This window comes from Arthrobacter sp. Y3221157 (genome assembly GCF_059089865.1).
The window spans coordinates 55,637-113,307 of record NZ_JBNHFD010000001.1; the positions used below are offsets into that span (position 1 = coordinate 55,637).

General features: G+C 61.4%; 49 protein-coding genes and 3 pseudogenes (2 of these 52 running past the window's edge). 35 read left to right on the top strand and 17 right to left on the bottom strand.

Going from position 1 to position 57,671, the window contains the following annotated elements; translation table 11 throughout:
• The 5 genes and pseudogenes from prpB to AC5RTT_RS00295 all read right to left on the bottom strand — a co-directional run.
• A protein-coding gene (prpB, locus tag AC5RTT_RS00275; RefSeq protein WP_494143498.1) for a methylisocitrate lyase crosses the window boundary here: on the bottom strand, positions 1-240 show its 5' end (the start). 666 nt of this gene lie to the left of the window's left edge; only the first 240 of its 906 coding nucleotides appear in the window; it begins with the start codon at positions 238-240; its stop codon lies off the left edge, out of view.
• Entirely contained in the window at positions 240-1,760 is a 1,521-nt protein-coding gene (locus AC5RTT_RS00280; RefSeq protein WP_494143499.1) for an MmgE/PrpD family protein, read from the bottom strand. The genes prpB and AC5RTT_RS00280 overlap by 1 nt, the downstream gene beginning before the upstream one ends.
• A 582-nt stretch (positions 1,761-2,342) precedes the next feature.
• Entirely contained in the window at positions 2,343-2,912 is a 570-nt protein-coding gene (locus AC5RTT_RS00285; RefSeq protein ID WP_494143613.1) for an adenylate kinase, read from the bottom strand.
• Between the two features lie 13 nt (positions 2,913-2,925).
• Positions 2,926-3,200, bottom strand: a pseudogene (locus AC5RTT_RS00290) (preprotein translocase subunit SecY); the annotation flags it as partial.
• A 75-nt stretch (positions 3,201-3,275) separates the two neighbouring features.
• Positions 3,276-3,926, bottom strand: a complete 651-nt coding sequence (locus AC5RTT_RS00295; protein ID WP_494143500.1) for a GntR family transcriptional regulator — start codon at positions 3,924-3,926, stop codon at positions 3,276-3,278.
• Between the two features lie 496 nt (positions 3,927-4,422).
• Here AC5RTT_RS00295 and AC5RTT_RS00300 point away from each other — a divergent pair, with 496 nt between their 5' ends.
• A complete protein-coding gene (locus tag AC5RTT_RS00300) occupies positions 4,423-5,085 on the top strand; it encodes an Lrp/AsnC family transcriptional regulator (RefSeq protein WP_494143501.1) in 663 nt (220 codons plus the stop codon).
• 263 nt (positions 5,086-5,348) lie between these two features.
• Here the strand turns inward: AC5RTT_RS00300 and AC5RTT_RS00305 are convergent, their stop codons facing one another.
• Entirely contained in the window at positions 5,349-6,011 is a 663-nt protein-coding gene (locus AC5RTT_RS00305; protein WP_494143502.1) for a TetR/AcrR family transcriptional regulator, read from the bottom strand.
• Positions 6,012-6,164: 153 nt separating this feature from the next.
• On the opposite strand from AC5RTT_RS00305, the gene AC5RTT_RS00310 reads away from it, so the two are divergent.
• The 10 genes and pseudogenes from AC5RTT_RS00310 (at position 6,165) to AC5RTT_RS00355 (ending at position 15,741) form a co-directional block, all read left to right on the top strand.
• Positions 6,165-7,358, top strand: a complete 1,194-nt coding sequence (locus tag AC5RTT_RS00310; RefSeq protein WP_494143503.1) for a thiolase family protein — start codon at positions 6,165-6,167, stop codon at positions 7,356-7,358.
• Positions 7,359-7,380: 22 nt separating this feature from the next.
• Positions 7,381-8,142, top strand: coding sequence for a 3-hydroxyacyl-CoA dehydrogenase (locus AC5RTT_RS00315; RefSeq protein ID WP_494143504.1), 762 nt, complete (start codon positions 7,381-7,383; stop codon positions 8,140-8,142).
• Complete coding sequence (locus tag AC5RTT_RS00320; RefSeq protein ID WP_494143505.1) at positions 8,139-8,912, top strand: enoyl-CoA hydratase/isomerase family protein; 774 nt, start codon at positions 8,139-8,141, stop codon at positions 8,910-8,912. Before AC5RTT_RS00315 ends, AC5RTT_RS00320 begins: the two co-directional genes overlap by 4 nt.
• Complete coding sequence (locus AC5RTT_RS00325; protein ID WP_494143506.1) at positions 8,909-9,736, top strand: SDR family oxidoreductase; 828 nt, start codon at positions 8,909-8,911, stop codon at positions 9,734-9,736. The genes AC5RTT_RS00320 and AC5RTT_RS00325 overlap by 4 nt, the downstream gene beginning before the upstream one ends.
• Before the next feature lie 16 nt (positions 9,737-9,752).
• Positions 9,753-10,556 carry a crotonase/enoyl-CoA hydratase family protein gene (locus AC5RTT_RS00330; RefSeq protein WP_494143507.1) on the top strand — a complete coding sequence of 268 codons (804 nt, stop codon included), beginning with the start codon at positions 9,753-9,755 and terminating at the stop codon, positions 10,554-10,556.
• On the top strand, positions 10,541-11,734 hold the full coding sequence (locus tag AC5RTT_RS00335) for an acyl-CoA dehydrogenase family protein (protein ID WP_494143508.1): 1,194 nt from the start codon (positions 10,541-10,543) through the stop codon (positions 11,732-11,734). Before AC5RTT_RS00330 ends, AC5RTT_RS00335 begins: the two co-directional genes overlap by 16 nt.
• 37 nt (positions 11,735-11,771) lie before the next feature.
• A pseudogene (locus AC5RTT_RS00340) lies at positions 11,772-11,989 on the top strand (citrate/2-methylcitrate synthase); the annotation flags it as partial.
• 500 nt (positions 11,990-12,489) lie between these two features.
• Entirely contained in the window at positions 12,490-12,915 is a 426-nt protein-coding gene (gene panD, locus AC5RTT_RS00345) for an aspartate 1-decarboxylase (RefSeq protein WP_494143509.1), read from the top strand.
• A gap of 92 nt (positions 12,916-13,007) precedes the next feature.
• Positions 13,008-14,021 (top strand): NAD(P)H-dependent flavin oxidoreductase, encoded by a 1,014-nt coding sequence (locus tag AC5RTT_RS00350; RefSeq protein ID WP_494143510.1) that lies wholly within the window; start codon positions 13,008-13,010, stop codon positions 14,019-14,021.
• 229 nt (positions 14,022-14,250) lie between these two features.
• Positions 14,251-15,741: an AMP-binding protein gene (locus AC5RTT_RS00355; protein WP_494143511.1), complete on the top strand. Its 1,491-nt coding sequence runs from the start codon at positions 14,251-14,253 to the stop codon at positions 15,739-15,741.
• Positions 15,742-16,092: 351 nt separating this feature from the next.
• Here AC5RTT_RS00355 and AC5RTT_RS00360 read toward each other — a convergent pair whose 3' ends face one another.
• The 4 genes from AC5RTT_RS00360 to AC5RTT_RS00375 form a co-directional block, all read right to left on the bottom strand.
• On the bottom strand, positions 16,093-17,145 hold the full coding sequence (locus AC5RTT_RS00360; RefSeq protein ID WP_494143512.1) for an MBL fold metallo-hydrolase: 1,053 nt from the start codon (positions 17,143-17,145) through the stop codon (positions 16,093-16,095).
• Positions 17,146-17,399: 254 nt separating this feature from the next.
• On the bottom strand, positions 17,400-18,071 hold the full coding sequence (locus AC5RTT_RS00365; RefSeq protein ID WP_494143513.1) for a nitroreductase family protein: 672 nt from the start codon (positions 18,069-18,071) through the stop codon (positions 17,400-17,402).
• Between the two features lie 143 nt (positions 18,072-18,214).
• Entirely contained in the window at positions 18,215-21,463 is a 3,249-nt protein-coding gene (locus AC5RTT_RS00370) for a carboxyl transferase domain-containing protein (protein WP_494143514.1), read from the bottom strand.
• Between the two features lie 17 nt (positions 21,464-21,480).
• Positions 21,481-23,076, bottom strand: a complete 1,596-nt coding sequence (locus AC5RTT_RS00375) for an AMP-binding protein (protein WP_494143515.1) — start codon at positions 23,074-23,076, stop codon at positions 21,481-21,483.
• Positions 23,077-23,250: 174 nt separating this feature from the next.
• Between AC5RTT_RS00375 and AC5RTT_RS00380 the strand changes: the two genes are divergently transcribed.
• From AC5RTT_RS00380 to AC5RTT_RS00395, 4 genes are all read left to right on the top strand, one after another.
• The gene (locus tag AC5RTT_RS00380) at positions 23,251-24,315 is read left to right on the top strand and encodes a CaiB/BaiF CoA transferase family protein (RefSeq protein ID WP_494143516.1); all 1,065 of its coding nucleotides are present in this window, start codon (positions 23,251-23,253) and stop codon (positions 24,313-24,315) included.
• 10 nt (positions 24,316-24,325) lie between these two features.
• On the top strand, positions 24,326-24,985 hold the full coding sequence (locus tag AC5RTT_RS00385) for a TetR/AcrR family transcriptional regulator (protein WP_494143517.1): 660 nt from the start codon (positions 24,326-24,328) through the stop codon (positions 24,983-24,985).
• A 1,051-nt stretch (positions 24,986-26,036) separates the two neighbouring features.
• On the top strand, positions 26,037-27,434 hold the full coding sequence (locus tag AC5RTT_RS00390; RefSeq protein WP_494143518.1) for a 4-hydroxyphenylacetate 3-hydroxylase N-terminal domain-containing protein: 1,398 nt from the start codon (positions 26,037-26,039) through the stop codon (positions 27,432-27,434).
• A 180-nt stretch (positions 27,435-27,614) separates the two neighbouring features.
• A complete protein-coding gene (locus AC5RTT_RS00395; protein ID WP_494143519.1) occupies positions 27,615-28,991 on the top strand; it encodes an MFS transporter in 1,377 nt (458 codons plus the stop codon).
• Positions 28,992-29,637: 646 nt separating this feature from the next.
• Here the strand turns inward: AC5RTT_RS00395 and AC5RTT_RS00400 are convergent.
• Positions 29,638-30,270 carry a PaaI family thioesterase gene (locus AC5RTT_RS00400; protein ID WP_494143520.1) on the bottom strand — a complete coding sequence of 211 codons (633 nt, stop codon included), beginning with the start codon at positions 30,268-30,270 and terminating at the stop codon, positions 29,638-29,640.
• Between the two features lie 510 nt (positions 30,271-30,780).
• Between AC5RTT_RS00400 and AC5RTT_RS00405 the strand changes: the two genes are divergently transcribed.
• The 8 genes from AC5RTT_RS00405 to AC5RTT_RS00440 all read left to right on the top strand — a co-directional run bounded on the left by AC5RTT_RS00405 (position 30,781) and on the right by AC5RTT_RS00440 (position 37,704).
• Positions 30,781-31,965, top strand: a complete 1,185-nt coding sequence (locus AC5RTT_RS00405; protein WP_494143521.1) for an ABC transporter substrate-binding protein — start codon at positions 30,781-30,783, stop codon at positions 31,963-31,965.
• A 69-nt stretch (positions 31,966-32,034) separates the two neighbouring features.
• Positions 32,035-32,916 carry a branched-chain amino acid ABC transporter permease gene (locus AC5RTT_RS00410; protein WP_494143522.1) on the top strand — a complete coding sequence of 294 codons (882 nt, stop codon included), beginning with the start codon at positions 32,035-32,037 and terminating at the stop codon, positions 32,914-32,916.
• On the top strand, positions 32,913-33,986 hold the full coding sequence (locus tag AC5RTT_RS00415) for a branched-chain amino acid ABC transporter permease (protein WP_494143523.1): 1,074 nt from the start codon (positions 32,913-32,915) through the stop codon (positions 33,984-33,986). The genes AC5RTT_RS00410 and AC5RTT_RS00415 overlap by 4 nt, the downstream gene beginning before the upstream one ends.
• On the top strand, positions 33,983-34,735 hold the full coding sequence (locus AC5RTT_RS00420) for an ABC transporter ATP-binding protein (RefSeq protein ID WP_494143524.1): 753 nt from the start codon (positions 33,983-33,985) through the stop codon (positions 34,733-34,735). Before AC5RTT_RS00415 ends, AC5RTT_RS00420 begins: the two co-directional genes overlap by 4 nt.
• Positions 34,728-35,432 carry an ABC transporter ATP-binding protein gene (locus AC5RTT_RS00425; protein WP_494143525.1) on the top strand — a complete coding sequence of 235 codons (705 nt, stop codon included), beginning with the start codon at positions 34,728-34,730 and terminating at the stop codon, positions 35,430-35,432. The genes AC5RTT_RS00420 and AC5RTT_RS00425 overlap by 8 nt, the downstream gene beginning before the upstream one ends.
• A 305-nt stretch (positions 35,433-35,737) precedes the next feature.
• Entirely contained in the window at positions 35,738-35,953 is a 216-nt protein-coding gene (locus AC5RTT_RS00430; protein ID WP_494143614.1) for a ThiF family adenylyltransferase, read from the top strand.
• Between the two features lie 341 nt (positions 35,954-36,294).
• Positions 36,295-36,918: a TetR/AcrR family transcriptional regulator gene (locus tag AC5RTT_RS00435; protein ID WP_494143526.1), complete on the top strand. Its 624-nt coding sequence runs from the start codon at positions 36,295-36,297 to the stop codon at positions 36,916-36,918.
• Positions 36,919-37,479: 561 nt separating this feature from the next.
• Positions 37,480-37,704 carry an ATP-binding cassette domain-containing protein gene (locus tag AC5RTT_RS00440; protein ID WP_494143615.1) on the top strand — a complete coding sequence of 75 codons (225 nt, stop codon included), beginning with the start codon at positions 37,480-37,482 and terminating at the stop codon, positions 37,702-37,704.
• Between the two features lie 216 nt (positions 37,705-37,920).
• Here AC5RTT_RS00440 and AC5RTT_RS00445 read toward each other — a convergent pair.
• The 3 genes and pseudogenes from AC5RTT_RS00445 to AC5RTT_RS00455 all read right to left on the bottom strand — a co-directional run.
• Positions 37,921-38,457 (bottom strand): annotated as a pseudogene (locus AC5RTT_RS00445) (IS110 family transposase); the annotation flags it as partial.
• A gap of 426 nt (positions 38,458-38,883) precedes the next feature.
• Entirely contained in the window at positions 38,884-40,119 is a 1,236-nt protein-coding gene (locus AC5RTT_RS00450; protein ID WP_494143527.1) for an NAD(P)/FAD-dependent oxidoreductase, read from the bottom strand.
• The gene (locus AC5RTT_RS00455; protein ID WP_494143528.1) at positions 40,116-40,307 is read right to left on the bottom strand and encodes a ferredoxin; all 192 of its coding nucleotides are present in this window, start codon (positions 40,305-40,307) and stop codon (positions 40,116-40,118) included. Before AC5RTT_RS00455 ends, AC5RTT_RS00450 begins: the two co-directional genes overlap by 4 nt.
• 416 nt (positions 40,308-40,723) lie before the next feature.
• On the opposite strand from AC5RTT_RS00455, the gene AC5RTT_RS00460 reads away from it, so the two are divergent.
• The 12 genes from AC5RTT_RS00460 to AC5RTT_RS00515 all read left to right on the top strand — a co-directional run bounded on the left by AC5RTT_RS00460 (position 40,724) and on the right by AC5RTT_RS00515 (position 55,447).
• Positions 40,724-41,545 carry a coniferyl-alcohol dehydrogenase gene (locus AC5RTT_RS00460; RefSeq protein WP_494143529.1) on the top strand — a complete coding sequence of 274 codons (822 nt, stop codon included), beginning with the start codon at positions 40,724-40,726 and terminating at the stop codon, positions 41,543-41,545.
• Between the two features lie 69 nt (positions 41,546-41,614).
• The gene (locus AC5RTT_RS00465) at positions 41,615-43,174 is read left to right on the top strand and encodes an AMP-binding protein (RefSeq protein ID WP_494143530.1); all 1,560 of its coding nucleotides are present in this window, start codon (positions 41,615-41,617) and stop codon (positions 43,172-43,174) included.
• Positions 43,175-43,222: 48 nt separating this feature from the next.
• Positions 43,223-44,323 (top strand): phosphotransferase, encoded by a 1,101-nt coding sequence (locus AC5RTT_RS00470; protein WP_494143531.1) that lies wholly within the window; start codon positions 43,223-43,225, stop codon positions 44,321-44,323.
• A complete protein-coding gene (locus AC5RTT_RS00475) occupies positions 44,323-45,432 on the top strand; it encodes an Rv3169 family protein (protein WP_494143532.1) in 1,110 nt (369 codons plus the stop codon). Before AC5RTT_RS00470 ends, AC5RTT_RS00475 begins: the two co-directional genes overlap by 1 nt.
• 67 nt (positions 45,433-45,499) lie before the next feature.
• Entirely contained in the window at positions 45,500-46,777 is a 1,278-nt protein-coding gene (locus tag AC5RTT_RS00480) for a cytochrome P450 (protein ID WP_494143533.1), read from the top strand.
• Positions 46,778-46,907: 130 nt separating this feature from the next.
• On the top strand, positions 46,908-48,392 hold the full coding sequence (locus tag AC5RTT_RS00485) for an aldehyde dehydrogenase family protein (protein WP_494143534.1): 1,485 nt from the start codon (positions 46,908-46,910) through the stop codon (positions 48,390-48,392).
• Between the two features lie 514 nt (positions 48,393-48,906).
• Positions 48,907-49,824: an NAD(P)H-binding protein gene (locus AC5RTT_RS00490; protein WP_494143535.1), complete on the top strand. Its 918-nt coding sequence runs from the start codon at positions 48,907-48,909 to the stop codon at positions 49,822-49,824.
• A 45-nt stretch (positions 49,825-49,869) separates the two neighbouring features.
• Positions 49,870-51,036 carry an FAD-dependent oxidoreductase gene (locus AC5RTT_RS00495; protein WP_494143536.1) on the top strand — a complete coding sequence of 389 codons (1,167 nt, stop codon included), beginning with the start codon at positions 49,870-49,872 and terminating at the stop codon, positions 51,034-51,036.
• Positions 51,033-52,055 carry an NADP-dependent oxidoreductase gene (locus tag AC5RTT_RS00500; RefSeq protein WP_494143537.1) on the top strand — a complete coding sequence of 341 codons (1,023 nt, stop codon included), beginning with the start codon at positions 51,033-51,035 and terminating at the stop codon, positions 52,053-52,055. Before AC5RTT_RS00495 ends, AC5RTT_RS00500 begins: the two co-directional genes overlap by 4 nt.
• Positions 52,056-52,415: 360 nt before the next feature.
• Positions 52,416-53,255 carry an SDR family NAD(P)-dependent oxidoreductase gene (locus tag AC5RTT_RS00505; protein WP_494143538.1) on the top strand — a complete coding sequence of 280 codons (840 nt, stop codon included), beginning with the start codon at positions 52,416-52,418 and terminating at the stop codon, positions 53,253-53,255.
• Positions 53,256-53,280: 25 nt separating this feature from the next.
• Positions 53,281-54,453 (top strand): serine hydrolase domain-containing protein, encoded by a 1,173-nt coding sequence (locus tag AC5RTT_RS00510; RefSeq protein WP_494143539.1) that lies wholly within the window; start codon positions 53,281-53,283, stop codon positions 54,451-54,453.
• A 121-nt stretch (positions 54,454-54,574) separates the two neighbouring features.
• The gene (locus tag AC5RTT_RS00515) at positions 54,575-55,447 is read left to right on the top strand and encodes an enoyl-CoA hydratase (protein WP_494143540.1); all 873 of its coding nucleotides are present in this window, start codon (positions 54,575-54,577) and stop codon (positions 55,445-55,447) included.
• 153 nt (positions 55,448-55,600) lie between these two features.
• Here the strand turns inward: AC5RTT_RS00515 and AC5RTT_RS00520 are convergent, their stop codons facing one another.
• From AC5RTT_RS00520 to AC5RTT_RS00530, 3 genes are all read right to left on the bottom strand, one after another.
• Positions 55,601-55,774 (bottom strand): hypothetical protein, encoded by a 174-nt coding sequence (locus AC5RTT_RS00520; RefSeq protein WP_494143541.1) that lies wholly within the window; start codon positions 55,772-55,774, stop codon positions 55,601-55,603.
• A gap of 653 nt (positions 55,775-56,427) precedes the next feature.
• Positions 56,428-57,084, bottom strand: a complete 657-nt coding sequence (locus AC5RTT_RS00525) for a hypothetical protein (RefSeq protein WP_494143542.1) — start codon at positions 57,082-57,084, stop codon at positions 56,428-56,430.
• A gap of 325 nt (positions 57,085-57,409) precedes the next feature.
• Positions 57,410-57,671, bottom strand: the final stretch of a protein-coding gene (locus tag AC5RTT_RS00530; protein ID WP_494143543.1) for a reverse transcriptase family protein. 620 nt of this gene lie beyond the right edge of the window; only the last 262 of its 882 coding nucleotides appear in the window; its start codon lies off the right edge, out of view — the gene reads right to left on this strand; the stop codon is at positions 57,410-57,412.

Sequence of the window (57,671 nt, forward strand, 5' to 3'; positions counted from 1 at the left end):
GCGGGCGATCTGCCCGGCCCGGGTGGCGACTTCGGTGAGGGTGGTCAGGCCGATGTCGGGCAGGCCAAGGTCGTTGGCCAGGACCGCACCGGAGATGTAAACCCCCGCGAACCCTTTCTCTTCGATGAGCCGGGCCGAGAGGGGGTTGAACGCGCCCGGGAACTGGGCGATGGTCCCGGACGCCAGGAGTTCCCGGAAGCGGATCCGCTTCTGCTCGGGCGTGACTTTCGAATACAGCATTAGAAGAGTCCCTTGGGTGCGGCGCTGGGGTCGATGACGCCGGGGGCGGCGGTGATGTTCAGCTGGTCCAGTTCGCCGGGACCGAGTTCGGGGAGGCGTTCGACGGCGGCGAGGAACCGTTCGATTTCGGCCTCCTCCACGAGGCCGGCGGCGAGGGTGCGGAACTTGTTGACGTACTGCTCGCGGCCGAACGGCCGGGCGCCGAGGGGGTGGGCGTCCGCGACGGCAATCTCGTCGGTGATGACGGTGCCGTCGGTGAGGGTGATCTCAACGGAACCGCCGAAGGCCTTTTCGTTAATGTCCAGGGAGTGGTAGCGGCGGGTCCATTCCGGGTCTTCCTCGGTGGACACCTTCTGCCAGAGGTCCACTGTGTCCGGACGGGCGGCGCGTTCGGGGGAGTAGGAGTCCACGTGGTGCCAGGCGCCGTCCTGCAGTGCGACGGTGAAGATGTACGGGATGGAGTGGTCCAGGGTTTCCCGCGAGGCGGTGGGGGAGTATTTCTGGGGGTCGTTGGCGCCTGAGCCGATGACGTAGTGGGTGTGGTGGCTGGTCTTGATCAGCACGGACTTCACGTTGCCCGGGTCGGTGGCTTCGGGGTGCTCTTTGTTGAGTTTCCGGGCGAGGTCGATCCAGGCCTGGGCCTGGTACTCGGCCGAGTGTTCCTTGGTGTAGGTGTCCAGGATGGCGCGCTTGGCCTCGCCGGGAGTGGGGAGCGGGACCTGGTAGGAGGCGTCCGGGCCGTCGAGCAGCCAGGCGATGACACCGTCTTCGCCTTCGTAGATCGGCACCGGGGAGGTCTGTCCGCGCATGGCACGGTCCGCGGCCTCGACGGCCATCTTGCCCGCGAAGGCGGGGGCGTGGGCCTTCCAGGTGGAGATCTCGCCCTTACGGGACTGCCGGGTGGCGGTGGTGGTGTGCAGTGCTTGGCCCACTGACTGGAAGATCGTCTCGATGTCGAGGCCCAGGAGGGTGCCGATGCCGGCAGCGGCGGAGGGGCCGAGGTGGGCGACGTGGTCGATCTTGTGCTTGTGCAGGCAAATCGCCTTGACCAGGTTCACCTGGATCTCATATCCGGTGGTGATGCCGCGGATCAGGTCGCGGCCGCTGGAGCCCACGTGCTGCGCGACGGCGAGGATGGGCGGGATGTTGTCGCCCGGGTGGGAGTAGTCGGCTGCAAGGAACGTGTCGTGGTAGTCGAGTTCGCGGACAGCTACCCCGTTGGCCCACGCGGCCCACTCCGGGGAGACGCGTTCTCCGATGCCAAAGACTTTTGCGCCCTTCCCGCCTGTGCTGGGGCGGTGCGTCAGTGCCTGGGCCCGTGCGGCGACGATTGGCGCACGGTTGAGCGAGGCGATGGCTACGGAGGCGTTGTCGATGATCCGGTTGATCACCATGTCGGTCACCTCGGGAGTGACATCGACAGGGTCGGCGGCGACCACGGCGATCTTGTGGGCCAGTTGGTCCTCACGGGGGAGGTTTTCCTCGCTCTTGTAGACCCGGACGTTGACGTTCTTTACCATGTTTCTCCTTCAACGGGACGTGTGCGGGCCCTTTAGTTGTGTGCGGTGCAGATGAAGAGTAGTTGCCGGCCCGGCCAGCTAGGATTCCCAGCAGCAATAGCTGATCAAAGCGGCAGGCTTTGTGGCCGCCGCATCGAATCGTGTGTATCAAGGCTGCTTCGAACGATGCTCCCCAAGTCGCGTCTTCACGACCATGGTTTGTCGCAGCTTGTGTATAGGTCCCATTGTATACACGGGGCCCAGACTTCAGGCAATAGGGTGGAGCTAACACAATGGTTTGTATACAAACCGGCCCACCGAGTAGCCTATTAAAACGGCAGGGGACCGCTTGCACTGAACCTGGTAGTGCCGCGTCAGGCAATGTTTGCCTTGTGGATGATGCTCAGCAGCTTCTAGTCGGCAGCATGGTGGTTGCGCGGTCCGATACGCCGCCGCATGGCGCGGGCAGGGATGTTCGAGGAGTACGAGCCATGGGTTGAGGATTGTTTGGTGACATGCCCTTGATTCCTGAGACGGTGCTAGCGACGACCGAGGATCCTCTGGGTGTGCGGAAGGATCCTAAGCTAACTTTTGCCGTCGTGATCAGGCGGCCTGGGCGGCCTTGATGGCCTGCATCACGCAGTCCGTCACTTCGTCGATGGGGCCGATGCCGTCCACCTGGGTGAGGATGCCGCGCTCGGCGTACTTGGCCACCACTGCCTCGGTCTGCTCGTGGTACAGGTCAAGGCGGTGGCGGATGACGGCTTCGTTGTCGTCGCTCCGGCCCGTTTCCTTGGCCCGGCCGAGGAGGCGGTACACCAGCTCCTCATCGTCGGCAGTCAGCTGCAGGACGACGTCGAGCTTCTCGTCGCCCTTGGCGAGGATCTCGTCGAGGTAATCCACCTGCGCGGTGGTGCGGGGGTAACCGTCCAGCAGGAAGCCGCTTTCGACGTCGGCCTCGCTGAGGCGATCGCGCACCATCTTGTTGGTGACGCTGTCCGGAACGAAGTCGCCCGAGTCCATGTACTTCTTGGCTTCAATGCCAAGCGGCGTTTCGCCCTTTACATTGGCGCGGAAGATGTCGCCGGTGGAGATCGCCACAACGCCGAGGCGCTCCGAGATCCTTTCCGCCTGCGTTCCTTTTCCGGAACCGGGAGGTCCAATAATCAGCATTCTCGTCATCGCAAAGCCCTTCGTAGTGACGTTGTTGTAGCTGCGCATCAATTTGCTTGACGGTCTCCAAGCCAACGCCCACCATGATCAGGATCGAGGTGGCACCGAACGGGAAGTTCTGGTTTGCGTTGATCAGTACCAGTGCCACTAGCGGAATCAGCGCCACGAAGCCCAGGTAAAGGGCAGCGGGGCAGGGTGATCCGGGACAGCAGGTACTGCAGGTATTCAGCGGTCGGTTTACCAGCACGGATATTTGGAATGAAGCCTTTCGTACTTCTTCATGTTGTCTTCAAAGCCCAGCTCAGCGAACGCGTGCCATCTGCGAATTCAGCAGATGCACGGCAAACGCCGAGGTGTTGCTCCTCAGCCATAGTTGTCCACCCGGTGGGTGGCTTTGATATGTGAAAGGCTGCGATGCAAGTGGACGGTCGTGGCCGCTTCGGCAAGCCTGGGATTGCGGTCAGCGATTGCTTCTGCTATGGCCGCGTGTTCGTTGGCTGCGGCGATCAACCGGGCATCGTCGTCGGCGGCCAGCCGTCTGACCCGGGCCAAGTGCACCCGCAGGCCGCTGATGGCCTGTACTAGGTAAGAATTGGCCGTTGCTTCATCGATAGCCTCGTCGAGCCTGCCTATTAGGGCGTAGTAGTCATGACGACTCCGGTCTGCCTCCCTGAGCAGTTGCGGCGCTTCAAGGAATTCAACCCGAAGTGCTGCAAACACTGCCGGCTCACCCCGCTCGGCTGCCAAAGCCGCAGCGCGGCATTCGATGGTCTCGCGGAGTTCAAAAAGGTCGTCAATGTCTTCAAGCGAGATGCCGGTCACGACGATGCCACGGCCACCTGCCGTGGCTGTAAGACCCTCCGCGCTGAGCCTGCCAAGCGCCTCCCGGAGCGGCGTGCGTGAGACGCCGAGGCGTTCCGACTGTTCGACTTCAGCCAGCATGGTTCCTGGCGGCAGGCGCCACTCAACGATGTCCTCCCGAAGAGCCGCATAGGCCCGATCACTAGCGCGCACACCCCTAGTGTATACACCACATCGGCAATTGTGAGCCATCCTGCTCCCTCTGGTTCACCGCAAAGCAATTTGTATACATGCGGCCCGGCGCGCCGAATAGCGCCGCGTAATGGCGCTTTAGAGCAATCGGCGTGTCCGCAGGAGACCCGCATCGGCTTCTTACAAACGAGTGCCCCGCAGAGCCGCACGGGGGCTGGACCCCCAGTCTCGCGTTGCCTTACGGCCGCGCTTGGCCACGACGCCCGCACACCGACCGCCGTGCTGGTGCCACTTAGGGTTAGCGGTCAGAAGATCCACCACGCCGTTGCCGTGCTGACACGACAAAGATCGCCTCCTACTCAAACACTCTGTCAACATTCTCAGGCATCAGCGGCCAGGTCGTAGCGACTGTGTACTGCCTGGTAACAGAGCTCTTCCACGAACTGCTATTGAGTGAGCTACAAGCAACTGTTGAGGTGACGCAAGCACGCGGCGACGGAAGCGCTGCCCGCTTCCAGTGGGAAAATGGTTCGCATTTCAGACCGTCTTCGTGATGGTGACGCATACGTATCCGATTTCCGAGATTCTCGCCGAGGCCAGTCAATGGCGCCTTCGCGCGCTCGGTACGGAGCAAGTGGAATTCCTGCGTGCGCTGAAGCCGGACGCGGGAAGGATGAGGCGTCCGAATGAACTTGACGCTGCCATCGCCCGGGAGCTGTTTCGGAACGGACGCGCGACTGCCAAGGAGATCGCTTCATCTATCGGGGCAAACCCACGAAGAGTCCGGGAATCCATTGCGAGCCAACTCTCCTCAGGGACCATCAGGTTGAGGACTGACGTCGTTCGATCAGCTTCCGGATGGCCGGTCAACGCCTGGTACTTTTTGTCCCTGCCCGCCGCTCAGGCAGAACAGACTGCCAGACAGTTGAGCCGGTTGGATGAAATCCGCTCGGTGGCGTCCATAGTAGGCCGGTACAACGTCGCAATGACTGTCTGGTTGAGAACGCTCAAAGACATATCGCGGCTCGAGGCTGGCTTGGAAGAGCAGCTGCCCGGCGTGCGCATCATCGACCGATCCGTGGTTATGCGCACCGCAAAACTAGTGGGAACACTGCTTGACCAAAATGGGCGTAAGCGGGGATACAGCGCGACCTATATGCAGGGCGGCGGCAACAAATAACACTTAGACCAAGTCAGCAATGCGGGCGCACCACGCGACGTCCGGTCCGGGGTGGAACCCTGAGCAGCCCTGGTTCCGGGACGCTGCTTGAAGCAACTACTCGGCCGGGAATGGCAGCCGAGCGTTCCGGTATATGAGTGGCCTTGCGGGTTGATGAGTGTGCACTCTATACCTCTACCGCTTCACGTTTGCCTGCTACTGGACTTGCGGCGAGGAACGGGCGTAAAAGGTCAACACTGATGGTTATGTCATAGGCGAACTCCTCACGGGCCGTCGGGAGAGGGGTTGGTGCTGGTCGCCTTCTCCTCGATCAAGACCGACTCCGCAAAGGTCTGCCAGAGTTCGAGCAGAGGCTCCGTGCTTCTGCGCTGCGACTTCCCGCTAATCGCATATGTCAGTCCGGCTCCGCGCATGCTTGACTGCAGGAAGTCGATCACACGCTCAAAATCCGGGTGTGATGCAAGCTCGTGGCCGAAGAAGGCGGCGACTGCGGCGCTGATGATTTTGGCCAGGTCCCGTTCGCTTGGCTCAAGAACCCTGGCAAGGGCAGGGTTGTGCCGTGCGGCAAGCCAAAGCTCTGTTGAGGCCCAGAAGTAGTCGGTGTCGTAGCTGGACCACATAACGTCGATCGCCGCAGCTATTCGTTCGCGAGGCTCCTCGGGCCAGGCTCGATCCAAGGGCATGGCCTGTATCCGTGCGCCGGCTAGATGCCGCACCGCCGCAATGAGGAGCTCATCGCGCGAGCGGTAGTGATACAGGAGCGCCCCCCTGGTGACACCAGCCAGCTGCTGGATCTCCAGTGTTGTGGCACCCGAATATCCTTTAGCGAACAATGCCTGGGCGGCGGCCGCCAGTATCCGTTGCCGTGTGTCGCGGCTGCGATCCTGCTGCGGTTCCCGTTTTTTCGACGATGTTTCCAAGCCCATGTCCACCACTCTATTACCCGAAGAAAAAAAGCAGACTCAAAACAGTCAGCATTGACTTTTATTGCCAGTCGGGTGAAACTTGTGTTCAGCCGGCATGTATCACTGAGATTCAAACGGCCAAAAATCACTAGCCAGATTCGTCGAAGGAGACTCATGGCCACCGCAGTTATCGTTGACGCCGTCCGAACAGCATCAGGCCGCGGAAAGCCAGGCGGCGCACTCAGCGGCATTCATCCCGCGGACCTGATCAGCTCCGTGATCCGGGACATGGTCGAACGCACAGGGATTGATCCTGCCGTTGTTGACGACGTGATCCTGGGGTGCGTTTCCCAGGCCGGCAAGCAGACGTTCAACATCGCCCGGTGGGCGGCGCTCGGTGCAGGCCTGCCCGAACGGATTCCCGGCGTTACTGTCGACCGGCAATGCGGATCCAGCCAGCAGGCTGCGATGTTTGCAGCGCAGGCAATCATTTCCGGCATGCAGGATGTGGTGATCGCTGGCGGCATTGAATCGATGAGCGCCAATCCCATCGGCTATTCCCTTGTTGGCCACGAGCACTATGGCGATCTTGTAAAGGGCAGGTACCCTGGTGGGCTGGTAAATCAGGGAGCAGCCGCTGAGTTGGTCACCAAGCAGTGGGGCTTGTCAAAGAATGAACTCAACGAATTCTCCGCCGAGTCCCACCGCCGGGCCGCAGCAGCTTCCAGCTCAGGCGCCTTTGACCGGGAAATTCTCCCCGTCAAGGTCCCGGATGCCTCCGGCGCTCTGACCCTCTTCAAGACTGACGAAACGATCCGGGCGACCACAACCGCCGAAGGATTGTCAGGCCTTAAGGCCTCTTTCCGCACAGAGGAACTCACGGCGCGTTTCCCTGAGATCGAATGGAACATCACTCCCGGTAACTCCTCACCGCTAACTGACGGGGCCTCCGCCGCGCTGATCATGAGCGAGGGTCGGGCGAAGGAGCTCGGCCTCAAGCCCCGGGCGCGCTTCCATACGTTCTCTGTCACCGGCAGCGACCCGCTGCTGATGCTGACCGGAGTCATACCGGCGACATGGCAGGTCCTGGAAAAGTCCGGACTTGCGCTCTCCGATATCGACACCTTTGAAGTCAACGAGGCCTTCGCGCCCGTTCCTTTGGCCTGGCTCCGGGAAACGGGCGTTGACCCCGCGAAGCTCAACCCCCGCGGCGGTGCCATTGCACTGGGGCACCCGCTGGGAGCATCCGGTGGGCGGCTTCTGGCCACCATGCTGCATTACCTGGAGGACACCGGTGGACGGTTCGGCCTCCAGACCATGTGTGAAGGCGGCGGTACAGCTAACGCCACCATCATCGAAGTCCTCTAACCCTCCGAGAGCGAGTTATGAAATGAAGATCGCCGATTCTGTCGCCGTTGTAACGGGTGGTGCGTCCGGCTTGGGCGCAGCCGTTGTCCGGAAACTGCACGCATCTGGCGCGCACGTTGTTATCCTCGACCTGCCGCGGGCGGATGGTGCCGGCCTCGTGAATGAGCTCGGCGCAAATGCTACTTTTCTGCCTGCCGATGTCACGGATGCGGATCAGGTAGAGGAAGCTGTGGCCAAGGCAGCTTCCTTTGGTCCGCTTCGCATTGCCGTCAATTGTGCAGGGATTGGAACACCCGCGAAGGTTTTGGGTCGGGAGGGGCCGTTGCCTCTGCAGGCCTTCAACCAGATCATTAATGTCAACCTTGTCGGGACCTTCAACGTTCTTCGGGTGGCGGCGGCTCACATGAGTCAGACTTCTCCCGTAGAAGAAGAGCGGGGCGTGATCGTCAACACGGCGTCCGTCGCTGCCTTCGATGGGCAGATCGGGCAAGCAGCCTACGCAGCCTCCAAGGGAGCCATTGTCTCGATGACGCTGCCGGTGGCTCGCGAATTCGCCCGCCACAGCATCCGCGTCAACACCGTGGCGCCCGGCCTGTTCCGCACCCCCTTGATGGACACCCTGCCGGAAGAAGCGCAGAAGTCGCTGGCAACCCAGGTCCCGAATCCGGCAAGGCTCGGACACCCCTCCGAATTCGCGGCGCTTGTCCATCACATCGTGGAAAACCCTTACCTCAACGGTGAGACCGTCCGCCTCGACGGGGCCATCAGGATGGCACCGAAGTGAGCCTCCCCCTGATCTTCGAGATCGACGGCGGCATCGCACGAATCACGCTGAACCGGCCGGAAAAGCTTAATTCCATAAGCCTGGAGATGGCACGTCAGTTCGCTGCCGCCGTGGAAGAGCTAAAGGAACGCTCCGATGTCGCAGTCGTCGTGCTCAGCGGAACAGGGCCAACCTTCTGTGCCGGAGGTGACGTCTCGGAAATCTCCGCAGCCGCCAACCGCCCTGACTTCATCGGGGAACTCGCTGCCACCATACACAACGGCCTGGCCGCACTGGCTGCACTGCCCGTTGTGACAATCTCGGCCCTCAAAGGTGCCGTCCGGGGCGGCGGAATCGGGCTGGCACTGGCCGGCGACCTCTGCATCGCTGGCCGTTCCACGACGTTCGGCGCCGCCTACTCGGCTGTCGGGCTCTCACCGGATTGCGGTGTTACTGCCACCCTCACAGCCTCGATGGGCATGCACCAAGCACTAAAATTCGTGCTGCTGAATGAGGTCATGACAGCCGACGCAGCCGCAAATGCCGGCCTGGTCGCTGAAGTGGTCGAGGACGCTGGCGTTGATGAACGTGCTGCTGAGCTCGCCGCTTTCGTTGCCTCTGGCCCTTGGCGGGCACTGGGAGAATCACGCCGGGTTATCCGCTCAGCCCCTGGTCATTCGCTGCCGGAGCAACTGGCTCTGGAAGAGAAGGCGATCATGGGACGTGTGGCCGATGCTGAAGCGGCCACACGCTTGGACGCATTCCAAGCCAAAATCAAGGTCAGCCAGTGAAGCCCACGCTAAAAGGAAAGACGATCGTCATGTCCGGCGGCAGCCGGGGCATCGGTCTCGCCATCGCATTACGCGCAGCCCGCGACGGCGCGAACGTTGTTCTGCTCGCGAAAACCAGCACACCCGACCCCCGACTGGCGGGAACGATTCACAGTGCGGTTGAGGCCATCCAGCAAGCAGGCGGACAGGCAGCGGCAGTCGTCGGCGACGTCCGGGACGACGATGCGATTTCACGCGCCGTTGCTACAGCGCATGACCGGTTCGGCGCCATTGACATATGCATCAACAACGCCAGTGTGCTTACCTTCTCTGACACTTTGACGCTCGAGCCAAAGCGCTACGACTTGATGCAGGACGTCAACACCCGAGGGACATTCATGCTCAGCCGCGCCTGCATTCCGCTGCTCCTGGCGGCTGAAAACCCGCACATTCTTACACTCAGCCCGCCAATCAATCTCAGCCCGTCATGGCTGGGAAAGTTCCCTGGGTATCTCCTGTCAAAGTACGGAATGACACTCGCCACTCTGGCCATTGCGGCCGAATTCAAAGAAACGGGCCTGGCAGCAAACGCACTTTGGCCGCGCACTACCATCGCCACCGATGCGGTTAGAAACCTCATGGACGAAGAGAGTGTGGCTGGAAGCCGGCGCCCCGAAATCGTTGCTGACGCCGCATATGAGATTCTTACTGCTCCCTCCAGCCAGAGAACGGGTCAGACGTTGATCGATGACGACGTGCTCGCGGAGATGGGCGTAAGTGATCTTTCCGGTTACGCCACTACGCCTGGTAACACCCGTTTTGAAACCGATTTTTTTCTCGACTGAATTGTCAGGAGCAAGCATGACCACCGAATCCAAAACTGACAGCAACGCACCCGTCCTCGTGGAGCGTATCGGCCACGTTACGATCCTGACGCTGAACCGGCCCAAGGCACTGAACGCCATCAATGCAGAGCTGGCAACAGCCCTGGGCGCGTACCTCGAGGAGCTCAACGACGACGTCGAGCAACGGGTCGGCATCATCACAGGCAGCGGCAAAGCCTTTAGCGCTGGAATGGACCTTAAAGCCTTTGCCTCAGGAGAGTCAGTCGAACCGGCAGGGCATCCCGAATGGGGATTCGGAGGGGTCGTCAGTCACTTCATCAACAAGCCCCTCATAGCAGCCGTCAATGGTTACGCCTTCGGAGGCGGAGCAGAAATCGCCCTCGCCTGCGATCTCATCATTGCTGACGAAACCTCCTCATGGGGATTCCCCGAGGTCACCCGCGGTCTTTTCGCCGGAGCTGGCGGATTGACACGGCTTGCCCAGCAAATTCCCCAGCGCCTTGCCATGGAGATGCTGCTGACCGGAGAGCCCATAAACGCAACCCGAGCTGCGGAATACCACCTGGTGAACAAGCTTGCACCCCAGGGTGACGCCCTGAAAGTCGCGCTCGAACTGGCTCAGACCATCGCCGAGAACGCACCCCTCGCAGTACAGGCGAGCAAGCGGCTGCTGCACAGCACTCGGCACTCAGACCCTTGGGAAGCCAGCACCTGGGAAGCGACGAGCGCCGAAATGGCAGGCGTGTTCGGCTCCGACGACGCCAAAGAAGGCGCCACGGCCTTTGCAGAAAAGAGGGATCCCGCATGGACAGGACATTAGATCTGGATTCACCTGCAGTGGCCAACAAGTTCGACGCTGACATCCTGCATGTAGCCGACGCACTGTCGGACGACGAACACCGTATGCTGGTGGAGGCGAAAGACTTTTTCGCCCGAACGGTCAAACCGATAGCGATCGATTGCTGGATCACCGAACGGTTTCCCCTTGAGATTCTTCCCGCGATCGCTGACGCCAAAATAAACGGGCTTCACAGGCGGGGGCATTCGAAGCTCTTCACCGGCCTTCTCAACATGGAGTTTGCCCGGGCGGACCTTTCCATCAACACCTTCTTCGGGGTTCACGACGAGCTGGTATCAGAAACAATCCACAGATTCGGCACAGAAAGACAACGCCAATTCATTCTTCCTGTTCTGGAACGACTCGAAGGAATCGGATCATTCGCCCTAACCGAGCCGACCAGCGGCTCCGATATTTCCCGCGGCATGCGTACAACTGCGACCCGTCACGGTGATTCCTGGGTCCTCAACGGCGAAAAGACCTGGATCGGGAACGGCACCCTGGCCACGCACATCATCACTTTTGCCCGGGACACGGCTGACGGCGCGCTCCGTGCCTTCATTGTGCACGCTCCTGCCGAGGGGTTAGACGTTGTCAGACTGGAATCAAAAATTGCGGCCCGAACGGTTCAGAACGCCCACCTGACTTTCGATGCCGTTCGAGTGCCGGAGTCACACCGGTTACCCGGAATTTCAACTTTTAAAGATGTCAATGTCCTCCTTCGGGACTCCCGCATCTGGGTATCCTGGCAGTCTGTCGGACTCCAGCTTGCCGCCATCGATATGGCCCTTGACTTCGCAATGGACAGGACCAGGTTTGGACGGCCCCTGGGTGGTTTCCAACTTATCCAGAGTCATCTCGCTACGATGGCGGGCAACGCGTCAGCCTCCTTGGCGCTTATGCGGCACGTAGCAAATCTGCAGGACCAGGGTCTGGCCGGCGTCGAGCATGCCGCACTGGCCAAGACCCTTTGCGGGCGGCTTATGCGGGAAACGCTTTCTCTCGGCAGGGCCCTTATGGGCGGTGACGGTTTGCTTGCCGAACACGGCATGGCAAAACTCTTTGCTGACGGCGAGGCAGTCTTTACCTACGAGGGGACCCACGAAGTGAACTCCCTTATTCTTGGCCGGGCCATGACCGGGCATTCCGCCTTCGCCTGAGATCAGCTCAACGTAGACGATGCCCCGAAGGGCTTGAAAAGCAAGGGACGAGGCCAAGGCCATCAAGCCCAACCTCTATTACCCCGCCGGGCCCACTTACCACCTCATGGGCTTCGACACACCCCCACATTTACGCCGATCTTCGTCGCCAGCCGCATCACCGGCTGGACGGCCCACATCCTGGAACAGGCCTCAAATAACTCGCTGATTCGTCCACTTAGCGACTACAACGGCGTGGCGGAACGAGCTTTATAAGCAACGGTCACCCTTTCAACTTGCGGTGGAGCACCCGACGGTCGCCCGGACTGTCAACTATCGCAACGCTAATGGTGCTCCACCGCAACCACACTTTTTGGCAACGCCTGCTGGCTGAAGCATCAAGTGCACCGAAAGTCTGCTGCCGCGGGGCACGTGGGGGCGCCGCACGAGTACCAAATTGAAATAAGACCAAAGCGGCCGAAGGGAGATCCGATGTCTATTTACCGCCACGACGACTGGAGTCAGCTGGTTGGCGCCTATGTGGAAGTCCGGAAAAACAAGAAGTGCGCGAGGTCGGGTTTCGTCGAGGTCGCTATGCCCGATTCTTCGGCCCTATGGCTTGCTGCTAACGGTTTGGATGGCCGGGTACTCATCACGAAGGCGGAGGGCTATGAGGTGTGGGTTGAACCTCGGCAGCTAGAAGGCACACTGGCTTACCGGATGACGTCTGCTGCACTGAATGTGCCACCTGAACCCGGAGAGAGGAACAGTTCGTTATGAATCGATCAATGTTCAAGTCCAAAATTCACCGTGCAACGGTCACGCACGCAGACCTGCACTACGTGGGTTCGGTCACCGTTGACCTGGACCTGCTCGAAGCCGCCGACATTCTGCCCGGCGAACTCGTGGCCATCGTAGACGTAACCAACGGCGCACGTTTGGAGACATATACGATCGCCGGCGAACGGGGCTCCGGCGTAATCGGCATCAACGGCCCGGCTGCGCATCTTGTACACGAAAACGACACTGTCATCCTTATTACCTTCGGCCAAATGAGCACCGAAGAAGCCAAAGTCTACGAGCCGCGGGTAGTCCATGTTGACCAATACAACCGTGTAATCCAAGTCGGAAGCGACCCCGCCGAGAGTAAGACTCCCGGTCTCCTGCGCCCCCCGCTGGCCCTTTGCCGTACCCAGCATTAGCTGAGTGGGGTTCCAGAAAACCCCGCGCAGCTCGTGAGTGCGGGAAATAAACACATGCTGCTGAATGCACGAACACAATACGAGGAACACCAATGAAGACTGAGTTCACTGAGCTTTTCGGAATCGAACATCCCATAGTCTGCGGGGGGATGACTGGCGTCGGATCTGCCGAGCTTATTTCCGCCGTGGCCAACGCAGGAGCCCTTGGATTCCTGACTGCTTTAACGCAGCCCACACCCGAACTCTTGGCCAAAGAGATCCAGCGATGCCAAACTATGACGGACAAGCCGTTCGGCGTCAACCTCACTATCCTGCCCACGATCAATCCAGTGCCCTACGACGAATACCGCGAGGCGATCGTCGAGTCGGGAATCAAGATCGTTGAAACGGCGGGAAGTAACCCCGAGCCGCATATGGCAGATTTCAAAAAGGCCGGCGTCAAGGTCATACACAAGGCTGTGGCGGTACGGCATGCGTTGAAGGCCCAGCAGTTGGGCGTCGATGCCATCAGCATCGACGGATTTGAGTGTGCGGGGCATCCCGGTGAGGACGACATCCCGGGCCTGGTGCTTATCCCTGCTGCAGCGCGGCAACTAAGCATCCCCATCATCGCCAGTGGCGGTTTCGCTGACGGAGCCGGACTTGTGGCGGCCTTGGCGCTCGGAGCCTCGGCGATCAATATGGGTACACGGTTTATCGCAACGACTGAAGCTCCCGTACACGCGAACGTCAAAAACCAGATTGTCGCTAATAGCGAGCGAGACACACTGATCGTCTTCCGTGAATTCCACAACAGCGCGCGAGTCGCACGAAACTCCATTTCCGAAGAAATTCTCAGGATTTCCCAAGAGGAGGGCAAATCCTTCGAGGACGTCGCCCACCTTGCATCCGGCCGAAGAGGGCGTGAAGAAGTGCTGCTGAAAGGCAACATGGAGGACGGCTTGTGGTGGGCCGGTCAGTCTCAAGGTCTTATTCACGAAGTAGCAAGTTGCCAGGAGGTCGTGGATACCATCATGAATGATGCCCGGAACATTGTTTTGGACAGGCTCCTCCCGACGGTCGACGCACTTCCTGAAGTCGTCTTCTCAGCAGCAGGAGAGCGCTGAGAAGGTTCTCTGCTCCATTTGCCCATCACCAGGCGCTCGTACGAACTCTGGTGATGGGCAGCAAGGTCAAGGCACGCGGGTCAAATAACGGGCCCTGCACCCCCCATGGCCCGGGGCTGATGCACTTGGGTAACAAAAGGCATCGGCAACACGGGAGATAAAGGCATCGGCAACACGGGAGATGGCCGGCCCGTGAGGGGACGAAGTGCTTGTTCGTCGGAGGATCTAAATGCCGTTTCTCGATCGACTGAATTACTGGGCAGAGCATGACCCGGACGGACTGGCGATCGTCGTCGGCGATGATCCTCTCACTTGGTCCGCGCTGCGTGACAGGGCAATGGTTGAGTTGGACGAGACCTGTCCCCTGAGCCTCCTCATAGGAGGCAACTCGACTAGCTTTCCGCCTAAATTTGCAGCGGCTGTCGCCGGTTCTGGGATGTGTGCGGTTCTGGATCCAACGTGGCCTTCGGATCAGCTTAACGGCATGGTCGAGATGATCGGTCAAAAGGCTCCTTCCAATCCGGGTACTTCAGTCGTGGAAACGGGTTTCGCCGGGTCCCAACGAGTGCCAAGGGGGAGGGTGAGGGGAAGGGGGAAGCCCCTCGAAGGGCCAGAATCGAAAGAACTTGTCGACGGAGACCAAGACGCGGACTTTCTCATCGGCTTCACCTCGGGGACGACATCCATGCCCAAGGCCTTTACGCGTACACGTCGGTCCTGGCGCGCCTCCTTTGAGGCCTCAACTGCCTTTTTTGGACTTCGCAGGGAGGATAGGACCTTAGCGCCAGGACCACTTGCCGCCAGCCTGAACCTGTACGCTCTCGCTGAATGTATTTACGCCGGATCCTCATTCCACACCTTGACGCAGTTTGATGTCGGAGATGCGCATGCGTCCGTCGTCCACGACGGAATTACCCGCCTAGTGGTTGTGCCCACCATGCTCCGCCTGTTGAGTGAACGAGGTCTAGCAGGAGGAGTAGATGGCTCGGGCATTTCCAGCATCATCTGCGCTGGCTCCAAGCTGGACGCCAGGACGCTAGAAGCGGCCCGGCGCTGGGCGCCCAATGCAAGGGTTTACGAATACTATGGCGCATCGGAGCTCAGCTTTGTCGCAGGTAAAGAGATCCGCTTTAAGGGAGCTAGCGACGACGGCACATGGACGGACGTGGGCGCGCCGTTTCCCGGTGTGACTTTGCGGATTCTGAACGAAGATGGAACAGACGTTGCCCCGGGACAACCGGGCAGCATCTTTGTTCGCAGCGGCATGATCAGCAACGGCTACCTTTGGGAATCGGGGGTGGGGGGCATGCGCACCGTTGATAACTGGCATTCCGTGGGGGACCAGGGGTTTCTGAAGCATGGAATCCTGCATATTCTGGGACGGCAGTCCGACAGGATTATCACTTCCGGCAGGAACGTTTATCCTCATGAGATCGAACTCGCGCTGGCGTCGATTCCCGGGATTGCTTCCGCTATAGCGGTGGGAGTCCCTGATGATCTGAGAGGGGAGCGGATAGTAGCCGGAATTGTGCCATCGTGCGGGCCGGTCACGCCTACTCAGATCCGGAATGGGCTAGAGGGTCAGCTCTCCCGGCACAAGCGGCCGGTCCAGTACTACGAGCTCGGCGCGGTTCCGGTGACGGATCGCGGAAAGATCAGCAGAAGACTTTTCCAAGAGCGGGTTCTTGCCCGTGATTCACGTTTAAAGCTGCTGACCTAGGAATTGTGGCAACAGATGCTCGTATCGCCTGAAGCAGGCCACTCGCGACTAGCCCACACCACGGAAAACAAAGCTATCCGTCTTGGGTCTGCGACGTGATCATCTCGGGAGTGATTAGTACGTTCAAGATCGCCTGAAACATCGCGTTCCTCATTGAGCGGGAGTTCTCCCGGCTACTTCTACTCCCAGGCTTTGAACATAAGGGACCATATGTCGGCCTGACGGGCTGAAAGACCAACGGGGGAGTGGCCTAGCAGCATCCACTCCCTTATGCGTCTTTCAACATGCGATAGTTGCCAGGCCAGCATCCCGCGGCTGGCTCCACCCGGGAGCTTGCCCGGCGGTTTGCCGTCATCGGGACGCAACCGGGCGTGGTTCGATGACGGGTACGTCGATGTGGTGGCCCTGGGAGAGCAGGTACACGACGTGGCTTGCAGTTTCGGAGACCGCCAAGCGCAGCGAGAGGGCTTGCAGGGAGTCCCATCCGCGGGACCACGTCAGGTGGCGGGCGATGTCCCAGACGCTTTCGGGACGGTGCGCCTCCAGCACCCGCAGGACCTCGGCGGAGCGTTCGCGGTTGTGGTGGATCAGCTGTGCTACCCTCCGCTGCATGCCGCGAAACCGGTACTCGTGCGCCGGGCAGACCTCCATCTCGTCCTCGAACCCGATCAAGTCCAGAGAATCGTAGTAGTCAGCCAGCGGGTTTGTCGGCCCGCGCAGCTCCAGCGCTATATGCGGGGAGATGCGCGGCAGGACGTGGTCCCCGCTGAAGATCAGGGCGTGGGGCTCATCGACCAGGCAGATATGCCCGGGTGAATGCCCGGGTGTCGTGACCACGCGCAGGTTCATGCCCTTTACGGGCACCAGGCTGCCGTCGGTGAGCCGCAGATCCGGATCGGCGAGGTTCTGCATATGGTTAAAACCGGGGCGGTCCAGGGCCGCCTCGGCCAGCCGGTCCGCCGGCACGCCCCAGAGCGTCAGTTCCTCGCGGTCGTCGTTCAGAACAACCTCAGGGTCCTCACCGGCGGTAAGCCGGCGCACCTCCCGGTCACCCAGGGCAACCCACGCTCCTGTGGCCGTCCGCAGGCGGGCAGCCATCCCCAGATGGTCCGAGTGATAATGGGTAGCGACAATACCGGTCAGGTCGGTCAGGCCCAGTCCGGCTTTCCGCATTCCCGCCGCCAAATGGTCCAAGCCGACGTCGCTGTCCCACCCCGGATCGATCAGGACCGCGTCACCGTCACCCAGGAGCAGGTAACTGAGGGTGTAACGCATGGGATTGTCCGGAAACGGCACGGGAATAGACCACACCTCCGTACCAAGGCGCTCCACGGGCGGCAGCACCTTGTTCCTCCACGCTTCCTTCTGCACGTGGCCGGTCAGGGTAATCGGCGGCAGGTTCATCATTTCCTCTCAAACGCAGAATGGGTTGCGGCGCCTCCCGCCAGCCCCCGGCCTGGTACATATGCGGGCGGGACCACCGCCAGGAAAGCTCACCGGTGGATCCCAGGAACCCTGCCACCTCGTAGCCGCACTTCATCAGCCGTTCCCACTACTGACCGGGAGTAAGCACATGCACACCGGCTTGGCTCTCGGTTGCCGGCATTATCCTGCTCAAGCACCTTGTGCCGGAACAGGTTCCCGAAACAGGACGTTGATCATGAAGAGCTTCCGTCAACCCAGTGGACCACCTCGTCCAGCCCCGCTCGCCCCGTGCGGAAAGCGTTCACCGGGTCCTCCGGGTCGGCGTATCCGAAGGCCACACCGCAGACAACGAGCCGGTCATCAGAGAGATCGAGGAACTCTCGCACCGCAGTGCTGTGCATGGCGATGGCTGCCTGCGTCACGGTTGCGATTCCCATCGAAGCAGCCGCCAGGGTGAAAAATGCGATGTAGGCACCGCAATCGACTGCCCCGTAAACCCCCATGTCCCGCTCAGTTGTGATAATTGCGACGTGAGGGGCTCCAAAGAAGGAGTAGTTGAGGAGCCCCTGCCTGGTTCGGGCTTCGTAGTCGGCGGACCCGATGCCGAGACTGCCATACAGCGCGTAGCCGGCATCACGGCGCCGCTCGGCATATACGCCGGCGTACCTGGTAGGCATGGGCAGATCCGGCGATGTACCACTTGTCATCGCACACTCGGTCAACTTGGCTCCGAGCGCCTCGATGGCTGTGCCGGTCACGACGTGCACCTGCCACGGCTGCGTGTTGCACCACGACGGACTAGACTGGGCCAGCCGCAGAAGCTCCTCCTGCTCGGCGCGAGGAACCGTGTCGCCGAGGAACCGACGGCAGCTGTGTCGAACCCCCAAAACGTCAGCGAAGTTCATGACTCATGCTCCTTTCTGGGACACATCAAATCTAAGTTTGTGACCCATTAAGCGTCCGGTGACGACGACCTCCGCCTTGTGCATGCGCCAAAGCGGAGCTCGCCAGTCCAGCGTCCCTTCTCCCGGGGGCGTGGAACTTCGCCTCACCAAGAGTCAATGTAGGTGCGGCCCTTGTCTGCCGGGATCACGGCCGCGTCCAGCAGCATGTGTACGATACGGCGGGTGTCGGCCGGATCAATGACGTCGTCAACTTCATGGACGCTGGCGATGTTGAGGGCCTTGCCGCGCTGATAAAGCTCGGCGATAAGCTCTTGGTAGCGGCGCTGCCTCGCCTCCGGATCCTTGATAGCCTCAAGTTCGTCGCGATAACCCAGCCGCACAGCCCCCTCCAGACCCATCCCACCGAATTCGCCGGTCGGCCAGGCAAGCGTGGCCAATGGCGCCTTGAGGTCACCACCGGACATCGCCATGGCACCTAGGCCATAGCCCTTACGGAGCACCACCGCGACCGCCGGCACGGTGATGTTGGCCCCGGCTAAAAACATCCGGCCGAACTTCCGCACCGCCGCCGTCCGTTCCGAGTCGGGTCCCACCATGAAGCCGGGTGTGTCGATGAGCGAGACCAAGGGCAGACGGTGCGCATCCAGCAACTGCAGGAAGCGGGCAGCCTTCTCTGCCGCCTGGGTGTCGATCGCGCCCCCAAGATGACTGGGGTTGTTGGCCAGGATGCCGATGCTGCGCCCCTCGATCCGGGCTAGACAGGTGAGGATGCCTACTCCGTACTCCGGGCGCAGCTCCAGGACGCTGTCTACGTCGGCGATGAGTTTAATGGCCCGCCGGATGTCGTAGGCGCGGAGCCGGTTCTCCGGTACTACGTGCCGCAGCCGACGCTGGTCGTGAGCAGTGTGTACCTCGAGACGCGATTGGAGCACGTGGCCCAGGTATGACTTGGTGGCGGTGACCGCCGCAGCCTCGTCGTCAACCAGGATGTCGATGACGCCGTTCGGGACCTGCACGGAGACCGGCCCGATCTCCTCGGGAGCGAAGATGCCGAGACCGCCGCCCTCGATCATGGCAGGACCGCCCATTCCAATGTTTGTGTCTCGGGCGGCGATGATGAGGTCGGCCACCGATGCCAAGGCAGCGTTGCCGGCAAAGGTCCTGCCGGCTGCGATAGCGACCAAAGGTACTTTCCCGGAAAGGCGAGCGAGCTGGGTGAAAGTCTCATCATCGAGCTGGGCGATAGCAGCCATATCGGTATCCCCAGGCCGACCGCCCCCACCCTCTACGAACAGGACGACTGGAAGTCGCTGCTCGCCTGCGATACTGAACAGCCGTCGCATCTTCGCGTGGTTGAAGAACCCCTGGGTGCCGGCCATCACCGTGTAGTCGTAGGACATCACGACGACCTGACGGCCGTTGACCGAGCCGATACCGCCGACCAGTCCGTCGGCCGGAGTCTTCTGTACCAACTCCTCGACCGTACGACGCTGACGCTGCGCGGCAAGGACGAGACCGCCGTACTCGATAAAGCTGTCGGAATCGCAGAGGTCGGCGATGTTCTCGCGCGCGGTGCGACGGCCGACCTTGCGGCGCCTTTCCACGGCGGCAGGTCGGGAGCGGTCGAGAGTATGGGCACGCCGATCGAGCACTTCGGCGAGGTCCGAACGTACGATGTCCAGGTCCTCGTCTTCAATCGCGGAACTTACGATATCCAGGTCCTCGTCCACCCGAACGGTCAGCAGGACCTGTCCGCCCTCTACCGCGGCCCCTTCCTCCACTCCGACCCGCTCGACAACACCCCCACGCTCGGCGAGGACGATGTGCTCCATCTTCATCGCTTCGAGCACTAAGAGGGTCTGGCCGGACCCGACGCTCTGTCCCGGCACCACAAGGCTCTCCACCACGATGCCCGACATTGGAGCCGTGACGGCATCGCAACCGTCGGGAATGACCAGATCCTCGGAACCGGGCTGTTCACTCTGAGATGCGTACGTAGGCCTGAAAAGCGGCGGCGCGACCGGAGCCGCCAGCAGCGTCGACAGCTCACGCTCAACAAAAGTCGTGTCGGTGCCACCGGCCCGAAAATCGGGATGGTTGAGGATCGTCTGGAGCAGTTCTATATTGGTCGCTATCCCGGCAATGGCGACCTCCCTCAGCGCTCGAACACCCCGCTCTGCCAATTGATGTAAGCTCCCGGATTGTTGCGTCAGCACAATCTTGGCGAGCAGCGAATCATAACGGGGGTTGGCGACCATCCCGACGTGCGCGTGAGTGTCAACTCGTGTCCCCGGCCCTGTTGGCAGCTGTAGCGCGGAAATGCGGCCCGCGCTGGTCACCACCGAACCATCCGCTGCGAGGCGGTCTGTGGTTACGCGTAGCTGCATGGACGTGCGGGTAGGCGAAGCTACTCCGCCCGCAATACCGAGCTCGCGGAGCGTCCCACCGGCGGCCACGCGGAGCTGAAGCTCGACCAGGTCGAGGCCAAGGATCTCCTCCGTGATGGTGTGCTCCACCTGGATGCGAGGGTTTACCTCGAGGAAGGCGAACTGGTCCTCGTGCACAAGAAACTCGACCGTGCCAAGCCCCCGATAGTCTGTCGCCTGGCCAAGTGCCACGGCGTGACGCAGGATCTCGTGGCGCTGCACCTCAGGCAGTCGTGCCGGTGCGATCTCGATAAGCTTCTGCCGACGTCGCTGGACGGAGCAGTCGCGATCCCACAGGTGAATCACGTCTCCGGTGCCGTCGCCGAGAATTTGAACCTCGATGTGCCGGGCGCGCGGAAGCAGTTGCTCAACGTACAGGTCACCTGAGCCGAACGCCTTGAGCGCCTCGGATGAGCAACGCTCGTAAGCGGACGGAAGCTCGCCCAAAGACTTCACCGGCAGCATCCCGCGACCCCCGCCGCCGGCAACGGCCTTTACCATCACCTCGGCACCCTCGCCGAGATCGCGCATAAACTCAGTGGCCTGGTCCAGGCTGGTCGCGCCGACTGTGCCCATAAGCAGCGGGACCGATAGCTCTTGGGCGGCCTCTCGGGCTCTTGTCTTGTCACCGAAGCGACGCAGCGTCTCCGGTGTTGGACCAACGAACACAATGTTCGCTGCCTCACAGGCGGCGCCGAGTTCTGCGCTCTCGGCCAGGAAGCCGTAACCGGGGTGCACGGCGTCGGCACCTTGCCTCAATGCTGCGTCGATAATCGCGTCAACATCGAGGTAGGCCGCGGGGCCGCTTCCCGAGAGCTCGACGGTCTCGTCCGCGTGGGCACGGTGTCCGGAGTCGGCATCGTCGCGGGGCGCGACAGCGACAGTCTGAATGCCCATGGCGGCCGCAGTCCGCATGACCCGGACGGCGATCTCACCCCGGTTGGCTATCAGCAGCTTCTTGAACATAGGTCAGTTTCCTTTACTCACGCGCGTCGGCTGATCTTGATGCCCGAGGCCTCGAGGTCCCACACGGGGCCTCCGGTCGGTTGCCGGAGCAGGTACTTTTGGATCTTCTGCGTTGGAGTCTTAGGCAATTCGCTAACCACCTCCACGTACCGGGGCACCATAAAGTAGGGCATCCGGGCCGCGAGGAACTCGATCAGCTTTGCGCAATCCAGCTCACGGCCCTCGCGAGGCACCACGACGGCCTTGATCTCGTCCTCCGAAAGGTCGGAGGGGACGGCGACGACCGCGGACTCCAGGATGTCGGGGTACTCGTTGAGACTGCGCTCGACCTCGAAGCTGGAAACGTTTTCTCCCCGGCGGCGCAGGGCGTCCTTCCGGCGGTCCACGAAGTAATAGTTGCCCTCGCCATCGCGTTTAAAGATGTCTCCAGTGCGTACCCAGCCGTCCACGACTGTCTCGGCCGTCTTATCAGGGAGCCCGTGATAACCAGTCATCACCTGCAGGGGAGAATCCGGCTTCACCCACAGCTCACCCGCCATTCCATCGGGAACGTCCGCGCCATCCTCGCCGACCAGGCGCAGCTGGTACCCGTGCCTGGCCTTGCCGGCCGACGCCGGGACGACATCCTCGGGTTCGCTATACATGACGGACCCGATCTCGCTCATGCCGTATACGGCGCCAACCTGGAGTCCGAAGCGTTCCTGGAAACGGTCGATGTTGCTGGCAAGCGGGGCCATCACAGCAAACTCCAGCGGGTTGTCGGCATCATCATCTCGTGGTTCGGCCTGCTGCAGCAGCTCCGCCACGGCACCCAGCATCGTGGTCTCGGTGATGCCGAAGTCGCGGATCCATCCCCACCACCGACTCAGCGAGAAACCCGGCTGGATCACGCACGTTGCCAGAGCGATGAGGGATTGGTAGGCGCCGTAGTACTGGCCCGCGAGGTGGAACATGGGCAGCATGACAAGGATCCGGTCCTCAGCTCGCGGTCTCGCAGCGTCCTCGCGCGACGCATAGGTGTAGACCTGGGCATGGCTCATCTCGACGCCTTTGCTGACACCCGTCGTGCCCGAGGTGTACATAATGGCCAACAGGTCGGCGGCGTCCGCCTCCTCTTCACCAGCCGACCCGGCCTCGAAAAGCGCTTCGAAGCGGAGCACACGAAACCGGGAGTCTTTGAGGGCTGCACCCTCTCCGCCGCGCACGACGACTGTTGCCAGTTCCGGCACGGCGTCGGCGACAAGAGCCAAGCGCTCAGCATAGTGGTCTTCCACCACCAGAACACTCGAACCACTGTCGCGCAGCTGGTGTGAGAGGAAGCTGCCCTTGTACGCCGTATTGATTGGTGTCTGTACACGCCGGGTCAAGCCCAGTCCGTAGGCCACGGAAAGGAAGTCAAAGGAATTATCCAGCATTAGGGCGACGCGGCCCTGCGGCTTCACGCCGAGGGAGACCAACCCGCCTGCTACTTCAAGGGCACGCGCATAGGTCTGTTCGTAGGTCCATTCCGTACCGTCGGCCTCGATATAGGCAACCTTGTGCGGTACGGCGGAAAGCGCCCGGGCGAAAGCCCGGTTCATAGTCCGTTCATTGACTTCTGGAAGACCCCTCACTGCGTCATCCTTCCTAAGTTCAGGTGCATCTAGGTAGCAATGGCCTTACATCAATGTAAAGTGGTAGCCACAGCACGAAATTACTTTTTATCCGAGCAAGACGTTCTAGTGCAGGACTTTACATCAACGTAAAGCAAACCGCCATAGCAGCGTCACCACTAACTGGAGGTGCACATGATGGGCGCGCTCGAAGGCTTAACCATTGTGGAACTCGCTGGCATAGGGCCAGCGCCCCATGCCGTCATGGCTCTATCGGACCTCGGGGCCACCGTTACCCGGGTGGTTCGTCCCGGCGCTGAAGGCGTCAACTCGCATACCTTGCGAGGGCGCCAGCATGTCGTCGGACTGGATCTGAAGTCACCTCAAGGACGTGAGGAAGCGCTGCAGCTGATTGCGGAAGCGGACGTGCTGGTGGAGGGCTTCCGGCCTCAGGTCACCGAGCGTTTGGGCTTGGGGCCGGCCGACTGCATGTCCGCCAATCCCCGTTTGATCTATGCGCGTGTCACCGGCTGGGGTCAAGACGGTCCGCAGGCACTGATGGCCGGTCACGACATTAACTATTTATCGCTTACTGGGGTCCTCGAAGCCATCGGTACTCCAGAGACCCCGGTGCCACCCCTCAACCTGGTGGCTGATAACGGCGGCGGATCAATGTTCGCCGTCGTGGGAATCCTCGCGGCTCTCTGGCGCCGCGAACGGCTGGACTGCGGTCAGGTCATCGACGCCGCGATGGTCGATGGGGTAACGGTGCTCGCTCAGCAGGTTCTCGAGCTTCAGGCTCAGGGAAAGTGGGGCGTCGATGGCCGCGGCACAAACATTCTCGATGGCGGCGCGCCTTTCTACCGCACATACCGGTGCCGCGACGGGAAGTTCCTTGCCGTCGGTTCCATCGAGCCACAGTTCTACTCGCTCTTACTTGCCGGGCTGGGCTTCGACCAGGCCGTGTTGCCCGATCGGGACGACCGGGCAAACTGGCCACGTCTCGCAAAGATGTTCGCTGACCGCATCGCCGAGAGAAAACGTGACGAGTGGGCCGAGCACTTTGCGGGGACGGATGCATGTGTCACCCCAGTGCTGACCTTCGCAGAGGCCTGCGAACACCCCCACATCCGGGCCCGTGGCTCCCTGACGAGCTCCCCAGATGGACCCACGGCGGGCACAGCGCCGCAAATTTTGCCCGTGAGAGTCGGAGACACCCATCCCACGGTCGCGTCCGCCATGGGCAATAATCGGTGTTAAGGAGGCAACTATGAACAGCATTCGCAGCAGCAGCGGATCAAAAGCAACTCGCGCGACGAGGAATGGAAAGGGTCCACGTCCTGAGACCGCCGCGCAGATCCTCGATGCAGCCAGTGGTGTTTTTACCGAGCTCGGATACGGGCGGGCAACTATTGCGGACATCGCTACCGCTGCGGAGAGCACCCGCCCCACCGTCTACTCCTACTTTTCCTCCAAGGAAGACGTCTTCCGCGGGCTGGCCGAGCGGGTTCGCGAGGAGTTCGGTGCCACGCAGCGCGTGCCAGGGCATCTGCCGCCTGACCAAATCATCCGACTCACAGACCTCGCATACCTCCGCGCCTACGCCCGGAACGTCGGCCTGCTCACCATCATTCAGCATCAATCGTTGAGTGACCCCGGCATGACGGACCTCTGGCAAGACATTCACGGGCGGATCAACAAGACCCACTGCCACTACATGCAGAAACTTGTCGACAATGGCCAGGCACGGCCAGTTGCGTCCATTGATGCCGTCGCGGATGCCGTCAACGGCATTGTGATGCGGTTCAGCCAGCTTGTCGCCGAAGACCCTGCCCGCTTCGACAAACTTGGCGACGACCTGGTGCGCATCCACCTGGCAATGCTGGGCATCAGTAGCGGTCTCGTGGAGGAAAACGCCTCAGCCACGTGATGGCACCCCCAGGGCATGGCGACGCATTAACACTTGCGGTGCTGCGTCTGGACGCTCGTCCGAGACCATTGTTCGGGGGGCCGCGCCCGCAGGGTGGCTGCACACCCCCTGCAGCCACCGCCAGGGCCACCTAAGCGATAAGAACTCCAGGATGCCCGTCGGCGCGAGGGCACTTCGGCTCCGGCGCCCCGGACCGTACCGCAGGACGGCAGCGTATTCCCGGCACTTATCTCCAGAGTCAACAACTAAAGAACAGAACTCTCTGCTTGATACCCCATCGCCTTCTCGCTGCACAGCATCGGAACGAGTGCGGGCCCCTGCCGCCAGCAATTTACCGGCGGGCCCGCAACACAGCCCAGCAGAGCACCAAAGCCAGCTGCAGATCCTCCCCGTATACCGGGGCCCGGCCACCCCTGACCGGCCTGGGCCGGGGCGGATCCCGAGCGTGCCGAGCACCGCCCGGGCATAATCCCGGCGCCACCCGGTCAGCTCACGACCTCGTCCGGGATCCTTCCCTTCCGGACCCTGTCACCAGTCCGATAAGACCTGGCCAGCTGCTTCGTCACGGCCTTTCGCTCCGCTATCGTCAACCCCATTCACACCGCGTAACCCCTCATCCGCAGACCCGGCAACCACCGATCCGGCCGGAGGATTATTCATGAGGCAACGTATCCCCCTTCGCGGAGGTTGATTACGAGTCAACGCGGATACTTGACGCCAGTGTAAAGCGCGGCTAGCCTTGACTTCAGGTCATCGCCACCGTAAAGGGCGCTCTGGATTTCGCGATCAACCCCTTGGTCAACAACCCCGACCCTGGGCTACTGCTCGACCACATACGTCGACCACAAGAGGTAGCAGACACGATGCGGGCCTCGACTTCGCACTGGCCACCCTTGGTGCGCAGGTTTTGTAGCAGGAATCGATTCCCCGATTCGACTCCGCATTATCCCTGAGTGACGTGAAATTACGTCCCTCACCTAAAACCCTGGATGTGGAAAGCTTGTGACCCCCAAGTCGCGGCGTTTCCCGGACCCTGTTAGGAGAAACAACATTGACTCTGCGCACAGCAGCCCAGTACCGGGAAGCTCTCAAGGACGATCGACGTGTCGTGTATCAAGGTGAGGACGTCAAGGACGTCACCCTATTTGAAGAGTTCGAGTCCGCGATCGCCCATTCAGCTCTGGGATTTGATATCGCCGAGAAGGAGCCAGACCTGGCCGTGGCGGACGATGGCGACGGCCCCTATACGGCCTTCTACCGGGTGCCCCGGACAGCGGAGGACCTAAAAAGGCGTGGAGCCCTTATCGAATCTGTCTGCAGACTGGGTGCCGGAACAATCGTCCTCAAGGAAGTGGGCAGTGATGCGCTCTTTGGGTTGCTGCGCGCTACAGTCGGCGAGGGGCTGGAAAACGCCAGAGCGTTTCACCAATACTGCTGTGACAACGACGTGGCACTTGCGGTCGCTCAGTCTGATGTGAAGGGGAACCGCGGCCTCGGGCCGAGTCAACAGAACGATCCGGACCTCTACGTTCACGTGGTGGATGAAGACGAAGACTCGATAACGGTCAGCGGAGCAAAAGTGCACACCTCGTTTTCCGCCAATGCTGACGAGCTTATAGTTCTCCCGACGAGGGCTATGGGACCGGATGACTCCGAGTACGCTGTCAGCTTTGCAATACCGGTCAATACGCCTGGACTTACCCTGTACGTTTCTCCGTTCCTCCACGGGGAGAGGAACAGCTTTGAGCACCCTGTTTCGTCCAAACACAAAATGCTCGAAAGCCTCACCGTATTTGACAGGGTTCGCGTCCCGAAATCAAGGGTCTTCGTCAATGGGGACACTGAGGCGGCCACGCGACTTGCACTCGCCTTTGTGGAATACCACCGATTTACGGCAGTCAATTACAAGCTTCCGCTCCTTGACCTCTTTGTTGGCGCTGCCATGATTGTCAGCGAAGCCAACGGAATCGAAAAAGCGGGGCACGTACGCGGCAAAATCACCGAACTCATCACTTGGGCAGAGACCGTGAAGGGCTTCGCCGAACTGTCGTCCGCACGGTCGAAAATGGGCAGTAACGGTGTGTTCCTGCCAGATCCCCTCGCTACAAACATGGCCAAATATTACTTTTCACACGGCTTCCATCGCGCAACGTCCCTGCTGCTTGACCTGGCGGGCGGTCTGGTTGCGACCGGCCCAGGCGGCGGAGACTGGGCCAATCCAGAGGTTAGAGCGGTTCTGGAAAAGTACTTTGCTGCTGCCGCTCCCGCCAACGAACGCCTGCGAGTCATCAATCTTGTAGGCGATCTCTGCGCTAGTCAGTGGGGCGGATACCAGGCTGTTCTCGCCACGCACGCTGAAGGCTCAGTGGAGGCTGAAAAAATTCAGATCCTTAGGTCGTATGACAGCGCACGGGCGCGCGCATATACGGAATCACTGATCAAGGATTGATGTCTCTCGGCCCGCCTACACGACGGAGAGAGCGCCCTCACTGTCACTGTTACAGTTGCGCGCTCAGGAAACGTGGACGCGATCAGCTCAAGGTCGCAACACACCTTTACTTGCTGTCTTCGCTTTAGGAGTTCAGCCCTGCTGTGCCCGCGAACAATCACAAACATCAAAAGGAAAGCCATGAACACTTCAAAGACAACGACGTGGGCGATGGCAGCAGAGAAAACGGGATCACCGATTGCCAGACTAGATCGGCTTCCGACGGGTAGGGTGCACGTTTTCTGGATCGCCCTGCTTGGCTCCGCTTATGTCGTTGAAACCTTCGATAACCTCGTCTTTTCATACACTGCGCCTACAATCATGGCCGAATGGGATCTCAACCTCGCACAGATCGGAATGCTCACCTCAGCTGTATTCATCGGCATGATGTTTGGTGCCGTGGCTGGTGGCCGGCTTGCGGATTTGCTGGGCCGAAAACCGGTGCTGATTTGGGCCTCTGTGTTTTACTCGCTCACGTCGCTTATGTCTGCGATCGCCCCCAATTTCGAGATGCTATTTTGGAGCCGAGTCCTTACCGGCATCGGTGTACAGGCCGCAACCGGCATAGTGATCGTCTACCTCAGTGAAATGTTCCCGCGCGCGACGCGAGGACGCTTTTTCACGATCGTGACAATGCTGGGTTTTCTGGCGTCTCCGCTGACGGCTTTCATAGCTCGGATAATCGTTCCTCAGGGCGTCGGGGCGTGGCGTTGGATGTTTGTTATCGGCTCGGTCGGCATTCTGATCGCCGTGGTTGTTGCGATCTGGCTCCCTGAGTCGGTGCGTTGGTTGGCCACTCACGGCTATCAGGACAAGGCCGAGAAGACGGTAGATCGACTTGAGGTAGAGGCGTTGCAGCGCGGCCCGCTTCCCGCAATTGAGGCCGAGGAGGACATCGCGGCAAACCAGGGATCATTCCGGGAATTGTTCAACGTCGTATACATGCGACGACTGCTTGTACTGGGCTCGTCCTTTTTCCTTATGGTCTTCGCCTATTACGGTATTACCGCGTGGCTAACCACGATTCTCGGTACGCGTGGGATGAGCCAGGCGGATGCGCTGGGCGTTGTGGGTATTGCCTCGCTGGCCGGGTTGGCAGGCCCGGCCCTGTTGTTCGCCTTTGCCGACCGCATCGAGCGTAGAACAGCAGTGCTCATTGCGGGACTCCTTGCTGCTGTGGGCGTCTTCTTATTCACGCTCTCGGCTTCATCGCCGGTGCTCACGGTCATTTCAGTCTCTTTGGTCTTTGCTGCGTCCCTGGCTGCTAGCACCACCTGGTACACCTATATGCCTGAGGCCTTCCCGACATCGGTCCGCGGAGTAGGGGCCGGCACCGTGAACGGCATGGGGCGATTTGCGGGCGTTGTGCAGGGAATGGTGGTGGCCGGGATGCTGCAAGGCGTAGGCGAGACGGCCACTATGCTCATGATCGCAGCCGCCTTCGTGCTCATGGGCCTCCTGGCACTGCTCGGGCCAAAGACTACCCGCCGCTCGCTCGAAGAGATTTCACACGGGTGACTGTTCTACGTCTGGAGACCTCAGGTAGGCGAGACCCAGAACACATTTGATCTGAGCTCAACCGTATCCAAGTGCACAGACGGCCGAGTAACAGCGGCACGGCCTTGCGGGTGCTCTTGCCGGGGGGTTCCTCCACTCCTAGGAAGCCTGTCAGCACCTGCTGATAGGCTTCCTAGTTCTCTCTGCGATTACGTCGCTTCAGCACTGTCGGCTCCTTTAAAACTTCCTTGGGCTGTTGTCTCGCGAATCAGCAGATGGGGCGTCAACAACACGGTCAACGTCCGCACCGGCGAGGAGCAGAGCGTCCATCTTAATAGATGACAGCTGCACATAGCGGAGCCTTGCGAATTTCCTGTCGTATCAATGTAGTGGTCTCAACTCCGGAAAGGTTGAAGCAGCGCGGCTGGATGAGCCCACGTGTGGCGGCAAGGGGCCCCTTCCTTCCTGGCTAACCTATCTGTTGGAGGAGGACTGATCTTCTCGATCGCAGGGCCGCCCGGAAGATCCCGCTTCCGATGGCATGACAGTAGCCGCGGGTCTGAACGTGCCGACTATTGCCGGTGGTTCACCTGGCAGATACAGCTCGTACGGACTGCCTGCGTAGAAGCCTTCATTCTCTGCTCTGCATGGCGGGAAGTTGCGGCTGTTAAGGCTGCCCGTTTTTGAGTTCGACGAAAAGACCTTCGGCATCGGCGCAGATCGTGTCCCCGTGCCGAAGCTCAGCGGCGAGATATCGCTTGCGCCCTTCTTCCCGCACGAACCGCGCCGTAAAGTCCAGCTCGACCCCGATCTGGGCAACATTTCGATAGTTCACATGCAGATAAGCTGTGCGGCAACGTGCCCGTCCGCTGGTCATCGAGAGCCGACCTAGTACCTCGTCGAAAACCAGCGTTATTGCGCCACCATGGGCTGCCCCTTTGCTGCCTAAGAAGTGCCGACCAAAGACAACGGTGCCGGCGAGCTGGTACTCGTCGATGGACGTGACAGTGAAGGGTGGAATCAACGTCTGTGCGCGGCCGTCCAAGTCAATTGAGCGACCAAAAACCTCTTCAAGATCCGGCGTTTGAAACGGCTCGAGCAGGTCGGATGCCCCCTCCAGAAGCAGGCTGATTTTCAACAGGGTAGCGGCATCCGGTTTCCCACCAGCCGTGAGGTCCAGAAATCGACGGAGATTATCGATCATGCTGACGTACCGTTCGATGCCGAGCTTGTCTTCAGATCCCCGTCCCGGGAAGGTGTCCCAATTAATTTGTTGTTGGATTGGCCGGCGAGCGTGCATGTAGTTCTCCTGTGTGCTGTTTTCTCCGGCGCACGAATGGCGGCCTGAACGGAACTATGAAAAGTATGTGTGCCACATTCGGCTTACCCAAAGGGGGCGACGGCTTATATTGAGCCAGCAGGAAGAAGCGCGAATAACATCAATAAATTGATGATAAGTGGAAATTGTCATCTTAGCTATATGGACGTCCTGGCCATTAAAACTTCCTGTCTCCGGGAGCAATAGGCAATTAATTTGGAAACGGAGACGAATACGATTCTCCATCGGTCTCCGCTCGCGTGTCTGCAACCCAGATTTAGATCAGTCTGCTGCTAAGGGCTTGCTGGGAACTGTTGCGTTGACATTAGCGTCAACGGCCCGGTAATGTGAGCGGGACCACAGATACCCTCGTGATGGCGCTTGGATGTTTACGGCCCTGACCGATGGGTGCGAGGGGGACCAGCATGTCCACTCCACAAATGAGCCGATTGGCTATTTCAGGGCCAACTGCGGCAAGAAAGTTGCACTCCTATGAAGCTAAATACCTGGGCCGTCGCCGCTTCGTCGGCTGCCATCTGTCTTGCACTCTCTGGGTGTGGCTCCTCCGCCTCCTCGAGCGAAGAGAACACGATCCACATCGGAGTCATTGCCCCGTTGACTGGGGCAGCATCGGTGTACGGCAAGAGCATTACGGAGGTCATGCAAGTAGTCGTTGACGACACCAATAAGGCCGGCGGTATTGAAGTAGCCGGCAAGAGCTATAACCTCGACCTCGCCCTGTACGATGACGAACAGAAACCCGAGGCGGCCCAATCGGCCGCCCGAAAAGCCCTCGATGAGGGCATGGACTACATCGTGGGCCCCTTTGGTTCCGGCACTGCATCCTCTGTCCAGTCCATCATGGCCCAGTCCGATGCCTTCTGGCAGCTGTCCACGTCAACAGTCGACGGACCGACCAAGAACCCCAACGTCTATCGCAGCGCTCCCGGTATAGCGGTCTACGCGGATACAACGCTCGACTGGCTCAAGAAGCACCCCGACATCAAGCGGATCGCCGTCATCACCGACCAGATGCACACAGGCTTCACCAGCCAGCAAGATTCCTTCCGCAAAGGGGTAGAGGCTTTGGGCGTCGAGGTCGTGCTCGAACAAAAGATGAAGCTAGGCGACACGGACTTCCGGGCACCGATCACTCAGATGCTTGCTGCCGACGTAGACCTCTACATCCTCAATGCGTATCCTTCGGAAACAATCCAGATCACGAAGCAGGTCAAAGAGCTCGGCGGGACCGTGCCGCTCCAGTGGAAGGCAGGCCTCACAAATGAGCAGGTTCGCACTCTGATTAACGACAACGACACCATGGCCCGTGTAACTCAAGCCACCCCCCTTGTTAACCTGGATTCCTACTTGTCCGACGGGAACAAGACTGCGCTCAAACTCTCCGAGGCGCTCGGCGGTGATGCTGGCCCCTTTGCGGCGAGTGCGTTCGACGGAATGCAGATACTCCTTGAAGGTTTCAAGGGAGCCGATGAAGTCTCCCCGGCCGCACTCCAAAAATCATTGGCTGAGCTGAAGATTGACCAGATTAAAGACCGCACCCTTCAGGAGTTCTTGCCCCAGGATGGCGACAGAGTCTTCAAGGACCGCGAGGTCCTCATCAATGGCTCCGCAACGAAATGGGATTCGGCCAGCGAGGGCTGGGTTCTGGACAAATGACGCAGCTGGCGGACCTCGAGAGAGATCCGCCCCTGACCTCCAACGACCGACTCAGCAAGAAAGCTTCGGATGGACCTCTTATTGCAACAAATCGCCAACGGACTTGTGCTCGGCGGCGCCTATGTGATGGTGGCGCTAGGACTATTTCTGGTCTTTAGCGTCCTTCACCTTCCAAACTTCGCGCACGGCGAAATGTTCGCCCTGGGTGCATATCTTCAGTACTCACTCGTAGTGGGTGCGGAAATGCCGTTCTTTATCGCGATCCTCATCGTGGTCGCGGTTGTCGCCGTCGTCGGCATTATCCTCGAACGGTCAATCTTCCGCCGGCTTCAATCGTCGAATACACTCGCGGTCCTTGTGGGCTCGCTCGCCCTTGCCATAGTGCTGCAGGAAATCATCTCGCTCACCTGGGGCGTCGATCCTCTGGCAGTCCCAGCACCAATTTCCGGATCGACAACACTTGGCTTGGTGACGATCGCCGACTACCGTCTTGTCATCATCGCCGTTACTGTCGGTGTCGCCCTCGCCGTTGGTTGGCTCGTCTACCGAACCGCGTTCGGTCGCTCCATGCGTGCTCTCGCCCAGAACCGTGAGATCGCCTCGCTTGCAGGGCTGAACGTACCGCGAATTGGCACCATGACCTTCGTCCTGGGTGCTGCAATCGCTGGTCTGGCCGGGGCCTTGCTAGCACCCACAGTTAATCTCGAGCCTCATATGGGCTTCCACCCTACGTTGGTGTCGTTCGTTATCCTCGTCATCATCGGCGGGGGAGGCAAAATGCAATCTGTCGTTTGGGGCGGATTCATTATCGCTACCGTCGAGACGCTGGCGGCAGGCTACATCTCGAATGACCTCCGCAACATGGTGGTATTCATCGCACTCGTGTTGTTCCTCTCCCTTCGGCCCGACGGTGCATTCCGTCAGGCCTCTGTCCTGAAGGCGCAGTTATGACTCTCACGAACTCCTCCGTCGTGGCATCCGCGGTGCCAGCCGCACGGCTGTTCCGCGATGACACGGGACTCCGTCTCCAGTGGCGGATACTCATTGCGTCGGCAGTGATTGCCCTTGGGTGGATATGGTCATCCTTTATCACCAACCACATGACGTACACCATCACGGCGATATTGGCATGGTCCCTCATCGCCTCAAGCCTGAATATCACGGTCGGTTTCGCGGGCCAACTCAACCTCGCGCAGGGCGGTTTCCTCGCTCTAGGCGCTTATCTGGGCGTCCTGGGCACTGGCCACTGGGGGTGGCCCGGCGAACGTACCCTTCTTGTAGCCGGAGTGGCCGCGTACCTGCTGTCGACCCTCCTGGGTTTCGTTATTTTTCGTGCCCGTGGGCTGCACTTCGCCCTTCTTACGGCTGGAATTTCGATAGTCACCTACAACGTACTTATCTCTTGGCAGTCAGTGACAGGGGGAGCGTCGGGCATCTCTACCGCGGGCCCCATTGCGGAAGGCGGCTCGGTCAGGCCGCTTGTCCTGTTCGGGCTGGAGTTCAGGACGGCTCAGCATTACCTCCTCGTAATGCTTGTGGCACTAGTCGTGCTGACCCTTGCGATCAGTATTATTTCCCGGCGCAAGATGGGGCTCTCCTGGCAGGCTATCCGGGATGACGAAGTTCTAGCCGCATCGGTCGGCGTCAAGGTTAACAAAGGAAAACGCAGTGCCTTTGTCGCGTCATCCGTGCTGGCGGCGCTCAGCGGGGTACTGTTCGGCCACTGGCTGGGCTTCATCACACCTGGGTCCTTTTCATTCGTCGACGCGTCCTTCGAACCCCTGGCCATGGTAATCATCGGCGGTGGCGGAACATTGCTTGGCCCAATCTTCGGGGCGTTATTAGTGGTTGGCATCCCCGAAGTCTTCAAAGACTTCGAGTCGGTCTCGTCTTTGATCTACGGCATACTGCTCCTCTTGGTCATTCTTCTCGCCCCGAAAGGCTTGATGGGCGTTGTTACGGCTGCCGGAAGATCTCTGGGCAAAAAGGGAATGTCACTCGTGAAAGGCAAAAAGTCATGACGGCTCAGATCGCGAAGGAGCACAGCGGTACCAAGGCCGATGACATCGTACTGGCCACCCACAACATTGGAGTCCGATTCCAAGGTCTCAAGGCCCTCTCAGATGTATCGATCAACCTCCCCCGGCATACCATTACCGGACTGATTGGGCCTAATGGGGCCGGTAAGACGACTTTGGTCAATGTGCTGAGCGGCCTTACGCCGCCGTCTCAGGGAGATGTCGTGTACGAGGGTGCGGATGTCAGACGATGGGGCCTCGCTGCTGCCGCTCGTGCCGGGGTGGCTCGTACCTTCCAAGCATCCAAGGTATTTCCCGCTTTCACAGTGCTTGAAAATGTAGCGATCGGGGCACTCAATGCACGCCGTCCTGTTGACGTGGATCGGATTTTGGAGCTCATGGAACTTCAGGAACGGCGTCATAGCGGTGCAGGTCAGCTTTCCTTCGGTGAGCTCCGCCGGCTCGGTGTAGCGATCTCACTGGCAACCTCTCCAGAGGTAATCCTGATGGATGAACCCGGGGCCGGCCTGACAGGCAATGACCTCGACTGTCTTCGTGAGGCCATTCATCGAATCCGGGACGAAGGATGCACTGTGCTTCTGGTCGACCACAATATGCGCTTCCTGATGAACACGGTTGAGCGCGTGGTTGTCCTTGAGGGGGGAAACGTCATCTGTGAGGGAACACCGACAGCCGTACAGAAGGATGATCGCGTTCTCGCAGCCTACCTGGGAGGAGCAGCACATGCTTGAAATAAAGGCACTCAGCGCTGGTTACGGCAAACGACGAATTGTCCGCGACATTGAACTCTCCGTAGGTCCAGGAGAGGTCGTCAGCGTCCTCGGCGCCAACGGTGTCGGAAAGAGCACGCTCATGCGTACAATCGCCGGCCTGCTACCAGCTCTCGCCGGATCAGTAGAATTTGACGGTCAGGACGTTACGAAGGTTCCGGCACACTCGCGGGTCAAAGCCGGATTAGCGTTCGTACCCGAGGGACAGCAGTCCTTCCCGGCGATGTCAGTAATGGATAACCTGCTGATAGGTGCGCGTTTGCGCCCCCATGTGGCGGCGCACCTTGAGGCGCACCTCGAGCCGCTCTTCACACTATTCCCAAAGCTCAAGCAGCGACGCGAGCAACCAGCAGGCACACTGTCCGGCGGCGAGCGTCAAATGCTTGCCATAGCCAGGGCACTGCTGTCCCAGCCGAAAGTTTTGATGCTGGACGAGCCCTCGCACGGCCTTGCCCCGATCGTCGTAGAGCAACTTGCTGATACGATCGCAACCATCGCCGAGACAACCTCGATCCTGCTTGTTGAGCAGAACCTCAGCGTTCCCACCAGATGCGCGACCAGCGTCGTTGTGCTGGAAGACTCACACATCATCATGCGCGGTGAGCCGACCGAAATTCTAACTTCTGACCATGTCGTGTCGGCATACCTCGGCATTTGACCCCAAAAAGTGGAACACCCCAGCGGCGGACTACTAGACCGAGCACTTGACAATCGGGCAGATCCGCACAGGCATGCAGCCCAAGTCTGTGTACCTTGCAGTTCACTGCCACGGAGGACGGGGAAACCGTTGCGTTTTCGCATACAGATCTGGAATCGTACGAGCTCGGTTACCCTGGTCTTCTCGAGCTGATTGGAGCCCCAGTCGTAGGAGCTCTGGTCTTCGCCGAGGGCGCTGTGGCGGGAGACCTCTGAACAGGCACAGGGGAGCGATTGAAACTTGACCACCTCGTCATTACCGACCCGGTGCGCCAAATTCTGACTCTCGCTCCTCGTAAAGCACCGAGCGCCTCCCCGGAGTACGACCGCCAGGCACGGCTGTTCGGTGATCGGGGCCAGGAAATACTCAAAAGGCAGAAAGTGGCCGTTGTCGGTCTCGGCGGGGCGGGATCCTTAATCAGTGAACAGCTCGCTCGGCTCGGAGTCGGGCACCTGGTTCTGATCGACTCCCGACGTGGTTGAGACGTCCAACCTGTCGCGGATTGTTGGAGCGCGCCGACGCGATGCCCACCCCTGGAAGCACGCCAGGATGTTTGCTAAGAGGCCTCGGGGGACCCCTTCCCACCGCAGCTTTACAAAAGGTACATATCGGCGTTTGAAAAACGCCGGGAGTGCCTGCAGAAGGAGTTGTTTCGTGCCATCGTTCGTGGCACTTCTGCCCAGATTCGGAAAGTCAGAACTGCTCAGCTAGCGCCCGGTCCACGCAGGAATGTGCAGGAAGGCAGGGCCAAAAGGCGCAACGGAGATCCGGGAGGCCTTATTCAACTAGTATCATTCCGAGCCTTATGAATATGGGAGATGCTGTGACACAGCCCGAGAAAATTGCTTGGTTCAAGCGGACAGAGTACGACCGCAGTGACAGTGAAACGCGCGCACAACTCTTGAAGGCGGCGGAACAGGTATTCGCTGAGGTGGGCTACTCGAAGGCCACCATTGCCAGCATTACCGAGGTGGCGGGTGTGTCGCGTGCGACCTTCTATGCGTACTTTCGGTCGCGCCGGGAGGTCTTCTATGTCTTGATCGAACCCATCCTCGATGGTGTTCGCACCGCGCAACGGGCAGTGGGCGTAGACGCAGGTGATCCCCGCGCGGTAATTGAGTCGTCCATCATCACCGTGATGCGTTTGTACTCTCAGAAGGCCTCACTGCTTACAGTCATAGAACAGCAGGCCAGGGTAGACAACGTGGTTGCCGAGTTGTGGAACGTGTTTTGGGAGGGGCAGATTGTTCGGCAAACTCGATTCATTGAGAGAATGCAGGCTGAGCAGCTTATCGGGCCGGAGGTCGAGCCCCGGCTTACCGCCGAAAGCCTAACAGTCGTTCTCCTTCATCACGGAATCAAGAGCGGCAGCGTTTCCGGGGACGAATTAGACGCTTTGGGCCGTAGTCTCGCCCACATTTATGGGCGGACCATTGGTTTGCGCTAACGCTCGGGTACGCCACTTCAGCTTGAACTTCCGGAATGGTCGGCACGTAAATCCTTGAAGCCTGGCTGCGTGCAGCCTGAAAGGGAGAACAGCTTAGAACCCTGCAAGCGATACACCGATGATGGCTATCACCAGAGCATATTAGGGTTTCACGGATCGGCATGGGAAAACCGCTCACCCATCCGGATCGCGTCCTGGGAGACAAGGCAGGTACCTCCAGGACCAATCGCGAGTGGCCAGCCAAATAGGGCTATCAGGACGATAATTCTGGAGGAGTCCCACGAAGTAGCGGACCGGAAGACATGGCGGATCTCCGTCAGCAGTCGACGCGGAGCCTACAAAGGTCGCAGAGCCGAAGAGCGGAGATTCGCATCGGCCCCCCGGTCAACGGACCTTCATGGAACTTCTCCATCACTTCTCTCTCTTTGTCTCGTGTATGCGGTGCAGCGGCTTCGGTGACTGAGGGTTTTTCCCGTGGGAGTTGGCGGTTGCGGCCACGGAACGCCCTGCACTTACCTTCTTGAGGAACACGGATCCACCGACCTGGACAGCTCAGACATTGTGCTTGACGTTCGCGACATCGCATGTGGCCCCCTGGCCGGCGCGTCTTTCAAGCTCCGTCGCGGTGAGATCTTGGGTGTCGCTGGCCTGCTCGGCTCGGGACGATCGACCCTCCTTCGCGCTCTTTTCGGCGAACGGCGGCGGGAGCGCGGCGAGGTGTTGCTCGACGGCAGCGCCGTGACCTTCAGCAACGCCCGCCAGGCCATGTGCGCGGGGATCGCGTAGGTGCCGGAAGATCAGGCGACCGAAGCGTCGTTCCTCGGTATGACCGTCCGCGAGAACCTCTCGGCCGCCGACGTCATGAAATACTGGCGTGGCCTGCGCCTTCGCCATCAGATAGAAGGCGGTGATGCGCGAGCTTAGATCTCGGAGTTTCTGATCAAGACGCACTCTGACGACCAGCCCATCGACACCCTGTCGGGTGGAAATGCCCAGAAGGTAGGCCGAGTCATAGGTAATTTGGATCGCCGGTGAGATGAAGGTCTGGGCGCGCAGAAACCGGTCGTGGGTCTGGGTCCAGGTCGCTCCACGTGAGTAGACGATGCCTTGGCGCAGCAGCAGCTTGGAGACCCGATGCCGTGCCCGCATCGCATCAGCGCGGGCGTCGTCACGGCCACGGACCAGATTCCGTGCCGCTTCTCGTTCTATCGACGGAACCGTGACCTCGACGATCTCGCCGAGCTTCAACAGCCGGGCCAGATGCAACGCGTCCCGGGCATCGGTTTTGACCCGATCGCCGGTCGGCCTTTGCAGCTTCGATGGCGCAGCGACGACCGTGTCGATCTCGGCACCGATGAGATGCCTGGCCAGACCGAACCCGGTCGGCCCGGCCTCATAGGTCATCACTTTCCACGGCAGCGGCAACGACCTGATCCATGACTCGATCTCACGATCATCCGGTGCCAGACGCCGGCGATGGACCTCGCCGGTCTCCTCGTCAATCGCGCATCCCACGACGGATCGTGCGTGCACATCCAAACCGATACTCGTACGATTTCTGTTTACCGGGGCCTCCCACAACTATCGGATAGGCCGAGCAGGCGGCCCCTGCTCGGTAACCCACGAATCTTGTGAGTGAGGCCCCGGCCCGCAACCCCTCAGCCAATCGGAGCGGTCCTAAATACCGTCTAGCCCTGGTCCAGCAACGCAGTCACGAACTCGGACGGGACGGCTTGGACATCCGCACGGCTGCCACGATGCCGGTGGCGGTCCGCACTGCCTACGACGCGCCGTTTGAGTTCGGGGGAGTCGTCAGCGGGGAGACCGTGCTGATTCCAGTCTCAGAACTCGGCACTGCGACCACGTCGCGCTGTGGGCCGCGCCGTGGCGTCCCGCGGAAGCCTGGCGTTGCAAAGCGCGCTCACCTGCTGACTCAGACCCGCGCGACCCGACGTCGCTGGTGAATCACAGCGTGATGCTGGAGCGCTTGCGCTGCTCGGCGAACGCCAAGGCGTCCTCGAAGCTGGTGTCTTTCATGATCATGCCTCGGTACTTCATGATCATGGACTGGCCGTTCACGGTGAGCGCTCCGATGAGGCGCGCCCCACGCCTGTACAGCGCGACCAGGTGTCTCTCTGCGGGGTCCTCATTTAACCTGTCGTCGACAACGACGAGCTCGTCTGCCTCAGGCGCGCCCACGAACTGTATCCGGGAGCCGTACCAATCGGACCAATAGTAAGGAACCGTCTGATACGGAGCGGCTGCCTCCGGGTTCAAGGCGTTGCGCGCCGCCGCCGCTCCTTGCTCAGCGGCCGCCGTCCAGTTCTCCATCCGTTGACGGATTCCCAGTGCCTGATTCGGCCAGGACGCCACGTCCCCTGCCGCGTATACGCCCGGAGCGCCTGTCCACAGGGTCGCGTCGCATCGCACGCCATTTTCCAGAGTCAGCCCTGAGCCCGAGAGCCACGTGACCGCTGGCTCCACGCCAATGCCTACGACTACCAGGTCGGCCGGGAGCCGGGTCCCGTCGTCCAGTACGACCTCGCGAACGCGATCATCACCCTCGAGCCGCGCCACAGATCGGCCGCACAGCAGCGAGGTTCCATGTGCCCCGTGCATAGATGCGAGCCTTGTCCCCATGCGCGATCCGACTGCCCTCGCAAGTGGTGCGTCTGACGCTTCGACGATCGTCACGCTACGACCGAGCTTCCGAGCGCTCGAGGCGACCTCAGATCCGATGAATCCTGCTCCGATGACGACGGTCCGCGCACCTTCCAACAAGGCGGTACGAACGGCAAGCGCGTCATCCATCGTGCGGAGTGCATGCACTCCGACAAGTTCCGGTGTGTGTGGAAGGGATCTTGCAACGGTGCCCGTTGCCACGACCAGCGCGTCATAGGTTACTTCGCCAGTCGACGTTGTCAGGATCTTCTTGCCGGCGTTCAGCGACAGAGCGACAGTCGCGAGGCGCAAGTCGACTCCAAGGTCGTCGCGCAGGAACGACTCCTCGCGAAATGCGCCCGGCTCGACGCTGCCCTCGAGCACCGCCTTCGAGAGAGGGGGCCGGTCGTAGGGGAGGTGCGTCTCGGCTCCGATGAGGGTGATGCGCCCCGTGTGCCCCGCCTTTCGTGCCGCCTCAACGGCGCGCAGACCGGCCAGGGAGGCGCCGACGACAACCAGGCTCTGGTCCGCTGAGCTCATTCTGCTAGTCGCAAGGCCTCGGTCGGGCAGCCGGCGACCGCCGCTGCGAGATCTGCCACCTTGTCGGGCGGAACGTCCTCCTTCAGGAGGACAAGATCCCCTGCGTCGTTCACTTCGAAAAACTCAGGCGCGAGGGACTCGCAGATGCCGAGCCCGGTGCACTTGGCAAAGTCGATCTGGACCTTCATGTGTTGATCTCCTGACGCATCAGAGGTGGAACGATTCGCGCTCAGCTTGGCTGCGCTTCGGTCCCCCGGCGGGGGTATGGGTTCAAACTATACAGAGATGTCAAGTACACCTCCAGCATTTTTCGCACCGATCTCTACGGCGCCTTGCGCAAGCTGACGATCTCGGGATCGCGGTCCGCGCAGCCGGGCACATCGCCTCAACAGGCGTGAATAGCGCCCTTTCGCCGGATTTTCTGGAGGTGAGGTCCTGGTGGGGGTCGCTGATCCTTCGTGCCATCCCACCTTCTTGGGGCGTGCACGACGGACGTTTCGGCGTAGCAATATCCGCATCCTTGGACACTTACTTGACGCGAGTGTTAAGTTCTGCAATGCTCCTTGTGGCGTGAGCGCCATCACAACTCAAAGGAGAGCTGCTCGTGAAAACCATTACCCACCTGCCCGGGCTGGAAGGCCGCCGCTGTGTCGTAACCGGTGCGGCATCGGGGATCGGCGACGCCGTCGCCCGACTGCTGATCGACAGTGGAGCTGAGGTGGTCAGTCTCGACTTGCAGAAGCCTTCGGCGCCGGTGGCCGAGCACGTCGAGTGCGACCTGAGCGACCCGGCCGAGATTCGCTCGGCAGCCGCCCAGATCGGCGCGCTCGACGTGCTGTGCAACGTGGCCGGCGTACCCGGCACCAGGCCCGCCGAGCTCGTGATCAAGGTCAACTTCCTCGGGCCTCGGCTGCTGACGGAGACGCTCCTGCCTGCCATTCGTAGCGGCGGAGCCGTCGTGAATGTCGCTTCGACGGCCGGGTTCCGATTCCAGGAGCGTCTGCCGCAACTGTTGGAGTGGCTGTCGACCGATTCCTTCGAGAGCGGTCTCGAGTGGTACCAGCGCAACCCGCTGCACGAGTCCGCTCCGGAAGACGTCGGGTCCTACGGGATCTCGAAGGAGGTCATGACCGCCTACACCATGGCGGCGGCCGGTCGTCAGCTCGGGAAGGGCGTTCGCGTCAACGCTGTCAGCCCCGGGCCGGTCGAGACTCCCATCCTTGGTGACTTCGAGGCCTCGATGGGCAAGCCGGTCCTCGACTGGATCAAGGACACCGTGGGACGGCACGCACGCCCGTCGGACCTCGCCCCGATCGTCGGCTTCCTCGCGTCCCCCGCCGCCGGGTGGGTCAACGGCATCAACGTCGTCGCCGACGGCGGGATGCTCGCGAGCATGGTCACCGGGTCAGTCGCGCTCCCCGGATGACCATGCCTGCCGGAAGGGTCAACCTTTCGACCGGGCGCTCAACAACACCTTCGAGAGGGAGTTCAGGCAATGCTGCTTGGAGATCACGTCGAGTTCGCTGCACGCCGAGAAGGGGACCGACCCGCGATCCTGTTCGAGGAAAGGGCGATTTCTTTCGCCGAGTTCCACGACCGTGTCAATCGGCTCTCCTCGGCGCTCACCGAGCTGGCGGCGCCCGGGTCGCGAATCGGGATACTGTCGGACAACCGGCCCGAGTATCTCGAGGCGTACTACGGCGTGCCGATGGCAGGGATGGGCCTGACGATCGTCAACCAGCGTCTCGCGCCGCGCGAGATCGCCTACATCCTCGGTGACGCCGGCGCGGAGTTCTTGCTCGTCGCCGACGCATACCTGCCCGCGATCGTCGGCATCCGTGAGCAGCTGCCTACTCTGAAGACCGTCTGCTCCATCGGTGCCGTCGCGGCTCCGGGGGCGGACCTGGCTTACGAGGACCTTCTCGCCTCCGGTCGGCCCATTCGTCCGGAGCTTCCTGTCAGCGAGCACGACCTGGCGTGGCTGATCTACACCTCTGGCACCACCGGGCGCCCGAAGGGTGCCATGCTCAGCCACCGGAACCTCGACGCGGCCGCTACCAACCTGTTGATCGGCGTCGAGCCCGAGCGCCGGGCGACGTACCTGAACCCGTTTCCGCTCAGTCACGCCTCCGGGCACATGAGCATCGCCTTTCTTGATCGGGGAATCACCACCGTCCTGCAGCAAGGGTTCGCCCCGGACACCTTCATGCAGGCGATCGAGCAGCACGACGCGGCAGGTGCACCATTCGCCCCCGCGATGATGGGGATGATCCTCGACCGCCACGACCTCGATCACGTCGACGTCAGCCGGGTCCGGAAGCTCTTCTATGGCGCGTCATCGATCACTCCGGAGCTGTTGCGCAATGCGATGAGGCGTTTCTCCGGGGCCCGCTTCTATCAAGGCTTCGGCATGACCGAGCTGGCTGGCAACTGTCTGTTCATGGACGATGACATCCACCGACGTGGTGTGAACGGTGAAGAGCACCTTCTTGCCGCCGCCGGTCAGGAGGCGGTGAAGGCCTCGGTCCGCATCGTGGACGAGCAGCTGCGCGACGTCCCGACCGGGTCCGTCGGCGAGCTGATCGTCAAGGGCGACCAGGTGATGCTCGGGTACTGGGGAAAGCCCGAGGCCACGCGGGACGCGGTCGACGATGGCTGGCTTCGGACCGGTGATCTTGCGCGCATGGATGACGAGCGCCTGGTGTCGATAGTGGACCGGGCCAAAGACATGATCCTCACCGGTGGCGAGAACGTATACAGCCGCGAGGTTGAGGACGTCCTGGCCGAGCACCCCGATGTCGCCGACGTGGCCGTGGTCGGTCAGCCCGACCCGGTCTGGGGTGAGAGCGTCGTCGCCTTCGTCGTCCTCCGCGATGGTGCTGTGCCCAACCCTGATGCACTGATCGCCCACTGCCGCGAGCACCTCGCCTCGTACAAGAAACCCAGAGTCGTCCACTTCGTGGCTGCGCTCCCGCGCAACGCCACCGGCAAGGTCCTCAAGCACGAACTGCGCCAACGCACTGCCGATCCCGCTTCGTTCACGTCGGTGACGTGAGCGCTTGTGCCCCCAACCCGTCGAACACTCAAAGAATCAGGAATTCCCATGACCACTGTAGAAAACGCGCCCGCGATGGTCTCTCGCGTCGCGGACATCACCCCGACCTGGCTGACCGGTGCTCTCCGGGCCGCCGGCGCGATCACGAGCGCAACCGTGACCAGCGCGGAGGGCCAGCGGGTCGGGATGGGCCAGGTGGCCCACTGCATCCGGCTCACGCTCGAGTACGACGTCGAGGAGCCGGGCGCGCCCCGGTCGTTGATCGCGAAGATTCCGTCCACCGACCAGGTCAGCCGGGCCGCGGCCGCCCAGGAGAAGTCCTACGCGAGGGAAGTCAACATCTATCGCGAGGTTGTGCCGACCCTTGACGTGACAGTCCCGCGGTGCTATTTCGTCGACATCGACGAGAGCGGCACGGAGTTCATGTTGCTTCTCGAGGACCTGGCACCCGCGGAGGCCTGCGACCAGCTCAGTGGGTGCAGTGCGGACCAGGCCGGCAGGGCGATGGACCAACTTTCCGCGCTGCACGCATCGGGTTGGCGCAAGCAGCACCTACAGGACAACGAGCTTCTCCGCATCGGCATCGACAGCTGGACGCGGGCCGCCACGATGATGCCCGACCCGCTGCTGGCGATGTTCAAGGAAAGGTACGACGACCTGCTCGCGCCGCAGTACATGCGCGTTGCTGAAGACTTCGCCGCGAACGTGGACGGCTTCATCCGCGCACTTGGCGAGCCCACGACTGTCATGCACGGCGACTTCCGGCTCGACAACCTGCTCTTCGGAGGGCGGGGTGGCCAGGTGCCACTGGCCGTCCTCGACTGGCAGCTGGTCAGCCTGGGACCCAACATGTTCGACGTGGCCTACTTCCTCGGCGCGAGCCTCACGACCGACCTCCGCCGGGAGCACGAGCGAGACCTCGTCCAGCGGTACCACCAGGGACTGCTCGCTCGTGGCATCCAGGGCTACTCCTTCGACGAGTGCTGGACGGACTACCGGCGTTTCGCGTTCGCGGGCCTGCTGATGGCCGTCGCGGCGTCCGTGCAGGTCGAACAGACGGAGCGTGGCGACGAGATGTTCATCACCTGTGCCGCGCGCCACGCCCAGCAGATCCTCGACCACAACGCCTTCGAGCTGATAACCGTCTGATGCTGACCCACGCCGACGAGTACCCGATCCACCAGACCGCCGAGCCGATTGCCTTCTCCGGCAGCGACCCCAACTTCTACGATCGCTACTTCTTCAATGGCTACGCGCCGGACGGTTCGGAGTTCTTCGCCGTCGCCTTCGGCGTCTACCCACACATCGGTGTAGCAGACGCACATTTCTCTGTCATCCGGGACGGCGTCGAGCACTGCGTGCATGCTTCACGGCCGCTCGTCTTCGAGCGCATGGACCTGTCGGTCGGGCCGGTCTCCATCACGGTGGACGAGCCCCTGCACAGGGTCACGGTGCGCATCGCGGAGACCGAGGGCATCTCCGCTGAGCTGACGTTCGAGGGACGAGCCTTCCCGATCCAGGAGCCGCGGTTCACCCAGCGCCGCAACGCCCGCATGTTCGTCGACTACACGCGCTTCACGCAGAACGGGCGGTGGTCGGGATTCATCGAGGTGGACGGCAAGCGCATCGACCTCGCCCCTGGCAGCGTCGGCACCAGGGACCGTTCCTGGGGGCTCCGGCCGATCGGTTCGGCGAACTACTTCCCCGAGGTACCCCCCGTCGAGCCTCAGTTCTACTGGATCTGGACGCCGGCCAACCTAGAGACGAAGAGCGTCTTCTTCCACATCAACGCGGACCGCACCGGCGAGCCCTGGAACATCCGTTCCGTGATCGTTCCCGACGGCGCCACCGCGGAGCAGTTCGTGCACGTCAAGCATCCGGAGATGCGCGTCGAGATGCGCTCCGGTACCCGCAACGCCGACCTCGGCACTCTCATTCTGCCGCTCGCCGACGGCTTGGCCCAGATGGAACTGCGCCCGCTGCACCAGTTCCAGATGCGGGGCGTCGGCTACGGGCATGAAAAGTGGACCCACGGAGCCTTCCACGGCATGGGGCTCGACGTCGAACGGGAAGATCTCGACCTGAGCAAGATCGACCCGTTGAATCACGCCGACATGCACATCCAGGCCATCAGCGAAGTGATCTTCACCGACGAGCGCGACGGATCCGTCGAGCGCGGAATCGGGGTGTTCGAGCAGCTGATCATCGGTCCGTACGACCCGCTGGGCCTGACCGGGACCTGGGACCCCGCCCCGTGAGCGGCGAGCAGATCTCTTCAGTTCAACTTCCCGACCCGACACCGACCACTAGTTTCCAGGAGACACGATGACGACACGACCCCGTCCCGACTACGACCCCATCGACCTCGCCTCGGCCAAGTTCTGGGCCTCGACTGCAGAAGAGCGGGACGAGTCGTATGCAATCCTGCGCCGCGAGCGCCCAGTGTCGTGGCAGCCTCCAGTTGAGGGGGGGCTCCTTCCGCCCAGCCCGGACGACGAGGGTTTCTGGGCCGTGGTCCGGCAGGAGGACATCCGCTATGTCAGTACCAATCCGGAGCTCTTCTGCTCCGGCAAGGGGCACACCTACGAGGACCTGCCCCCGGAGATCGCAGAGATCGGGACGGGCTTCATCGCCATGGATGCTCCGCGGCACACGGCCCTGAGGAAGCTCGTCAGCGTGGCGTTCACGCCCAAGCGGGTGAAGCAGATCGAAGCGCAGATCAAGCAGCAGGCCGCGACGATTGTGGACGACCTGTTGGCCATCGAGTCGGGCTCCTGCGACTTCGTCGAGGCTGTCGCGCAGCGGCTGCCCACTTGGACGATCTCGGAGATGATGGGGGTCCCCGAGGCGCAGCGGGAGGAGTTCGGCTACCACGGCAACGCCCTCGCCGGCTGGAATGACCCTCGCGTCCGCGGGGACCGTGACCCGGCGGAGATGATGATGGGCGGAATGGTCGCCCTGAACACGATGGCGCGAGAACTGGCAACCGAGCGTAGGGCGACGCCGCGCGAGGACCTCATGACCTCGCTGGTCCAGGCTGAGGTTGACGGTCAGCGGCTGACCGACGCGGAGATTGGCTCCCTTTTCGTGCTCTTCGCCATCGCTGGTAACGACACGACGCGCAACACGACGAGCCTGGCGATGCAGGCGCTGTGCAACTTCCCCGATCAGCGGGCCTGGCTGGAGGAGGATCTCGACGCGCGGCTGGGGACCGCAATCGAGGAGTTCCTGCGCTGGGCCTCCCCGGTCATGACGTTCCGCCGGACGGCGACGAAGGACCTCGAGCTCGGCGGGCAGCAGATCTACGAGGGCGACAAGGTCGTCATGTTCTACAGTTCGGGCAACCGCGACGAGTCCGCCTTCGCAGACCCGTGGACGTTCGACCTTGCGCGGGACCCGAACCCGCAGATCGCTTTCGGTGGCGGAGGGCCCCATTTTTGCCTCGGGTCAATGATCGCCAAGGTCCAGCTGCGCAGCCTCTTCACTGAGCTCCTGACGCGGGTGCCGGACCTGCAGGTCGGTGAGCCGGACTTCGTGCTCAGCAACTTCATCCACACCGTGGGGGCCATGCCGTGCACGTTCACCCCGCGGGTCGACAGCTGACGTCCGGTCCGGAGCTTTTGGGTGTCGCGGGAGTCGCCCGTGCCCAACTGCAGGCCACGAGCAGTCCAGCAGAAATCACGCGACTTCGGGCCTGGGCCCGAGTCCAACGAATCATAGACAGGAGTACCCCATGACCGTCATCGACATCACTGGCCCCCTCGCGGTGGACACATCTTCGGACCAGTTGCAGCACATTCTCGAGGTCCAAAGGAGGGCGTACCTCGCCGAGGGCCGGCCCAGCGAGGCTGTTCGGCTCGACCGGATCGACAGGTTCATGCTCGGAGTCCTGGACCATGTCGACGAGCTGGCCGCGGCGCTGGACTTGGATTTCGGCTCCCGGCCTCGACTCACCAGCCTCATCGGTGACATCGCGACCCTCCTGCCCGCGGTGCAGAACATCCGTGACAACCTCGCGACTTGGATGAAGGATGAGGTCGTGGCGGGCTCGGCGGAACTCGGCACTCCGACCTACGTGCAGACACGGCCCAAGGGCGTCGTCGGTGTCATTGGGCCGTGGAACTTTCCGCTCCTGCTCGTGATGCACCCGACGATCGACGCCCTCGCCGCTGGCAATCGGGTGATGATCAAGTTCTCAGAGATTCCGGAGCGGACCGCCGAGGTGTTCGCCCGCGCTGTTGCCTCGCGGATGTCGCCGGACGAGGTGACGGTGGTCCGCGGCGGCGCGGAGACTGCGTCGGCCTTCTCGTCGCTGCACTTCGACCACCTGATCTTCACCGGGTCACCAGGGGTGGGTGCGCTGGTTGCCGAGGCTGCAGGCCGAAACCTCGTCCCGGTCACCCTCGAGCTCGGTGGCAAGAACCCGGTCCTGGTCGCGGACGACGCCGACCTGGCGGATGCCGCGCAGCGCATCGCCGGAGGCAGGCTGCTCAACGGCGGGCAGGTGTGCCTGGCCCCGGACTACGTGAGCGTCCCGCGAGCTCAGCTGGAGCGCTTCGTCGAGCTGTACTCGGACGCCGTGCGCGGCTTCTACCCGACCTACGCGGAGCACCCCGGGGTGGTCTCGATCATCAACGAGCGCAACTACGAGAGGATCACGGGGTTGATCTCCGACGCTGTCGCGAAGGGGGCCAGGGCCGTCACCATCGTTCCGGACGATGAGGTCGCCTCACTGCCCGACCCGGCAGGCCGGCGGATCCCGCCGACCGTGCTGCTCGACGTCACCTCGGACATGAAGGTCGCCTCAGAGGAGATCTTCGGACCAGTGATCGTCGTGCATGCCTACGACGAGCTGGACGAGGCCATCGACCACATCAACGCGCAACCCAGCCCGCTGGCCGCGTACTGGTTCGGGTCTGACGGTCCGGACTTCCACCGGTTCCTGGACCGATCGACGTCCGGGGGGGTGACGCGCAACGACTGCATCCTCCACTGGTCCGTGGAAGGGGCGCCGTCCGGTGGTATTGGCCGCTCCGGCACGGGTGCCTACTCGGGTCACACGGGCTTCGTGACCTTCAGCCACCGTCGCACCATCGCCGAGAACCCCGGCCCGGCAGTCACCCAGCAGATCCTGCCGCCGGCCGGAGATGCCGAGGCTGACGCAGTCGCCGGCTACATCTCGCAGACGCGTGACGCGATCGCCGCGCGCGTCGGCTAAGGGTTGGAGGATCGGGTAGACGACTCCGAGGTGGGGGAGGACCTCATTTCAATTCGAGTTCAGGTCTGTCGGACAAGGACAGCCGGTCCACGAGTGAACCACCGCCCCAGGCCGCTACCTAATCGAGGTAGAGCCCAGCCTCACCACCGCGAACGATGACCGAGGCCGCCGCAGAATCGTTTCGACACTAGACAGCAATTCAAGTCGCCGAGTGCTTCTCAGCATGTGCAACCACTGCATCCCGAATCAACTACTAAATTACTTGACATCGCCGTAAAGTACTGCGGCCCTCAAGTCGTGACTTCTGTCGCAGGCAAGCCGAGCTATCCCGTGACGTCGGGCAGAGGGTGTTGACGTGAACAAGGTCGACCCGCTCCACCCCCACGTATCACCCACGCCATTGGCGCGGCCGCCCAATCGAAGCGCACGACAGCTTCATCGAGCTTTGAATCGTCGGGTGCTTCAGCATTCGAGTAGTAACCCCATCAACAGCAATGACTACAAAGGAGTACTCATGATCCTCGTGATCGGTGCAAGCGGACAGATCGGGCTGCGGGTAAGCACCAAACTGGCTGGCCGAAGCGACCTTCGCGTGCTTGCGCACAGCGACGCGTCCGCTGAGAAGCTCAGCGCGCTTGGCATCAAGGATGTTGCGCGTGGTGACCTTATGAAGCCGGAAACTCTCAAGCCCGTGTTTGACGGGGTGGACAGGGTGTTCCTGCTGACGCACGGCACCGAGACCCCCGAGCAGGAGATCAACGCTATCGAGGCAGCAGAAGCTGCCGGTGTCAGCAGAGTTGTGAAGCTGTCGAGCGAAGCGGTGATGATGGCAGAGGAAGCCGGCATCACGGGGCCGCCCACGAATGGCGAGCCCGACACGCGCGACATGGTGCTGGTCATGCACCAGAACGCCGAGATCCGACTCCGGCGATCCTCCATGGAGTCAGTCATCCTGCGAGCGACCTGGTTCGCGAGTGTGCACACCCTGGTGATGGTCGCACCGGACTTCGCCGAGAACAACCTCGTGTGGCCTGCTCAGGGAACGCCGATGGCGTTCATTCACCCCGACGACGTGGCCGATGTGGCCGTCGAATGTCTGCTCGCCGACTCGCCGGTCGCCGAGACCCTTCACCTCACCGGCCCGGAAGCGATCGGGTTCGACGATCTGGCGGACCGATTGGCAAAGGCGACAGGTCGGCCCATTCGATTCGAAGACATGCCCTACGACGACTACATCCAGTACCTGATTGATCGTGAGCTGCTGCCGGATCACCACGCTGTCGTGATCACAGAAATCATCAAGCCGTTCAGTGAGCGCTTGACAGTTCCGATCACGGATGACGTCCAACGTGTGACCGGTAGGCCGCCGCGGACCCTCGACGAGTACCTGGCATCCGAGGTTGCCCAGGATGTCGCGACTTCGGGGAGATGACAGTCGGTGACATTGACATCTTCGGAGGCAAAGGAAATTCGAACTATGCCTCGCAAGCGGATAGTAATAGCCGGGATGGGCGACACTGGAGTTTGCACGGCTGCCCGACTGGTCAAGCACGCCGACGTGGTTGGGATCTCGGTCAAGCCGGGTTTGCTGAGTGGGCAGCAACTGGGGTGGCGCCTCACCCGTCCCACCGATTGGGCCGACGTCGCCTGGGTCCCGCACAAGAAGTTTCGCGGCTTGGACCGGGCCCGAATGGTGCATGGCGCGTTGACGGGGCTGGACACCGGCGCCCGCAGGGTCTTTGTCCGAAAAGCCGATGGAACCGAGTCGAGCGAGGATTACGACGTCCTCGTCATCGCGACTGGCGTCACCAGTGGGTTTTGGCGTCGTCCGACCCTGCAGTCGGAGGCTGAGATCGACGCTGATGTGCTCGGGACGCACGAGCGCATAGCTGCGGCAGGATCGGTGATCGTGGTGGGCGGTGGCGCGACAGCCGTGGGCGCGGCCGCCAGCATCGCGACCACCTGGCCCGAGAAACGCGTCGACCTCTTCCACCCCGGCGAGACGGCCTTGAAGAACTTCCACCCCCGGAGCTGGGTGCATGTGCGCCAGCAGCTCATCGACGCTGGTGTACACCTCCACCCGGGCCATCGCGCCGAGATGCCCGGCCGCTTCCCCGTCGATGGGATCATGAGTGACCCGGTCCGATGGAGCACGGGACAATCGCCGGCGGTCGCCGACGCCGTGATCTGGGCGGTCGGGAACGTCAAGCCCAACACCGATTGGCTACCTGCGAGCCTGCTCGACGAGGAAGGGTTTGTTCGGGTGACACCCGAACTGTGCGTGCCTGGCCATCCCGGTATCTTCGCGATAGGCGACGTCGCGGCCACTGATCCCCTCCGAACCTCGGCCCGCAACTTCGCCTTCACCGTTCTCGCTCACAACATCCGCGTCGAACTTGCAGGTCGGCGGCGGCTGCGCCGCTACCGCCCGCCGAAGCGCCACTGGGGCTCCATCGTGGGTCAACAAGACAACGGGCTCGAGATACTCGACTGGAAGGGTCGTGCATTCCGTGTCCCCGCGCGAATGAATGATCGTGTCTTTCTGCCTCTCATCAAGAAGGTCGTCTACAGCGGAATCAGGCAGGGTCGTTTCGAGTCCCTGAACTCCAGCGCGGTGGGGAGCCGGAAGGCCGAGCTTCCATGAGAGTGACGCGCGCAGTCGTGCTCAAGCGGAGGCCGGTCGACCACGTGGTGCGCGTCGACGACTTCGAGGTGAGGGAGGCGGTACTCCCGCGGCTGAGGGATGGTCAGGTCCTTGTCCAGAACCATTACATGAGCATTGATCCGTCGACACGTGGCAAGCTCGAGGACTTCGAGAAGCACTACACGCAGAACTACACCGTCGGGGCGTTGCTCGACGGCATGGCCGTGGGCCAGGTCGTCGAGAGCCGCTCCGCGGACGTGCCCGAAGGCACGTGGGTGCGCCACCGTCTGGGGTGGCGCGAGGTGGCCGTAGTCGATGCGGTGGACGTGTCGAGCATCGACGTCACCCGTGCGCCGGCTCCGTTCTGGCTCGGCGTGCTCGGTGTGACGGGCCTGACGGCGTATGTCGGCCTGACACAGATTGCAGAGGTCACTCGGGGCGACGCGGTGTGGATCTCGGGCGCTGCCGGCGGCGTGGGCAGTGTGGCTGGTCAGATCGCCAAGAACCTGGGGGCGGCCGTTGTCGTCGGCACAGCTGGCGGACCCGAGAAGGCTAAAGCGCTCGTCGACACCTTCGGGTTCGACGCCGGTCTCGACTACCGCGCACCGGATCTCGCAGGACGGCTTCGTGATGCCAGTCCGGACGGCTACACCGTGTATTTCGACAATGTCGGGGGAGACCAACTTGCCACAGCGCTCGATGTGCTCAACCCATTCGGACGAATGGCGCTGTGCGGGATGATGTCGAGTTACGGCGTCGACTACTCGGCGCGGGACCGGGGCCCCGCCGTCGATCAGCTCATGCAGGTCGTGCTCAAACGGTTGACGCTGCGTGGCTTCATCGCTCGAGATCACCAGGATCTTCTGGCCAAGTTCGAGCAGGACGTCTTCACATGGATCGAAGGCGGTCGGATGCGAGTCGAGCAGACGATCCGCGAGGGCCTCGAGAGTGCGCCGGAAGCCCTCATCGGAGTGCTCTCCGGCTCTAACCTCGGGAAAATGCTGGTGAAACTAGCCTGATGACGAGCTGATTCGGGTGGTGAGTCACGTGAGTGACGCTGATCCCCTGCAGGTCGTCGTTCCTGGTCACCTGCCACGTCTGGTCTTGGGAGCAGGTTCGACGAACGACTGTGGGGCTCTTGGGCACCCCGGGGGTTCTCACTCGCTCACGCATGACTGGGGCTCGGGGGCGTCACCGGTGTCCGACGCTCACAGGAGCACGCTTCGCGCGAGCCGTTTGAGTCCTGAGGACCTGACGTGCCTGACGCGGCGGCGCCCTGAACTGCTTGACACGCGTGTAAAGTGCGGCTATGTTCGGGGATGCGGGTGACATGCGTCACCGCAAGAGTGGTTGAGACCGAATGAGAAGGAGTCAGCAGCGTGGCTGGACGTCTTGCAGGAAAAGTTGCCGTGATCACCGGGGGGGCCAACGGCATCGGCCGGGCGACCGCAGAGGCCTTTGTGGCCGAGGGTGCGAAGGTTGTCGTCGGCGACCTCGCTGATGAGCAGGGCCGCGAGCTGGAAAGCAATTACGACCGCGAGCTCACCTACCAACATGCCGACGTCACCGTGGAGTCGGACATAGAGGCGCTCGTCGCCACCGCCGTTGCGAAGTACGGGCGCCTGGACATCATGTTCAACAACGCGGGCACCGGCGGCGATCCCGCTCCAATCCAGGAGATCACCGCAGACGGCTTCAATTCGACGATGAACCTCCTGGCGACGTCCGTTGCACTGGGACACAAATACGCGGCCCGGCAGTTCATCGCACAGGGCTCTGGTGGATCCATTATCTCCACCTCCTCGGTCGCGGGCTTGCAGGGAGGTCAGTCCACGTTTGCATATACGGCGGCCAAGCACGCCGTTGTGGGAATCGTTCGCGAAGCCACGGCCCAGCTTGCCCCGTTGGGGATCCGATCGAACGCCATCGCTCCGGGGATCACCATGACTCCTATTCTCGGCAGAGCGCTTGGCGTCCCGCGTGAGAAGGATGACGAATTCAAGAGTTTCCTGGCCGAGCGGCTGGCCGACAAGCAGCCGGCTGGGCGAGTAGGCCAGCCCGAGGATATCGCGGGTGCCGTCGTGTACCTGGCAAGCGATGAGGCTGCTTGGGTCACGGGCATTGTGCTTCCGGTCGAGGGCGGGCAGACATCGATCAGCATGGGTGGTTGGGTCGCCGCAGCGGTCGAAGCTGGCACCGAATTCGTGTCGAAACTTTGACGACTAGTGAAATGAAGGAGTTCGCATGTATGCAGCAAAATCCGAGGCCGTCTTGACCGGCGTCGATGAAGAGCGTCTCGGTCGGGTTCGCGATTTGATCGATCGAGATATTGAGGCGGGAGTCGTTGACGGCGTGTCTCTCGGCGTGCGGTGGGGTGGACAGCTGGTGCTCGACGAACACAGGGGTTTCGCCGACCGCGAATCCGGGCGCGCGCTGACACCCGACGCAGTCTTCGCTACCCAATCGTTAGGAAAGCAGTTCTTCAACACGGTGTTTCTCTCCTACGTGGAACGTGGCCTCATCGACCTCGCCGCGCCGGTCGCCGAGGTCCTGCCGAAGTTCGGTAGCCGCGGTAAAGAAGGCGTCACGCCTTTCCACCTGCTTACCCACACCGGTGGCATCCAGTCGCTGATCCCAGCGCTGCCCTTAGAAGAGTTGATCAAGAGTGCCTCGGTGGCCGAGCACGCTTATCTCCAACGCCCCGAATCCCTGCCGGGCGAACGGATCACGTACTCGCTTATCAGCGCGCATGCGGTGCTGGGCGAGATGCTGTTGGAGGTTGACGGGCGGCGTCGCTCGCTGAGGACGCTGCTCGAGGAAGAATTGTTTCGCCCGTTGGGCATGCTGGACACCTCGCTCGGAATTCGACCCGACCTCCTCGAGCGTCTGGCAACCATCGTCTCGTTGATCGGAGACGAGCCGGGCTTCTACCGGCACGATGAGATGGTCGGCAACGCCGGGTTGCTCACCCTTCCGGACCTCGAGTTGCCAGGTGGCGGGTACTTCACCACCCATTCCGATTTGGCCCGGTTCGCCGAGATGCTCCGGCGCGGGGGCGAACTGGACGGCGTGCGCATCATTTCGCCCGCGATGCTCGAATGGGCCACTCGTAACCACACCGGCGATCTGCCAATCGATCTGTGGAATTACGCGGTTGGGGCTCATCATTGGTCGCCTGTCCCCGGGAACATCGGTGTGGGGTTCTTCACGCGCGGCGAAGGCATCATTCATGGCCCTCTGCCGCTGCTGGGCAGCCCGCGCACCTTCGGCGGATGGGGCGTCGGGTCGACTTCATTTTGGGTCGACCCCCAGCGGGAGCTGACTTTCACTCTGCTCGCCGCCGGCGTGACGCCCGACCATCGCTTCGTTGAGCGCAGTCGCCGACTGGGTGATGCCGTCATCGCAGCACTCCTCTGACCGAGCTGTGCCGGCGCTCTCGCGGTTATAGAAGGGGCGCTTGCACGGAACTGGGTTGCTTGGCGTCCACCTGAGGCGATCCCACATCCAACTGACATTCAATCTGAGACGGAGCTAAGGCATGGCAACCGAATTCACCACGATCGAGTACCAAACACCGGCGCCTAGGATCGCGCGAATAGTGCTGAACCGACCGCAGCAGCGCAATGCGCAGACCTACCGGTTGCTCTGCGAACTCAACGAGGCCTTCGACCTGGCTGCGCGGGACGACGAGGTCAGCGTCGTGATCCTTGCCGCGAACGGACCACATTTCTCCGCCGGGCACGACTTCCATGAATCGGAAGGGGCAGCAGTCTTTGAGGAGTTCGAGCCCACTGGCACGTGGTGTGGCTTCGAGTGCCCAGGTGCGGAGGGGTATATGGCCCTGGAGATGGAGTTGTACCTAGGACTGTCGGAACGCTGGCGGAACATTCCCAAGCCGACCATCGCAGAGGTGCAGGGCAAGGTCGTCTCGGGTGGGCTGATGCTGGTGTGGCCATGCGACCTCATCGTGGCGACGGACGACGCGCAGTTCATCGACAACACAGTGTCCATGGGACTGAATGGAGCCGAGTTCTTCAACCACCCGTGGGAGCTGGGCGTGCGACGGGCGAAGGAGATGCTGTTCACCTCTGAGGCGGTCTCGGCATCCGAGGCTCACCGTCTCGGCATGGTCAACCATGTTGTCTCCAGAGATGAGTTGGCGGCATTCACGTTGGATCTGGCGGAGCGCATCGCGCAGAAGCCGTTATTCGGGCTCAAACTGGCGAAGTCATCGGTCAACGCGGCGCAGGATGCCCAGGGCCGGGTCAACGCCATGCAGACGGCCTTCGCCTACCACCAACTTGCCCACAACCACTATCACAGGCTCTTCGACATGCCGGTCGACCCAGGGTTCTTCGAGAGCGACGCTGGAAAGATTGCGAAGCGACCGAGGCAATCGCAGCTCTCCTGACTCAGGGTCCGGTCAAGGCCACGGCGAAGACGGGCGCCCGGCGGGTTGCCGGGCGCCTGCGCGCCCGTGAATCGCACCGGCCAGCGGTGCGACGGCTGGCGGTCAGGTTCGCACCCGGCGCCGTCACCGTGTCCCACTTCAGCCACTGGCAGGTCATTCCCTGACGCGCCGAGTAAGCACTTCGAACTCCTCGACCTCGAGGATCTGCATGTGCTGCTCCGCACTGGTTTCGGAGCGAATCCGGTCCGCGACCTGCTGGCTTCCCTCGAGGGCTTTTTCGTCCTCCCAGAGGGTTATAGACAGGGACTTGTTGTCTTTGCCGAGCAAATAATAGAGCCCTTGACATCCCGGTAACTCAAGTACCTGCCTGATGGTGTCTTCTGATGGTGCCCCGGTACGGTCAGGACCTGGACGGTAAGTGCTGACTCTCGCGAACATCATGTTCCTCCCAATGTGAGCGGGCGATGGAGCCTGCAAATACACCGGAGGCGAAATACCGCCGGCCTCGAAGGTCGCTTGGACTCCTCCAACAAGTAAGGATCCGATTTGGCCTTGACACAAGACCGAATGTGAATGCGAGTGCCCCTTATTAACGTTTTCGGCAAGTGTCATGCTTCATGCTCCACACGAGGCGTAGCAGGCAACCGGGTCGAAGGATGCTGCGAGGCGCGGAGCCAGGTCCGATAGACCCTAGAGGCCTTGGCCGACCCGTTGCCTCCTGACGATGCAGAACACTCCCGCGTGGGTGGCCGACATGACCGGCTCCAATGCGCCTTTTGCCCCTGCCTTCCTGGACATCCCCGCCGTAAACCGGGCGCTGGCTGAGCAGTTCTGACCTCCGGATTCGTGGGAAAAACGCCACGAACGCTGACACGAAACAGCCCCTTTTGGAGGCACTCCCCCGCCTGTTTTTAAGAGCCGATAATGGAGCTTTCGTCAACCAGCGTGCCAAGGGCTGCTTTAGTAAAAAGACTCTGCAGCTAGGGAGTTGCCCCTGGAGGACGTTTCGCTTGGAATTTTGCAGCAAGGGCAATGTCGGCGGCTCGGCGGGCTTCGAACCAAGGGTTGCCGGCAGGGTAAGGAAGCGGCCGCATGCCTTCGTCCCGGAGAAGGCCCTTCATCGGGAAAAGCACCCACGATTCAAGGATGTCCGCATATCTTTCTTCTATCCAGGAAATACCAAGGGCAGATTCCCAGTCCTCGATGGCAAGAAGCACTTCGGAGACGCGGTGGTCGCCCACCGCTAGTTCACGCACTTCCCGACGAAGTCCTACTTCAATCCCCTGAATAGCCTCGTTTTTGCGTCCGGCCGGACTGAAATGAGCACTTTCATGGGCGATGAAGTTCCGTGCTTTCGTTGCGTTTTTCAGCGCTTCGATAAATTTCTCGTCGAAGCCCTCGCGCCTCTTAAGATCTTCAATCGTCTTACCGAGCAGCTTGTCTTTGGGAATCCGTGCAATCAAGGAATGAACCGGGTCATCCGGTGCGTTCTCAAAAGCCTCAACCAGGTTCAGCGTCCGTAGCAGATACCGGCATCTGTCTTCGAACTCCTGTGCGGCGAACAGCGCTCGACCCAGTGTTTCGAATACAGGTGCGGTCCATGTCGGCGTATTTCCCCAACTGGAAGTCCATGGCATCTCCTGAGCCTACCTCCGCTTGGAAAAGTAGGGAGGACCCATGTTGACACCAGAACCCGAATCATTGTTCATCTAGGCACTGTCTACGCCGTCACAGACGCCCCCTGCAACAAAGTTGGTGCCCTCATCTCAAATCTGCCTGAAGAGAACCCGAATACTGAACAGTTTTCGCAGCTACTTCTACTCCCGTGGTTGATCGCCAACAACATAGATTCCACCAAGCTGGGGGAGTGCGCGCGCTGCAAGCGACTCTAACCCCGAAGCCAAGGGCAGCAGTTGACGCTGATGTGGAAGCAGGCCGGAGAGACCGGCCCACGTCCACGTTCTAATCGATTCGATCGAACTCGCGACGCATCTGCAGGCCAATTTTGGGTTCGATGCCCATCAGGTAGTTGATTCTTCCTAAAAGTTGCTCCCTGAAGTCTGCTTCATCTAAGTTCCTATAGCGTGCCTGCGCTGCTAAACTATGCTTCTCGGCAAAATAAAGGTCCTGGCGTAGTCTTTTCTTTTGCGCTTTCGGGAGTCTGAGATGATCAGAGTGAGCTATGGCGAGCCCGGTTACCACCTGTTGGTGCCCCTTACGCTGA

Excerpts from the sequence above, each read along its gene's own strand:
- AC5RTT_RS00280 (WP_494143499.1), bottom strand. The coding sequence starts at position 1,760 with ATGGTAAAGAACGTCAACGTCCGGGTCTACAAGAGCGAGGAAAACCTC.
- AC5RTT_RS00285 (WP_494143613.1), bottom strand. The coding sequence starts at position 2,912 with ATGCTGATTATTGGACCTCCCGGTTCCGGAAAAGGAACGCAGGCGGAA.
- AC5RTT_RS00305 (WP_494143502.1), bottom strand. The coding sequence starts at position 6,011 with ATGGGCTTGGAAACATCGTCGAAAAAACGGGAACCGCAGCAGGATCGC.
- AC5RTT_RS00310 (WP_494143503.1), top strand. The coding sequence starts at position 6,165 with ATGGCCACCGCAGTTATCGTTGACGCCGTCCGAACAGCATCAGGCCGC.
- AC5RTT_RS00315 (WP_494143504.1), top strand. The coding sequence starts at position 7,381 with ATGAAGATCGCCGATTCTGTCGCCGTTGTAACGGGTGGTGCGTCCGGC.
- AC5RTT_RS00330 (WP_494143507.1), top strand. The coding sequence starts at position 9,753 with ATGACCACCGAATCCAAAACTGACAGCAACGCACCCGTCCTCGTGGAG.
- AC5RTT_RS00335 (WP_494143508.1), top strand. The coding sequence starts at position 10,541 with ATGGACAGGACATTAGATCTGGATTCACCTGCAGTGGCCAACAAGTTC.
- panD (WP_494143509.1), top strand. The coding sequence starts at position 12,490 with ATGAATCGATCAATGTTCAAGTCCAAAATTCACCGTGCAACGGTCACG.
- AC5RTT_RS00350 (WP_494143510.1), top strand. The coding sequence starts at position 13,008 with ATGAAGACTGAGTTCACTGAGCTTTTCGGAATCGAACATCCCATAGTC.
- AC5RTT_RS00355 (WP_494143511.1), top strand. The coding sequence starts at position 14,251 with ATGCCGTTTCTCGATCGACTGAATTACTGGGCAGAGCATGACCCGGAC.
- AC5RTT_RS00360 (WP_494143512.1), bottom strand. The coding sequence starts at position 17,145 with ATGAACCTGCCGCCGATTACCCTGACCGGCCACGTGCAGAAGGAAGCG.
- AC5RTT_RS00365 (WP_494143513.1), bottom strand. The coding sequence starts at position 18,071 with ATGAACTTCGCTGACGTTTTGGGGGTTCGACACAGCTGCCGTCGGTTC.
- AC5RTT_RS00370 (WP_494143514.1), bottom strand. The coding sequence starts at position 21,463 with ATGTTCAAGAAGCTGCTGATAGCCAACCGGGGTGAGATCGCCGTCCGG.
- AC5RTT_RS00380 (WP_494143516.1), top strand. The coding sequence starts at position 23,251 with ATGATGGGCGCGCTCGAAGGCTTAACCATTGTGGAACTCGCTGGCATA.
- AC5RTT_RS00385 (WP_494143517.1), top strand. The coding sequence starts at position 24,326 with ATGAACAGCATTCGCAGCAGCAGCGGATCAAAAGCAACTCGCGCGACG.
- AC5RTT_RS00395 (WP_494143519.1), top strand. The coding sequence starts at position 27,615 with ATGAACACTTCAAAGACAACGACGTGGGCGATGGCAGCAGAGAAAACG.
- AC5RTT_RS00400 (WP_494143520.1), bottom strand. The coding sequence starts at position 30,270 with ATGCACGCTCGCCGGCCAATCCAACAACAAATTAATTGGGACACCTTC.
- AC5RTT_RS00405 (WP_494143521.1), top strand. The coding sequence starts at position 30,781 with ATGAAGCTAAATACCTGGGCCGTCGCCGCTTCGTCGGCTGCCATCTGT.
- AC5RTT_RS00410 (WP_494143522.1), top strand. The coding sequence starts at position 32,035 with ATGGACCTCTTATTGCAACAAATCGCCAACGGACTTGTGCTCGGCGGC.
- AC5RTT_RS00415 (WP_494143523.1), top strand. The coding sequence starts at position 32,913 with ATGACTCTCACGAACTCCTCCGTCGTGGCATCCGCGGTGCCAGCCGCA.
- AC5RTT_RS00420 (WP_494143524.1), top strand. The coding sequence starts at position 33,983 with ATGACGGCTCAGATCGCGAAGGAGCACAGCGGTACCAAGGCCGATGAC.
- AC5RTT_RS00425 (WP_494143525.1), top strand. The coding sequence starts at position 34,728 with ATGCTTGAAATAAAGGCACTCAGCGCTGGTTACGGCAAACGACGAATT.
- AC5RTT_RS00450 (WP_494143527.1), bottom strand. The coding sequence starts at position 40,119 with ATGAGCTCAGCGGACCAGAGCCTGGTTGTCGTCGGCGCCTCCCTGGCC.
- AC5RTT_RS00455 (WP_494143528.1), bottom strand. The coding sequence starts at position 40,307 with ATGAAGGTCCAGATCGACTTTGCCAAGTGCACCGGGCTCGGCATCTGC.
- AC5RTT_RS00465 (WP_494143530.1), top strand. The coding sequence starts at position 41,615 with ATGCTGCTTGGAGATCACGTCGAGTTCGCTGCACGCCGAGAAGGGGAC.
- AC5RTT_RS00470 (WP_494143531.1), top strand. The coding sequence starts at position 43,223 with ATGACCACTGTAGAAAACGCGCCCGCGATGGTCTCTCGCGTCGCGGAC.
- AC5RTT_RS00475 (WP_494143532.1), top strand. The coding sequence starts at position 44,323 with ATGCTGACCCACGCCGACGAGTACCCGATCCACCAGACCGCCGAGCCG.
- AC5RTT_RS00480 (WP_494143533.1), top strand. The coding sequence starts at position 45,500 with ATGACGACACGACCCCGTCCCGACTACGACCCCATCGACCTCGCCTCG.
- AC5RTT_RS00485 (WP_494143534.1), top strand. The coding sequence starts at position 46,908 with ATGACCGTCATCGACATCACTGGCCCCCTCGCGGTGGACACATCTTCG.
- AC5RTT_RS00490 (WP_494143535.1), top strand. The coding sequence starts at position 48,907 with ATGATCCTCGTGATCGGTGCAAGCGGACAGATCGGGCTGCGGGTAAGC.
- AC5RTT_RS00495 (WP_494143536.1), top strand. The coding sequence starts at position 49,870 with ATGCCTCGCAAGCGGATAGTAATAGCCGGGATGGGCGACACTGGAGTT.
- AC5RTT_RS00500 (WP_494143537.1), top strand. The coding sequence starts at position 51,033 with ATGAGAGTGACGCGCGCAGTCGTGCTCAAGCGGAGGCCGGTCGACCAC.
- AC5RTT_RS00510 (WP_494143539.1), top strand. The coding sequence starts at position 53,281 with ATGTATGCAGCAAAATCCGAGGCCGTCTTGACCGGCGTCGATGAAGAG.
- AC5RTT_RS00515 (WP_494143540.1), top strand. The coding sequence starts at position 54,575 with ATGGCAACCGAATTCACCACGATCGAGTACCAAACACCGGCGCCTAGG.
- AC5RTT_RS00525 (WP_494143542.1), bottom strand. The coding sequence starts at position 57,084 with ATGCCATGGACTTCCAGTTGGGGAAATACGCCGACATGGACCGCACCT.